This window comes from Thioclava kandeliae (assembly GCF_040297545.1).
In the GTDB taxonomy this organism is placed as follows: Bacteria; Pseudomonadota; Alphaproteobacteria; order Rhodobacterales; family Rhodobacteraceae; genus Thioclava; species Thioclava kandeliae.
In genome coordinates, this window is the sequence record NZ_JAYWLC010000013.1 from 1 (window position 1) to 56607 (window position 56607).

54 protein-coding genes (1 of these 54 only partly in view) are annotated in these 56607 nt (G+C 63.5%); 36 read left to right on the forward strand and 18 right to left on the reverse strand.

The window, feature by feature from the left end:
- Positions 1 to 158: 158 nt before the first annotated feature.
- Together iolE (VSX56_RS14205) and VSX56_RS14210 are read left to right on the forward strand one after the other, a co-directional pair.
- Positions 159 to 1085 carry a myo-inosose-2 dehydratase gene (iolE, locus tag VSX56_RS14205; protein ID WP_339115142.1) on the forward strand — a complete coding sequence of 309 codons (927 nt, stop codon included), beginning with the start codon at positions 159 to 161 and terminating at the stop codon, positions 1083 to 1085.
- Positions 1086 to 1088: 3 nt separating this feature from the next.
- A complete protein-coding gene (locus VSX56_RS14210; protein ID WP_350938040.1) occupies positions 1089 to 1301 on the forward strand; it encodes a hypothetical protein in 213 nt (70 codons plus the stop codon).
- A gap of 34 nt (positions 1302 to 1335) precedes the next feature.
- Here the strand turns inward: VSX56_RS14210 and VSX56_RS14215 are convergent, their stop codons facing one another.
- Complete coding sequence (locus VSX56_RS14215; RefSeq protein WP_350938042.1) at positions 1336 to 2379, reverse strand: LacI family DNA-binding transcriptional regulator; 1044 nt, start codon at positions 2377 to 2379, stop codon at positions 1336 to 1338.
- Between the two features lie 77 nt (positions 2380 to 2456).
- Between VSX56_RS14215 and VSX56_RS14220 the strand changes: the two genes are divergently transcribed.
- The 6 genes from VSX56_RS14220 to VSX56_RS14245 all read left to right on the forward strand — a co-directional run bounded on the left by VSX56_RS14220 (position 2457) and on the right by VSX56_RS14245 (position 9376).
- Positions 2457 to 3470 carry a Gfo/Idh/MocA family protein gene (locus tag VSX56_RS14220; protein ID WP_350938045.1) on the forward strand — a complete coding sequence of 338 codons (1014 nt, stop codon included), beginning with the start codon at positions 2457 to 2459 and terminating at the stop codon, positions 3468 to 3470.
- A 1-nt stretch (position 3471) separates the two neighbouring features.
- The gene (iolE, locus tag VSX56_RS14225; protein WP_350938047.1) at positions 3472 to 4371 is read left to right on the forward strand and encodes a myo-inosose-2 dehydratase; all 900 of its coding nucleotides are present in this window, start codon (positions 3472 to 3474) and stop codon (positions 4369 to 4371) included.
- Between the two features lie 10 nt (positions 4372 to 4381).
- On the forward strand, positions 4382 to 5542 hold the full coding sequence (locus tag VSX56_RS14230) for a Gfo/Idh/MocA family protein (RefSeq protein WP_350938049.1): 1161 nt from the start codon (positions 4382 to 4384) through the stop codon (positions 5540 to 5542).
- Positions 5542 to 6597, forward strand: coding sequence for a Gfo/Idh/MocA family protein (locus VSX56_RS14235; protein ID WP_350938051.1), 1056 nt, complete (start codon positions 5542 to 5544; stop codon positions 6595 to 6597). The genes VSX56_RS14230 and VSX56_RS14235 overlap by 1 nt, the downstream gene beginning before the upstream one ends.
- 209 nt (positions 6598 to 6806) lie before the next feature.
- The gene (locus tag VSX56_RS14240; protein ID WP_350938053.1) at positions 6807 to 7178 is read left to right on the forward strand and encodes a hypothetical protein; all 372 of its coding nucleotides are present in this window, start codon (positions 6807 to 6809) and stop codon (positions 7176 to 7178) included.
- Positions 7175 to 9376 carry a pyrroloquinoline quinone-dependent dehydrogenase gene (locus VSX56_RS14245; RefSeq protein WP_350938055.1) on the forward strand — a complete coding sequence of 734 codons (2202 nt, stop codon included), beginning with the start codon at positions 7175 to 7177 and terminating at the stop codon, positions 9374 to 9376. Before VSX56_RS14240 ends, VSX56_RS14245 begins: the two co-directional genes overlap by 4 nt.
- A 100-nt stretch (positions 9377 to 9476) precedes the next feature.
- Here VSX56_RS14245 and VSX56_RS14250 read toward each other — a convergent pair whose 3' ends face one another.
- The 7 genes from VSX56_RS14250 to VSX56_RS14280 form a co-directional block, all read right to left on the reverse strand.
- Entirely contained in the window at positions 9477 to 9821 is a 345-nt protein-coding gene (locus VSX56_RS14250) for an EthD domain-containing protein (protein WP_349295078.1), read from the reverse strand.
- A 24-nt stretch (positions 9822 to 9845) separates the two neighbouring features.
- On the reverse strand, positions 9846 to 10661 hold the full coding sequence (locus VSX56_RS14255; RefSeq protein ID WP_339115132.1) for an antibiotic biosynthesis monooxygenase: 816 nt from the start codon (positions 10659 to 10661) through the stop codon (positions 9846 to 9848).
- 177 nt (positions 10662 to 10838) lie between these two features.
- Positions 10839 to 12473: a GMC family oxidoreductase gene (locus tag VSX56_RS14260; RefSeq protein WP_339115131.1), complete on the reverse strand. Its 1635-nt coding sequence runs from the start codon at positions 12471 to 12473 to the stop codon at positions 10839 to 10841.
- Positions 12474 to 12555: 82 nt separating this feature from the next.
- Positions 12556 to 13947, reverse strand: a complete 1392-nt coding sequence (locus tag VSX56_RS14265) for a cytochrome c (RefSeq protein ID WP_350938059.1) — start codon at positions 13945 to 13947, stop codon at positions 12556 to 12558.
- Complete coding sequence (locus VSX56_RS14270) at positions 13944 to 14465, reverse strand: sugar dehydrogenase complex small subunit (RefSeq protein ID WP_339115129.1); 522 nt, start codon at positions 14463 to 14465, stop codon at positions 13944 to 13946. The genes VSX56_RS14265 and VSX56_RS14270 overlap by 4 nt, the downstream gene beginning before the upstream one ends.
- A 379-nt stretch (positions 14466 to 14844) precedes the next feature.
- On the reverse strand, positions 14845 to 16122 hold the full coding sequence (gene fucP, locus VSX56_RS14275; RefSeq protein WP_339115128.1) for an L-fucose:H+ symporter permease: 1278 nt from the start codon (positions 16120 to 16122) through the stop codon (positions 14845 to 14847).
- A gap of 33 nt (positions 16123 to 16155) precedes the next feature.
- A complete protein-coding gene (locus VSX56_RS14280; RefSeq protein ID WP_349295075.1) occupies positions 16156 to 17328 on the reverse strand; it encodes an ROK family transcriptional regulator in 1173 nt (390 codons plus the stop codon).
- Positions 17329 to 17491: 163 nt separating this feature from the next.
- Between VSX56_RS14280 and VSX56_RS14285 the strand changes: the two genes are divergently transcribed.
- The 12 genes from VSX56_RS14285 (at position 17492) to VSX56_RS14340 (ending at position 30221) form a co-directional block, all read left to right on the forward strand.
- Positions 17492 to 18505, forward strand: a complete 1014-nt coding sequence (locus VSX56_RS14285; protein WP_349295074.1) for a sugar ABC transporter substrate-binding protein — start codon at positions 17492 to 17494, stop codon at positions 18503 to 18505.
- An 87-nt stretch (positions 18506 to 18592) separates the two neighbouring features.
- Positions 18593 to 19663 carry an ABC transporter permease gene (locus tag VSX56_RS14290; RefSeq protein WP_350938063.1) on the forward strand — a complete coding sequence of 357 codons (1071 nt, stop codon included), beginning with the start codon at positions 18593 to 18595 and terminating at the stop codon, positions 19661 to 19663.
- The gene (locus VSX56_RS14295) at positions 19660 to 20439 is read left to right on the forward strand and encodes an ATP-binding cassette domain-containing protein (RefSeq protein ID WP_349295072.1); all 780 of its coding nucleotides are present in this window, start codon (positions 19660 to 19662) and stop codon (positions 20437 to 20439) included. The genes VSX56_RS14290 and VSX56_RS14295 overlap by 4 nt, the downstream gene beginning before the upstream one ends.
- Positions 20440 to 20773: 334 nt before the next feature.
- Entirely contained in the window at positions 20774 to 22321 is a 1548-nt protein-coding gene (locus VSX56_RS14300) for an MDR family MFS transporter (protein WP_350938065.1), read from the forward strand.
- A gap of 853 nt (positions 22322 to 23174) precedes the next feature.
- Positions 23175 to 24035, forward strand: a complete 861-nt coding sequence (locus VSX56_RS14305) for a transporter substrate-binding domain-containing protein (RefSeq protein ID WP_339115122.1) — start codon at positions 23175 to 23177, stop codon at positions 24033 to 24035.
- A 129-nt stretch (positions 24036 to 24164) separates the two neighbouring features.
- A complete protein-coding gene (locus tag VSX56_RS14310) occupies positions 24165 to 24905 on the forward strand; it encodes an amino acid ABC transporter ATP-binding protein (RefSeq protein ID WP_339115613.1) in 741 nt (246 codons plus the stop codon).
- Positions 24905 to 25573 carry an amino acid ABC transporter permease gene (locus VSX56_RS14315; protein WP_339115121.1) on the forward strand — a complete coding sequence of 223 codons (669 nt, stop codon included), beginning with the start codon at positions 24905 to 24907 and terminating at the stop codon, positions 25571 to 25573. Before VSX56_RS14310 ends, VSX56_RS14315 begins: the two co-directional genes overlap by 1 nt.
- A gap of 10 nt (positions 25574 to 25583) precedes the next feature.
- On the forward strand, positions 25584 to 26252 hold the full coding sequence (locus VSX56_RS14320) for an amino acid ABC transporter permease (protein WP_339115120.1): 669 nt from the start codon (positions 25584 to 25586) through the stop codon (positions 26250 to 26252).
- Positions 26253 to 26271: 19 nt separating this feature from the next.
- On the forward strand, positions 26272 to 27201 hold the full coding sequence (locus VSX56_RS14325) for a nitrilase-related carbon-nitrogen hydrolase (RefSeq protein ID WP_339115119.1): 930 nt from the start codon (positions 26272 to 26274) through the stop codon (positions 27199 to 27201).
- Positions 27198 to 28652 carry a dihydropyrimidinase gene (gene hydA, locus VSX56_RS14330; RefSeq protein ID WP_350938068.1) on the forward strand — a complete coding sequence of 485 codons (1455 nt, stop codon included), beginning with the start codon at positions 27198 to 27200 and terminating at the stop codon, positions 28650 to 28652. Before VSX56_RS14325 ends, hydA begins: the two co-directional genes overlap by 4 nt.
- On the forward strand, positions 28652 to 29287 hold the full coding sequence (locus tag VSX56_RS14335; RefSeq protein ID WP_350938070.1) for an aspartate/glutamate racemase family protein: 636 nt from the start codon (positions 28652 to 28654) through the stop codon (positions 29285 to 29287). Before hydA ends, VSX56_RS14335 begins: the two co-directional genes overlap by 1 nt.
- A 25-nt stretch (positions 29288 to 29312) precedes the next feature.
- Complete coding sequence (locus tag VSX56_RS14340; protein ID WP_350938073.1) at positions 29313 to 30221, forward strand: LysR family transcriptional regulator; 909 nt, start codon at positions 29313 to 29315, stop codon at positions 30219 to 30221.
- 15 nt (positions 30222 to 30236) lie between these two features.
- Here the strand turns inward: VSX56_RS14340 and VSX56_RS14345 are convergent, their stop codons facing one another.
- From VSX56_RS14345 to VSX56_RS14360, 4 genes are read right to left on the reverse strand one after another with little or no spacing between them, the layout of a single operon-like run.
- Positions 30237 to 31649 (reverse strand): amidohydrolase family protein, encoded by a 1413-nt coding sequence (locus VSX56_RS14345; RefSeq protein WP_350938075.1) that lies wholly within the window; start codon positions 31647 to 31649, stop codon positions 30237 to 30239.
- A 3-nt stretch (positions 31650 to 31652) separates the two neighbouring features.
- Positions 31653 to 32186, reverse strand: a complete 534-nt coding sequence (locus VSX56_RS14350; protein WP_339115599.1) for a TRAP transporter small permease — start codon at positions 32184 to 32186, stop codon at positions 31653 to 31655.
- Positions 32187 to 32196: 10 nt separating this feature from the next.
- A complete protein-coding gene (locus VSX56_RS14355; protein WP_349295065.1) occupies positions 32197 to 33183 on the reverse strand; it encodes a TRAP transporter substrate-binding protein in 987 nt (328 codons plus the stop codon).
- Between the two features lie 25 nt (positions 33184 to 33208).
- Entirely contained in the window at positions 33209 to 34492 is a 1284-nt protein-coding gene (locus VSX56_RS14360; RefSeq protein ID WP_349295310.1) for a TRAP transporter large permease, read from the reverse strand.
- Between the two features lie 505 nt (positions 34493 to 34997).
- Here VSX56_RS14360 and VSX56_RS14365 point away from each other — a divergent pair.
- From VSX56_RS14365 to VSX56_RS14435, 15 genes are all read left to right on the forward strand, one after another.
- The gene (locus tag VSX56_RS14365) at positions 34998 to 36812 is read left to right on the forward strand and encodes an ABC transporter permease (RefSeq protein WP_350938078.1); all 1815 of its coding nucleotides are present in this window, start codon (positions 34998 to 35000) and stop codon (positions 36810 to 36812) included.
- Positions 36813 to 36815: 3 nt separating this feature from the next.
- Positions 36816 to 37931, forward strand: coding sequence for an ABC transporter ATP-binding protein (locus tag VSX56_RS14370; RefSeq protein ID WP_350938081.1), 1116 nt, complete (start codon positions 36816 to 36818; stop codon positions 37929 to 37931).
- Between the two features lie 21 nt (positions 37932 to 37952).
- Positions 37953 to 39062, forward strand: coding sequence for an ABC transporter substrate-binding protein (locus VSX56_RS14375; protein ID WP_350938083.1), 1110 nt, complete (start codon positions 37953 to 37955; stop codon positions 39060 to 39062).
- Positions 39063 to 39120: 58 nt separating this feature from the next.
- Positions 39121 to 39948, forward strand: coding sequence for an inositol monophosphatase family protein (locus tag VSX56_RS14380; protein WP_350938085.1), 828 nt, complete (start codon positions 39121 to 39123; stop codon positions 39946 to 39948).
- Entirely contained in the window at positions 39941 to 40573 is a 633-nt protein-coding gene (locus VSX56_RS14385; RefSeq protein ID WP_339115592.1) for a dual specificity protein phosphatase family protein, read from the forward strand. Before VSX56_RS14380 ends, VSX56_RS14385 begins: the two co-directional genes overlap by 8 nt.
- A 2-nt stretch (positions 40574 to 40575) precedes the next feature.
- Entirely contained in the window at positions 40576 to 41589 is a 1014-nt protein-coding gene (locus tag VSX56_RS14390) for a LacI family DNA-binding transcriptional regulator (RefSeq protein ID WP_350938088.1), read from the forward strand.
- 767 nt (positions 41590 to 42356) lie between these two features.
- Positions 42357 to 42869 carry a MarR family winged helix-turn-helix transcriptional regulator gene (locus VSX56_RS14395; protein WP_339115590.1) on the forward strand — a complete coding sequence of 171 codons (513 nt, stop codon included), beginning with the start codon at positions 42357 to 42359 and terminating at the stop codon, positions 42867 to 42869.
- Positions 42870 to 43000: 131 nt separating this feature from the next.
- Positions 43001 to 44011: an ABC transporter substrate-binding protein gene (locus tag VSX56_RS14400; RefSeq protein WP_339115589.1), complete on the forward strand. Its 1011-nt coding sequence runs from the start codon at positions 43001 to 43003 to the stop codon at positions 44009 to 44011.
- A gap of 88 nt (positions 44012 to 44099) precedes the next feature.
- The gene (locus VSX56_RS14405; RefSeq protein WP_350938091.1) at positions 44100 to 45155 is read left to right on the forward strand and encodes an ABC transporter ATP-binding protein; all 1056 of its coding nucleotides are present in this window, start codon (positions 44100 to 44102) and stop codon (positions 45153 to 45155) included.
- Positions 45152 to 46009, forward strand: coding sequence for an ABC transporter permease (locus VSX56_RS14410; RefSeq protein ID WP_350938093.1), 858 nt, complete (start codon positions 45152 to 45154; stop codon positions 46007 to 46009). The genes VSX56_RS14405 and VSX56_RS14410 overlap by 4 nt, the downstream gene beginning before the upstream one ends.
- Positions 46006 to 46794: an ABC transporter permease gene (locus VSX56_RS14415; protein ID WP_350938095.1), complete on the forward strand. Its 789-nt coding sequence runs from the start codon at positions 46006 to 46008 to the stop codon at positions 46792 to 46794. The genes VSX56_RS14410 and VSX56_RS14415 overlap by 4 nt, the downstream gene beginning before the upstream one ends.
- A gap of 12 nt (positions 46795 to 46806) precedes the next feature.
- Entirely contained in the window at positions 46807 to 47625 is an 819-nt protein-coding gene (locus VSX56_RS14420; RefSeq protein WP_339115585.1) for a polysaccharide deacetylase family protein, read from the forward strand.
- A complete protein-coding gene (locus VSX56_RS14425) occupies positions 47622 to 48347 on the forward strand; it encodes an SDR family NAD(P)-dependent oxidoreductase (protein ID WP_350938098.1) in 726 nt (241 codons plus the stop codon). The genes VSX56_RS14420 and VSX56_RS14425 overlap by 4 nt, the downstream gene beginning before the upstream one ends.
- Before the next feature lie 9 nt (positions 48348 to 48356).
- Entirely contained in the window at positions 48357 to 49094 is a 738-nt protein-coding gene (locus VSX56_RS14430) for an SDR family NAD(P)-dependent oxidoreductase (protein ID WP_350938100.1), read from the forward strand.
- A 13-nt stretch (positions 49095 to 49107) separates the two neighbouring features.
- Positions 49108 to 50490: an amidase gene (locus tag VSX56_RS14435; protein WP_339115582.1), complete on the forward strand. Its 1383-nt coding sequence runs from the start codon at positions 49108 to 49110 to the stop codon at positions 50488 to 50490.
- Between the two features lie 316 nt (positions 50491 to 50806).
- Here VSX56_RS14435 and VSX56_RS14440 read toward each other — a convergent pair whose 3' ends face one another.
- From VSX56_RS14440 to VSX56_RS14460, 5 genes are all read right to left on the reverse strand, one after another.
- Positions 50807 to 51529 carry an ABC transporter permease gene (locus VSX56_RS14440; RefSeq protein WP_350938103.1) on the reverse strand — a complete coding sequence of 241 codons (723 nt, stop codon included), beginning with the start codon at positions 51527 to 51529 and terminating at the stop codon, positions 50807 to 50809.
- The gene (locus VSX56_RS14445; RefSeq protein ID WP_350938105.1) at positions 51526 to 52449 is read right to left on the reverse strand and encodes an ABC transporter ATP-binding protein; all 924 of its coding nucleotides are present in this window, start codon (positions 52447 to 52449) and stop codon (positions 51526 to 51528) included. The genes VSX56_RS14440 and VSX56_RS14445 overlap by 4 nt, the downstream gene beginning before the upstream one ends.
- A gap of 3 nt (positions 52450 to 52452) precedes the next feature.
- Positions 52453 to 53601: an ABC transporter permease gene (locus VSX56_RS14450; protein WP_339115579.1), complete on the reverse strand. Its 1149-nt coding sequence runs from the start codon at positions 53599 to 53601 to the stop codon at positions 52453 to 52455.
- A gap of 4 nt (positions 53602 to 53605) precedes the next feature.
- Complete coding sequence (gene osmF, locus VSX56_RS14455) at positions 53606 to 54508, reverse strand: glycine betaine ABC transporter substrate-binding protein OsmF (protein WP_350938107.1); 903 nt, start codon at positions 54506 to 54508, stop codon at positions 53606 to 53608.
- A gap of 164 nt (positions 54509 to 54672) precedes the next feature.
- On the reverse strand, positions 54673 to 55863 hold the full coding sequence (locus VSX56_RS14460) for an MFS transporter (RefSeq protein WP_350938109.1): 1191 nt from the start codon (positions 55861 to 55863) through the stop codon (positions 54673 to 54675).
- 74 nt (positions 55864 to 55937) lie between these two features.
- Here VSX56_RS14460 and VSX56_RS14465 point away from each other — a divergent pair, with 74 nt between their 5' ends.
- A complete protein-coding gene (locus tag VSX56_RS14465; protein WP_339115576.1) occupies positions 55938 to 56255 on the forward strand; it encodes an ArsR/SmtB family transcription factor in 318 nt (105 codons plus the stop codon).
- 6 nt (positions 56256 to 56261) lie between these two features.
- Here VSX56_RS14465 and pobA read toward each other — a convergent pair whose 3' ends face one another.
- A protein-coding gene (gene pobA, locus VSX56_RS14470; protein WP_350938111.1) for a 4-hydroxybenzoate 3-monooxygenase crosses the window boundary here: on the reverse strand, positions 56262 to 56607 show its end. It continues 830 nt past the right edge of the window; only the last 346 of its 1176 coding nucleotides appear in the window; its start codon lies beyond the right edge, outside the window; its stop codon occupies positions 56262 to 56264.

Consider the following 56607-nt stretch of genomic DNA (forward strand, 5'->3'; position numbering starts at 1 on the left):
AACCGCCCCGCAGCCTACCAACGCTACCTCGAAAATACCGCCAAACAACGGCTCGTGAACTAACCACCGGCGCGGCAGGCGGACCCGATGGGGACGCCTGCGCCGCGCGAGGGGGTTCGATGCCCCCGAGCGCGGCCCCTACCCATAAGGAGATCCCCATGATCAAATTCGGCACCAACCCCATCGCCTGGGCCAATGATGACGACCAGTCCATCGGCGCGGATATCCCCACCGCGCGCATCCTCGAGGAGGCGGGCCGCCTCATCGGCTTCGACGGTATCGAGAACGGCCACCGCTGGCCACAGGACGACGCGGAGGCCCTGCGCGCCCTGCTGGCCGGATATGGCCTCGCCTTCATCTCCGGCTGGTATTCGACCGAACTCCTGACCCGCTCGGTCGAGGCGGAGATCGAGGCCGTCCAGCCCCATCTGGCCAAGCTCAAACATAATGGCTGCAAGGTCTGCATCGTCTGCGAATGCTCCAACACCGTCCATGGGCGCCCCGATGTGCCGGTCAATGACCGCCCCAAACTCAGCGCCGCCGAGATGAGCGCGTTCGGCGCCAAGATGGAAGCCTTCGCCGCCTATCTCGCAACCCAGGGCATCCGGCTTGCCTATCACCACCATATGGGGACCGTGGTCGAGAGCCCCGCCGAGATCGACGCCTTCATGGCCGCGACGGGCCCCGCCACGCATCTTCTCTTCGATGCGGGCCATTGCACCTTCGGCGGCGGCAATCCCGAGGAAGTGCTTGCCCGCCATATCACGCGCGTCGCCCATTTCCACGCCAAGAATATCCGCCCCGAGATCACCGCGAAGGTTCGTGCCGAGAACCTGTCCTTCCTGCAGGGCGTGCTGGCCGGCGCCTTCACCGTGCCCGGCGATCAGGAGGGTGCTGTCGACTTCACGCCGCTTCTCACGATCCTCGCGCAGAACGGCTATGACGGATGGATCGTCATCGAGGCAGAGCAGGACCCCCATATCCGAAACCCGCTCCTCTACCAGACCCTCGGCCTCCACACCCTCAAACGCATCGCAAACGAGGTCGGCCTGACAAACACTCAAAAACAACCGGTCGAGGCCTGAGGGGTGCTCGATCTCGAACGTCTCTTTGCCTTTGATCACCCGATCTATCGACCGCTCTGGATGCGCCTTGGTCTGGTGGCGCTCTGCCTCGGCTGGGCGGTGTTCGAGGCGCTGACCGGAAGCGCGGGCTGGGCCATCCTTTTTGGGGCCTGTGGTGCCTATCTGGGGTGGCGGCTGTTGCTGCGCCACAGTTCAGGGAAAGACCGGCAGACCTGACAGAGGGGGGGAGCCGGAGCCGGTTCCCCCGCCGCTACAGATGTTCACGCAGATAGATGCGCAGCGGCGTTTCCATCTCGAGGCCTCCCGGCTCGCTGCGCCCGAAAATAATCGCGATCTGGCGTAGCGCGGTTTCGACCTCGACCGCCGGCTCCTGATCGATCAACGCATCGATTATCCCCTCCGCTAGCAGTCTGCGCCGCTCGGGGGTCAATTCATGCGCGATTACCACGGGCCGGGCCGCGCCTCGAGAGTGGAGGGCGAGCGCCTGCGCAATTTCCTTCACGGCGGCCGAGGCACAGTAGATTGCCGCGATATCGGGCTCGGCACGCAGGGCCGCATGCAGGAAATGCGCGGCCCGCTCGACCCCGTCTCCCATCTCGACAATATCGAGGAGCTGGGCGCGCGGATAATGCTCTGCCAGCGCGTCGCGGATGCCCTCACAGCGCTCGGTCTGACCGATCATTGACAGATGCCCCGCCATCACCAGCACCTTTCCCCCGTGCCGCCCCAGAAACCGTCCCGTCAACTCGCCCGCGATACGCCCCGCGCGGTAGTTATCGGGGCCGATATAGATGGCATGTGGCGCACCGACATCGCTGGCCAGCGTGATCACGGGCTGGCCCGAGGCGGCACGGGCTTCCAGAAAGGCAGCAATGGAGGGGGTGTCGGGCAGGCAGGTGATCAGCGCCTCATGGCTGGCCGAGGCCTTACGAAGCGCCTTGAGCGTGCTGGTCGCATCGCGCGGATCGGCATGGTGGATACGGCTTTGCAGGTTGAACGGATTGGGCCCATGGTTCTGGGCGCGGAAAGCCGCTGCCAGACTGGCATGGAATGGGTTTGTGCCCGGTTGCAGGAACACGGCGACCCGCAGGGTGCGCGCGGCCCGCAGATCAAGTGCGCGATCCAGTTTCAGCCGCCTTGCGGCCTCCAATACGCGCCGCTCCTTATCCTCGCCCACGCCCCCACGATTGTTGAGCACACGGTCCACGGTTGCTGCCGAGACGCCGGCGTCTCGGGCAACATCGGCGGCAGTGGCCTTGCGGGTCATGAGCAACTCGATCTGATGAAATCTCATCAAAATCTGGTCTATGTGGCAGCTTCGTGCAAGCCTAATCTTTGCCCAAGGCCGGGAGGGCCTGAGGGAGAAAGACCATGAGCAGACTTGCCTGTTTCGGGGCAGGGCGCATCGGACAGATCCATGCGCTGAACGCTGCGCGCTTGCCGGATGTCTCGCTTGTAGCGATTGCCGATCCGATCGACAGCCCCGCGCGTGCACAGCTTTGTGCGGCGACAGGGGCACAATTGCGCGCCACACAGGACATCTTCGATGATCCTGACATTGATGGCGTGATCATCGCCAGTTCCACCGACAGCCACGTCGACCTGCTGCGGCTTGCGGCCCAGACCGGCAAGGCGGTCTTCTGCGAGAAGCCGATCAGTCTGGATTTCGCGCTGTCCGAGCAGGTGACACAGGCGGTCGAGGCGTCGGGGATCAGGTGCATGATGGGGTTCCAGCGCCGCTATGATGCCAGCTTCCGGGCCCTGCGCGAGCGGATCGCGTCGGGCGAGGCGGGGCGGCTCGAACAGCTGAGCATGTGGTCGCGAGATCCCGCGCCGCCGCCGCGCGCCTATGTGGAACGCTCGGGCGGCATGTTCCGCGACAGCTCGATCCATGATGCCGATATGGTGCGCTATATGATGGGCGAGGAGATCGCCACCGTCTATGCGGTAGGCGCCTGCCTGATCTCCGAGGAGATCGGGGCAGCGGGCGATATAGATAGCCTGATGATTACGATGACCACCGTTTCGGGGCGACAGGCCCAGATCACCGGGTGCCGCCGTGGTCCGATGGGCTTCGACCAGAGGCTCGAGGCGCTCTGCTCACATGAGGTACTTTCGATCGCCAACCAGCCGCAGCACCATATGGTCGTGTCGACCCGTTCGGGCGCGTTGAGCGCGCCGCCAGAAGCCTATTTCCTCGAGCGTTTCGCGCAGGCCTATCGCGACGAGATGGTGGATTTCGTGGCAATGATCCGCGACGCCCATGTGCCGCTGGCCGGTATCCGCGACGGGTTCGAGGCGCAGCGTCTGGTCGAGGCTGCAATACGTTCGATGTGCGAAGGTCGTGCGGTCGATCTGCGCCAACCCCAGCTGGAGGAGGTCTGAGATGGGGCTTCCACAAGGTGTCAAACTGGGTGTGAGCCCCCTGAGCTGGGCCAATGACGTGCTCGAAGATCTGGGCGCGGATATCCCGCTCTCGACCTGCCTGAACGATGCCGCGGAGACGGGGTATCAGGGCATCGAGCTTGGCCGCAAATTTCCGCGTGATGCGGCAGTTCTCGGCCCGCTTCTGGCGGATTACGGGCTCGATCTGGCCTCGGGCTGGTATTCGGGCGAGCTGGCCCTGCGGGGCGTGGACGAGGAACTGGCGGCAGTCGGGCCACATGCGCGGCTTTTGCAGGCGATGGGGGCCCGGGTGATGGTCTATGGCGAGGTCGCGATGATGGCCGAACCTGACGCGCTCGATCAGCCGATGTCGCGGCGCGTGCTGATGTCGACATCCGATCGGCGTGCCTATGCCGAGCGCCTGACGCGGTTCGCGGACGCCTTGCAGACGCGTTACGGGCTGCGGCTGGCCTATCACCACCACCTGATGATGGTCGCCGAGACCTATGAGGAAGTGGCCGAGATTTTTGCCCAGTCCGGCCCAGAACTGGGGCTATTGCTTGATACCGGCCATGCGGCGGGGGCGGGATATGCGTATGGTCGCCTGATCGCCGACTTCGGTCAGAGGATATGCCATATCCATCTCAAGGACATGCGCCCCGAAGCGATGGCCCGTGTGCGGCGTGGCGACCTCAGCTTCAATGCGGGCGTGCGCGCGGGCATGTTTACCGTGCCGGGGGATGGCTGCATCGATTTCGGGCCGCTTGCACGCTTTGTCCGCGAGAGCGGCTATCAGGGTTGGCTGGTGGTCGAGGCAGAGCAGGATCCCGCCAAGGTGCCGCCGCGACCCGCGGTCACGGCGGCCCGTGAATATATTCTTTCCCAGTTCGTTCCGGCATGAGGAGGCCGCAATGACCAAGACACTCAAAATCGGGTTGATCGGTTCGGGGTTCATGGGCCAGGCCCATGCCGATGCTTTCCGCCGTGCGGCGATGCTCTATCCCGATCTGCCCGCCCAGCCCGAACTCTATATGCTCGCCGATGCCACAGAGACACTTGCGGCCAAGGCCGCGGCACGGTTCGGATTTGCCCGTTCGACGGGTGACTGGCGTCAGCTGGTGTCCGATCCCGAGGTCGATATCGTCGATATTACCTCGCCCAATGCGCTCCATCACGAGATGGCATTGGCCGCTATTGCCGCAGGAAAACATGTCTATTGCGAAAAGCCCCTGTCGGTGACGGTGGCAGAGGCCGAGGAGATGGAGGACGCCGCGCGCCGCGCGGGGGTAAAGACAATGGTGGCCTTCAACAATATCAAGACGCCGGCCGCGATGCTGGCCAAGCAGTTGATCGAGGCGGGAGAGATAGGCCAGCCGATGCGCTTTCGAGGCTGGTTCGATCAGGGCTTCTTCAACGACCCCGATCTGCCCTTTTCGTGGCGCTGCACACGGCGCGAGGCGGGCACCGGTGCGCTTGGCGATCTGGGCAGTCATGTGATTTCGGTGGCGCAATATCTGATGGGGCCTGTGGCCGAGACCATCGCACAGGCACAGACCTATTTCCCGACACGCCCCGAGCCGCAGGGCGCGGGCGGCTATTCGGCCCGTGCGGGCGCGGACGCCCCGCGCCGCGAGGTGGAGAACGAGGACCAGATCCAGACCATGATCCGCTTCGCCTCTGGCGCGGGCGGCACGATCGAGGCCAGCCGTGTGAGCGCGGGCAAGGTCTTTGGGGTCTATTGGGAAATCTCGGGCACCAAAGGCACGATCCTGATGGATGGTGAACGGTTCAACGAACTCAAGGTCGCACGCTTCGATGACCCCAAACCTGATCGCGGCTTCAAGACGCTTCTGGCAGGATCGCAGGTGCCGCAATTCTCGGCTTTCTTCCCCTTCGATTTTGCAGGCGGGGGGCTGGGCTATTTCGATGTGAAGGTGATCGAGGTCCGCGATCTGATCGACGGGATCTGCGGGCAGGCCTGCTATCCCGATTTTGCCTTCGGACTGGAAAACCAGCGGATCGTCGATGCGATGGACCGGTCCCTGACAAGCCGTAAATGGGAGACACTCTGATGATCGATTTTCCGCAGACGCTCCCCGCGTCCCGTATCCCCGATCCGATGGCGGCGCCCGCGCTTCGATGGGGGGTGCTCGGCACCGGCTGGATCGCCGAGCAGTTCATTGCCTCGACCCGTGCCCATACGCGCCAGATCTTTGCGGCCGTGGGCTCGCGCAGCCTCGATAAGGCGCAGGATTTTGCAAGCAGATGGGAGATCGAGACGGCGCATGGTTCCTATACCTCGCTGGTCAATGATCCGAGCCTTGATGTGATCTATGTGGCCAGTCCGCATAACCTGCATTTCGAGCATGTGATGCTGGCGCTCGGGGCCGGTAAGCATGTGCTGGTGGAAAAGCCGATGGCGATGTCCCAGAGCCAGGGCCGGCAGATGGCGGAACTGGCGCAACGCAAGGGGCTGTTTCTGGCCGAGGCTCTCTGGACCTATTTCCTGCCGAAATTCGATGTGATCGACCAGCTTCTGGCGGCGGGAACCCTGGGCGAGATCAAGTCGGTCCAGACCGATTATGGCGAGTATTTCACCCGTGACCACCGCATTTTCAACCCGGCGCTCGCAGGCGGCCCGCTGATGGATCTGGGCACCTACCCGCTGTCGCTGATCACGCGTCTGATGGGGGCGCCCGCGACGTTGGTGGGGCAGAAACAGATGGACGAGAGCGGGGTCCATGGGCAGCTCTCGCTGATGATGGCCGATCACGCGGGCAATCAGGCGACGCTTTCCACCACGCTTTACGGCTTCACGCCCACGAATGCGGTGATCGTGGGAACCAAAGCCACGCTGCGCTTCGGGTCCGAATTCAACCTGCCGGGGCCGTTCACGCTGGCTTCCGCCGATGGCGCATCTGTGTTGACATGGGACGAGCCGCGGGGGCGCCATTTCGAGGGGCTGTTCTATGAGGCCGCCGAGGTTGCGCGCTGTATCGCGGCGGGTCAGGGCGAAACACCCAGACGTCCGCTCGAGGCCTCGCTCGTGATGCTGGGCGCGATGGATCGGGTGATCGGGACATTGGGGCTCGACTATCTCGCCCCTGTCGAAGAGGTGATGTCCTGACGGATCCGGCATCGCGATGAATGGAGAGGGGGCTGCCTTGCGGCCCCCTTTCGCTTTTCACGATCCACTTTTCAGGCACCGCTCCTGACGCGAAGGGAGCGCCTTACTTTAGGTTCCATCATTTTTTATGGACCTGATCGTGATCGGCTGCGTTCCGCCATCTGTATGTCAAATTGACATGCCGGACTATTTTGGCGGAGGAGGACGTGATGGGTAGCGCATATTCATCGGAACGCCCGCGCACGATCGGGATCGTGGCAGGCGGGCTTGGCGGGGCCGTTGTGGCCGTCTGGAATTTCATGACACCGTTGACAGGGGTGACCGGAACCTTCGGGGCAGGGCTGGTGATCGCCAGTTCGATCCTGATCGTGCTCGCAGGTCTCTGGATCCAGATCACCCGCCCGGGCGGGCTTCGGCTGGTGCTGCGCATTCTGGTGGCGCTCGGCGCGCTGGGAACGGCGGCGGCCGCGTATTTCCTGCATGAATGGTGGCTGATGGTGGCGATGGCTATCGTCCTTCTCGGCCTGATCTATGATCTGCGCGCGGGCCGCTCGCTGCGCAAAAGCGAGGTGATGGCATGATGCGTGCAACACAGACCGCAACACTGGCCCTGCTGGCGCTGACCCTGCCATGGGCGGCTATGGCGCAGGACACGCAAACGCCCGCAGCATCCTCCGGTGCGACGCCTGCACAGGAGGCCGCGCCTCAGGCGGATACGGGCGAAGGCGATACGGGCCAAGGCGATACGGGCCAAGCGGAAATGGGCCAAGCGGAAACGGGCCAAGCGGAAACGGGCCAGAGCGCCGATCCGGGGGGCGATGAGGACAGTCCCCAAGCGCCTGTCCAGGCCACTCAGGACCGTTATCCGGGCGTGGCGGACCCGCTGCTGGCCACAGGGACACCCCGCACGGGCAACGGCACGCCCCTTGTGCCCGAAACCGCCGGTTGGGACAGCTTCCACGGGCAGTTGAACGCCCAGAAATACTCTCCCCTGACCCAGATCACGCCCGAGAATGTGGGCAAGCTGGAAAAGGTCTGGGATCTGCATACGGGTGATGTCTCGGACGGCTCGGGAGACCAGCCCGCCACTGTCTGGTCGGCCACGCCGATCTTTGCCAATGACACGCTCTATATCGGCACGCCCTTTTACCGTATCCTCGCCCTCGATCCGGCGACGGGCGAGCAGAAATGGGCCTTTGACACCAAATCCAGGCTCGAGGCGCTTACCCAGCCCGCACTGAAGAACCGCGGCGTGGCCTATTGGCAGGCGGCAAACCCTGTCGAAGGCAAGATCTGCCAGAAGATCGTCTATATCGGGACGATGGATGCGCAGCTTTTCGCGGTCGATGCCGATAGCGGCAAATCCTGCCCCGATTTCGGCAAGGATGGCGTGCTGGATGTGAACCAGTGGAACACGGTCAATGACCGCTTCCCCTTCTCGGTGCTGCAGCCGCCAACGGTTGCGGGCGATCATGTGATCCTCGGCTGGGCGGGCAAGGACTGGGAATATGCCGAAGCCCCTCCGGGCGCGGTCTTCTCGGTCAATGCGCAGACCGGCAAGCTGGAATGGGCCTTCGAGACGCTGCCCGAGGATATCCGCCGCCAGACCGGCACCGCCAATGTCTGGACCGCCATGTCGGTCGATCTGGGGCTGAATATGGTCTATCTGCCGGTGGCCTCGCCCTCGCCCAATTACTGGGGCGGAAACCGCACGCAGGAGATCCCCTATGCGACCTCCACCACCGCGCTCGATCTCGATACCGGTAAGGTGGTCTGGTCGCGCCAGTGGGTGCATCACGATATCTGGGATTATGACATCAACTCCGCCCCCACGCTGATGGATATCACGGTGGACGGCAAGGAGATCCCCGCGCTGATGCAGGCCACCAAGATGGGCTTCCTCTTTACCGTCAACCGTGCCACGGGCGAGGATGTCTGGCCCATCGAGGAGCGGCCCGTGCCGCAGGGCGATGGCTCGGTCGAGGGCGAATATTATGCGCCCACGCAACCTTTCCCCACCAAACCCGCGCCGCTTCTCGACCAGTCGGAAAAGCCCGAGGTCTGGGGGATCGCGGATCTTGTGTCGGGGGGCCAATGCTCAAAGCTCTTCGACAATCTCGATTATCGCGGGATGTATACGCCGCCCACCACCAAGGGCGAGGGGGTGCTGACCTATCCCGATAGCGCCGGTGGCGTGCAATGGGGCGGCGTGGCCTTCGACCCCGAAAGCCAGATCGCGGTCGTGAATACCTCGCATATCGTGCAGTATATCAAGCTCTATGACCGCGAGACCTATGATAAGGTCGCTGGTGGCTCGGGCAACGAGAACGGCTATTATCCGCAGCAGGGCGCGCCCTATGGGATGAGCCTGATGACGGCGCTGAACTGGCTCGGGATGCCCTGCTGGAAGCCGCCCTTTGGCGAGCTGGTGGCAATCGATATGCATACGGGCGATGTGAAATGGCGCAAGCCTCTGGGCAGCTCGCAGAAATACGGCTTCTTCATGCCCGAGAGCATGGGCTCGCCCACCATCGGCGGTCCTGCGGTGACCAAATCGGGGCTCGTATTTATCGGAGCCACGATGGATGCCAAGGCACGCGCCTTCGATCTGAACACGGGAGAGGAACTCTGGTCCTCGCAATTGCAGGCACCCGTGGTGGCCAACCCCGCGATCTACGAATATCAGGGGCGGCAATATGTGGCCTTCATCTCTGGCGGCAATTCGATCCTGAAACCCGCCGTGGGTGACCAGATCGCGGTCTATGCGCTGCCGCAGTAGCCCTGCATTGCACAGCTGAACACCGAAAGGGCCGCCCTCCGTGCCGGAGGGCGGCCCTTTCCCTATACTGCGGGGGCGCCTCACCCCTGCGGTTCCGCCGTCAGGCGATGATCTCGACCTGCTCGCCCACCTGTATCAGGGTATTGGCATGGTCGAGAAAGGTCGTCTCGTCGGGGAAGACGCTGCTCTTGTAGGTGTCGGAGCCGAGCACTGCCTGCATCCCCTCGGGGCTGTCGAACCAGATCTCTGCAGTGCCATCGAAATCGGCCGTCTCCACCGTGCCTTCGGGAGCGCTGATCGGATGGGTCTGGATATAGCGCAGCACATGGCGCTCGGCTTCGGGGATGGACCGGAAGAGCGGCCCGTGTGTGTGGATATGGTGTTCGACGAACTCGCTACGGGTCAGGGAAGGGAGACGTTTGAGAAACATCGTCATCTTGATCATGGGGCTTTCCTTTCGGTTGCAGGGTTATGGATGGGGCGTCCAGCGCGGCAGCGGCGGGGTGGCGCTATTGCCTGAAGGATAGGTCAGCAGTTCCACCAGCATCCCCCAAGGCGTGGTGCCATAGATGCCCGCATTGCCCGCGCCATCCTCGACACCCGAGAGTGGATGCGGTCCCGCCATCAGCGAACCGCCCGCCTGCGCGAAGCGCTCTGCGGCGGTGTCGATATCCTCGACATAGAGCCCGATATGGGTGATCCCGCGATCCTGCAGCCGCGCGGGTGCACGGCTTTCGCCATCGGCGATACAGAACATCTCGAGGCAGGGGCCATTTCCGATCCGCATGAGGCGCATATGGGTGACCTTGGTGCCTTCGGTCAGGCCCAGCTGTGCCTCTGGGTCCTTGCCTGCCATCGGGGGGGCATCGGCGGGCTGCACATCATAAAGCGTGACCGCGCCGAAAGCTTGGGTAAAGAAGCGCGTGGCCTCGGCCATATCCGGCACAGTTAGCCCGATATGATCGGTGCCGCGGATATCGGGATGGGCGGCCTCCTCCTTGGCAAAGCCTGTAAGCTCGGTCACCTCCGAGCCGCCATTCTCGACGATCTCTTCAAGAGCCGCGTTGAACTGCTGTGTGTGGGGCTGGGCAAGGTGATGCTCGAAGGCCTGATCGTCACGGTATTCCTCGATCATCACCACGGCGCCATCGCGCTCATGGCTGGCCTCGAAGCGCAGGTTGCCGGCTTCGGCGCGGACATTGCGGGCCAACTCTGCCACGAGGGCCCTCAGGCGGTCCTCCTGCCCTGCAAGTGGCACGGCGCGGGCGGTCATCAATCTGGTCATCAGGGAGCTCCTTCCGTCGGGGTTGTATGTGTATTTCTACATTCACCCAACCCCGAAATAGAGACGGAGTTCCATATAAAATATATTAAAAACAATAACTTAAAAATGTTTACGTCACGCCGAAAGGCCCGCCGGACTGAATCCGGCAGGCCCGATTTCCGTTTAGGGTAAGGGCTATCAGCCCGCCGAAAGATCCTCGCGGATGGCTTGGGCCGCCCGCAGCGACAGTGCCGCCATGGTCAGCGTCGCGTTCACCGTGCCCGCCGCAGCCATCGTCCCGCCGGTGGCAAGGAAGAGGTTCTGGTGGTCATGGGTCCGGCACCAGCTATCGGTCACGCTATCGCGCGGGTCATGGCCCATGATCGTGCCGCCGCAGATGTGGTTATTGGGCGTGAAATGGTCCGACATCTCGATCTCGGTCGCGCCGAAGGCCTCGGCGATGGTGTGCAGATGCTCGCGCGAGGTCACGGCCGCGCGGCGCACATACTCGCCCACATCGTAATAGACATCGGGCATCGGCAGGCCGAGGCTGTCCTTGCGGTCCTTCGAGAGCGTCAGGCGGTTATCGGGATCCGCCAGCGTCTCGTGATTGACATAGATATCGACCCCGCAGGCCGAGCGGCGGCGGATCTCCTCGTCGAGCGCGCGACCCACCTTGCCGGTGGCCAGCGCCTTCATGCCCGCTTTTGATGTCTGGGCCGTGTTGTTATAGCCGATCTGGATGGCCGAATGCTCGCCCCGCCAGTCGCCATCACGGAAATTGGTGATCGAGGACATCTGCACCGAGCCCTGCCCCGCCCAGACGGGTTCGGCGGCCACAAACGACATCGAGATGCCCGGATGGTCCATCATGTTACGTCCCACCTGATCGGAGGAGTTGGCGATGCCGTTGGGGTTCTTGTCATTGGCCGCGATCAGGAGAAGCTTCGGTGTCTCGATCCCGTTGGCCGCGATCACGAAGCGCTTGGCTGTGACCTTGGTCGAGTTCTTGTCGGGATCGTAGAAATGGAAGGCGGTGATGTCGTTCTTGGCATCGGTATCGATGCGGTAGACCACCGCATTGGGGATTACCTTCGCGCCGAGCGCTTCGGCCTTCTCGATCGAATAGATGCCGTTATACATCGCCCCGATCGGGCAGATCGGCATACAGTTGTTATTGCCGCAGCATTGCGGGCGCCCGTCATAGGGCTCCGAATTGCGGCCTTGCGGAACGGGAGTATTGTCGTAACCCAGAGGCGCTACGACCTCGGTGAACCGGCGGTCGCCATAGCCATAGGGCATAGAGGTCATGGGCCAGGGCTGGGCGCGCGGGGCGGAAGGGGTGATCTCCTGGCCGTTCGGGCCCATCACGCCCATCTCGACCTCGGCCTTGTAGTAATAGGGTTCGATCTCGTCATAGCTCAGCGCGAAATCACGGCCCACGCCGTAACGGCTCTGCATCTCGAAATCCGACGGCAAATAGCGCCAGGACGAGGCCGCCCAGTGCCATGTCGTGCCACCCACGCCCTTGATGATGCCCTGCTTGTAGGCGGTGGCATCAGGGCCGGTGGTCTTGAGATAGTTGTTATCGGGGAAGAAATTGGTGTGCGGCGCCCATGGGACGGTCGGATAGGGGGTGGCGTAATCGAAGCCTGCCTTGTTGGCGGGGGGCATGTAGCGCCAGTTCTGCACGATCTGGTCGCGGTCATAGCGCGGGCCTGCATCGAGCACGATGACCGAGAGACCGGCGCGGGTCAGATCAAGGGCGAGAAGCCCGCCACAGATACCTGCACCTGCGATGACGACATCGGCGCTGAGAGTGTCTTGCGACATGGGAGGTCCTTTCGGAACGGCGCCGCGCGGAGCGGCGCATGGAAGGGGGGCTGGCGGAGCACGCGGTCCCCGCCAGAAGAGGTCAGCGGCGGCGGCGGATCAGCCACACCACCAGCAGGACCAGCACGAGAAGCACAACGAGGGCCACGCCGATCATGATCTGGGGGGCTGCGAGCCGCACGAGCGGTGCGACGGGGCCACCGGTGCGCAGGGTTTTCACCTCATCGGCGGTCACGGTCTGGCCGGTATCGCCGAAGGTCATGCTGGCATAGCTGGCAAGCCGCGCGATCTGCGCATCGTCAAGCTTTTGCACCAGACTGTCCGGCCCGAAGCCCGGCATCAGAGTGTGTTTGCCCTCTGTCTCGCGGGTCACGCCATGCAGGATCGTGGAGACCAGATTGGCGCTCTGGCCGTTTTCCAGCGTCACATTGCCCTTGAGCGCGGGATATGTCCCGTCTTTCGAGCCGTCGCCCGACAGCCCGTGGCAGGAGGCGCAGGCGGTCTCGTAAAGCTCGGCGCCGCCGGCATCCTTGGCCAGACGGTGCCCTGTGCGATTGGCGCTATGCTCCCACGGCGCGAAGGCGGCATCGGTGGCCTGGCCTGCCGCGGGGGACAGATCGCTGTCGCGCGCCGGCAGGCTGCGAAGATAGGTGACCATCGCGTCGATATCGGTATCGCTCAGATGCTGGAGGCTGTATTCCACCGCTTCCGCCATCGGGCCGGAGGCGCGACCATGGGTGGCGATCCCCGTCTTGAGATAGCGTGCCAGATCGGCATCGGACCAGTCCGACAGCCCGCCCTTGCCCGGCGTCAGATTGGGCGCATACCACGCGCCCACATCACCGCCCGCCATCAGATCGGCGGTTTTCGACCCCATCAGCAGGTTGCGCGGCGTGTGGCAGGTGCCGCAATGCGCAGGCCCCTGCACCAGATAGCGCCCGCGGTTCCATGCCTCGGACTGGTCGGGATCGGAGGTGATCGGCGCACCGCCTGCAAAGAGCGCGTTCCAGCCGATCATCGCCCAGCGTTGGGAGAAGGGGAAGGGCAGGTCGGTCTCGGGGGCGGCTGTCTCGACGGGCGCGACATCCTGCATGAAATAGTCATAGAGCGCGGCGATATCGGCATCGCTCATATGGGCATAGGCCGGATAGGGCATCGCCGGATAGAGATGCGCGCCATCGCGACGGATGCCTTTGCGCACCGCGTCCGAGAATTCCTCGAGCGTGTAGCTCCCGATCCCGAACTCTTTCGAGGGGGTGATGTTGGAGGAGGTGATCACCCCCATCGGCGAGTTGATCGCATAGCCGCCCGCAAAGGGTTTGCCACCCTTGGCGGTATGGCAGGCCGCGCAATCGGCCGTGGTCGCGATATAGGCGCCGCTGGCAGGGTCGGGGGTCTGCGCGGCAAGCGGGCTCGCCAGAAGGCCGAAGCCCATAAGCGCCCGCGCCATGCGGGTCAGAGGAAAACGGGTCATAGCGGCTCCCCGAAAGCAGGCATGTCGGATAGGGCAGGCGGTGCGACAACCCACCAGTTGGGACCGTCGAGCGCATAGGTCGGGATCGGCACGGCATCGCGAGCGGGCTGGTACATCAGCGCCGTATCGAAGGCATAGACGGTTGCATCACTGCCGGTGGTCGTCACGCCGGAATACCACGCAGCGACGATGGCAAGGAGCGTATCGTGGAGCGGATCACCTTCAAGGCTCTGGGCGAGGGTCTCGACATCGGGAGCGTTTGTGGCGGAGATTTTCGTCTCCAGCGCGCGGGCCTTGGTGTCGAAATCCTCCTGCGCGGCGGAAAGACCGTCGAGGAGCCCCTGTCCGGTGCGGGGATCAAGCGCCCCGTGGCCGGTCACGAACTGTGACAGCGACATGAATCGGGTCAGACGCGCGGTGTTCTGGGCAAGAAGCTGCTGCGGTAGGGCTGTGAGGAACAGTCCCACGGCCGAGCTTCCCAAGAAGCCGCGGCGCGTCAGAGAGAGTTTGGGTGGCATTGTGCAGTCCTGACTCTATCGGTTTCGGAAACGGTTAGCGCTAATATGCGCGTCATCTGTCACAATCGGTAACCGAGGCAAGTCGATTTCTAATCGACTGAATATCGACGGTTTTTTCAGCCTATAGCGAAACTGGCCCGTCAATTGCCGAGGCTGTCCACCATAAGTTAAGAAAATAAATGGATTAATTAGCGGTCTAATCTTATGAGGCGTCTGCCTCAAAATGATGTAAAACCACATGAAGCATGCGTCATTTGCATGACGGATAGACCTCAAACGCCGTGCCTTTCCATCTGTTTTGTCAATTCGATTGTTTAAAAACGCCCGAATCTCTTCGGGCGTTCGATGGAGGTTCTGAGGATCTTGGGGAAGAGCGGACTCAGTGGTGCCGCCGCTCGGAGGTCAGGTCAAAGAGCGCATAGGCGCTCACCACAGCGAAGCAGAGAGCGGGGACGAGATAGGAGAGCGCCGGCCCGAACCGGTCCAGCATGGCAGCCTGCACCATCGGCATGACCGCCCCGCCAGCAATCGCCATGACAAGGCCCGCAGCCCCGAATTTGGTATCCTCTCCAAGCCCTTCGAGCGCGATCCCATAGATCGTGGGGAACATGAGCGAGAGACAGGCCGAGAGCCCCGTCACCGCCCAGACCCCCGCCAGACCGGGCAGGCCCGCCGCAAAGAGGCACAGGCCCGTCCCGAGGAGGGCCATAGCACAAAGAAGCCGTGCGGGCCGGATGACGGTCATCAGACCTACCATGACAAAGCGCGCCAGCAGGAAAACCAGAAGGCTCGCCTGCAGCACCCATCCGGCCTCGGCCTCGCTGCCGCCGATTGCGCCCAAGACATATTGGATGGTGAAGGTCCATGTGCATGTCTGTGCCGCGACATTGAAGAATTGCGCAACAACACCAAAGGCATAGTGGCGGTTGCGCAGGAGCCGTCGCAGGGCTGCGTTAAAGTTGTGGGCCGGTGCGTCGCGCCGTTTTGCGGTGCGCTCGGGCAAGCGTTTGAGCGCGATTGCCAGCCAGATCGACAGCAGCACGAAGGCCAGTGCCACATAGGGCCCCATCACCGCGGCCAATTCGTTCTGCCGGATCGCGTCAAGCTGCGCGGGCGCCATTGCAGCGCGTTCGGCATCTGTGGCGGGGTTGAGATTGGGCAGGATCAGTGTGGCCGAGAGCAGGACGCCGATATTCGTGCCCACGGGGTTGAACGCCTGTGCGAGGTTGAGGCGGCGGGTGGCGGTGGCTTCGGGACCCAGCGAGATGACAAAGGGATTGGCAGAGGTCTCGAGAATCGAGAGCCCGCCCGCCAGACAGAAAAGCGCGGCCAGAAAAAAGCCATAAGTCATCATCAGGCTTGCAGGATAGAACAGGAAGGCGCCGATGGTCGCAAGCCCGAGCCCCGTCAGCATGCCTGTCTTGTAACTGAAGCGGCGGTTGATGAAGGCGGCAGGCAGCGCCAGCAGAAAATAGGCCCCGTAATAGGAGAACTGCACGAGCGAGGCCTGTAGTGAACTCATCGAGAAGATCCGCGAGAAGACCTGCACCAGCGGGTCGGTCAGGTTGGCGGCCACCCCCCAGACGGTAAAACAGATGATCAGCAGCAGGAAAGGCAAGCGCATTCCCTGCCCGACGAAGGGGAGACGTTCATTCATCGGAATTCTCATGATTATGGGCCGTTGGCGCGCTTATTGCAGGAAATAGCGGTCGAAGACGGGGCCACAGGCCGCGCCCAATGTGCGGGCATTGGAGCCGGTCTGGGCCAGTTGCGGGGCGGGCGGGATCAGACCGCGCGTGTCGAGCTGGGCCAGAGCGGCGGTGGTGCGGGTCACGATCCGGGCGCGCACCTCCTCTGGCATGGCGCCGCCGATCAGCACGGCCTCGAAATCCATGACCGCGCCGATGGAGCGGATGGCATGGGCGAGCGCGCGGGCGGTGGTGTCGATCCATGGTCCGAGCTGGCGCTCGAACCCGCTCCAGTCCTGCGGGCGGGTCCAGAGCGCGGAGGTATCGAGCCCCTCACGCGCGATCGCGTTCTCAAGGAGATAGAGGGAGGCGGCGTCCAGAAGCTGCACCTCTGCGCCATCCGGACCGGGCACGCGCAACGAGCCGAAGGCCCCCGCATTGCCCTTGCCGCCCACAACGACTTTTGAGTCGAGCACCACGCCGCCGCCGATGAAGGAGCCTATGAAGAAATAGGCGTAATCGCCGAATTCCCGCCCGCGCCCGAAGACATGTTCGGCGCGGCAGGCGGCGGTGCCGTCATTCTGCGTAATCAGCGGCAGATCGGTAATCCGCGCGACTTCGGCCTGGATGTCGGTCTCACGCCAGATCGAGAAACCGGCGGGAGCGTCGAGCGCCTCGGTCCAGCTCCAGATTTCGGCGGGCGCCGCGATTCCAAGCCCGCAGATGCGTTCTTTCTGCAGCGGGCTCAGCCCCTGCGTCAGCCGCTCCATCCCCGATTCGAGATAGGCGAAGAGCGCATCGGGCATCGGGTAGCGATAGGTGGTCTGCTCCTCGGCCAGCACCTCTCCGGCAAGGTTCATAACCATGAGATCCGCCGACCGCCGCCCGATCTTGAACCCGAAAGACAGCGCGCCATCGGGATTGATCGCCATCGGTGTCGAGGGTTTCCCGATCCGCCCGCGCTTGGGTGTTCCGCGCAAGAGAAACCCGTCATTTTCCAGTTTTTTCAAAATATTGGAGACGGTTTGCGGGGTCAGCCCCGTCAGCTTGGCGATATCCATGCCCGGCAATTCGCCATGGCGCTGGATTGTCGACAGGATCAGCCGCTCGTTATGCGCGCGCGCACCGATATGATTGACACCCCCTCCGAGGGCGCGGATCTCGCTTCCATCCATGTCTCATCCTCCACGTTCGATTAAGCTAAAGGGAAAAATATATAAATCAATTGGAATTATTTATTGACGCGTTTTGCGCGGAATGCCACCGTGAGACAGACCGGTATCGTCCGGTTGCCGTGCTTTGAGGAGGGCACGGGAGACTTCTAGGGAGGAAGATCCGATGAAAACACTGATTTCGGTCAGCGTGCTGACGCTTGCTGTCTCGGCGGCAGGGGCATGGGCGGCAGATACAAGCGCCTGCCTGATCACAAAGACAGATACCAATCCATTCTTCGTCAAGATGCGTGAAGGTGCCGAGGCCAAGGCGAAAGAGCTGGGCATCACGCTCAACAGCTATGCCGGCAAGGTCGATGGCGATAACGAGACGCAGGTGAACGCCGTTGAGACCTGTATCGCCAACGGCGCCAAGGGGATCCTTATCACCGCATCAAGCACCTCGGCCATCGTGCCGTCGATCGAGGCTGCGCGGGCGGCGGGGCTCTTGGTGATCGCGCTCGACACGCCGCTCGATCCGATCGATGCCGCCGATATGACCTTTGCCACCGACAATTTCCATGCGGGCGAGCTGATCGGCCAATGGGCCAAGGCCAAGCTGGGGGATAAGGCACAGGATGCCCGGATCGCCTTCCTCGATCTCGATGTCAGCCAGCCCACCGTGGGCGTGATGCGCGATCAGGGCTTCATGCAGGGCTTCGGCATTGATCTGGCCGATCCCAACCAGTGGGGCGACGAGAGCGATCCGCGCATCGTCGGCCATGATGTGACGCAGGGCAACGAGGAAGGCGGCCGCAAGGCGATGGAGAATCTCCTTGCGAAAGATCCGATGGTCGATGTGGTCTACACGATCAACGAGCCTGCCGCCGCGGGTGCCTATGAGGCGCTCAAGTCCATGGGGCGCGAGAAGGATGTGCTGATCGTGTCGGTCGATGGTGGCTGCCCGGGTGTGCAGAATATCGCCGATGGTGTGATCGGGGCGACTGCGCAGCAATATCCGCTCCTGATGGCGTCCAAGGGGATCGAAGCGATTGCGGCTTTCGCCAAGGATGGCACCAAGCCCGAGGCGACCGATGGCAAGACCTTCTTCGATACCGGTGTGGCGCTTGTGACCGACCAGCCTGTCGAGGGGGTCGAGTCGATCTCGGTGGCCGAAGGTCAGGATATGTGCTGGGGCTGAGTGCCAGCATGATCGCATCCAACCCGTCCCGAGGGCGGGTTGGGAACACGGACGGAGCGCTGCGCTCCTGCACTCATGGGGGGAAACATGAGCAGCTCGGATCAATATGAAGATGTGGTCAAGAAACGCGAGGCCGAGCGGTTTGCCGAATTCGAGCCAGCGCGAAAAGGGTTTGCGGGTCGCGCTCATGAGGCGCTCCATACCAATCCGGCGTTGGTGCCGCTGATCGTGCTTGTGGGCGCGCTTGTCGTGTTCGGGCTGGTGCTGGGGAGCAAGTTCTTCTCGCCCTTCGCGCTGACGCTGGTGCTCCAGCAGGTGCAGATCGTGGGCATTCTGGCCGCCGCTCAGGCGCTGATCATCCTGACGGCGGGGATCGACCTCTCGGTAGGGGCGCTGGCGGTGCTCTGCTCGGTCATCATGGGCCAGTTTACCTTCCGCTACGGCATTCCCGCGGAGCTGTCGGTGGTGATCGGGCTGGTCTGCGGCACGCTGATCGGCGGGATCAATGGCTGGCTCGTGAGCCGCGTGAAGCTTCCGCCTTTCATCGTGACGCTCGGCATGTGGCAGATCGTGCTGGCGGTGAACTATCTCTATTCGCGCAACGAGACCATCCGCGCCCGCGATATCGAGACCGAGGCGCCTTTCCTGCAGATCCTCGGCACCAAATTCGCGCTTGGCGGCGCGGTGCTGACCGTGGGCGTCGTGGTGATGCTGGGCGTTGTGCTGGTGCTGGCCTATGCGCTGCGCTCGACCGCTTGGGGGCGCCATGTCTATGCGGTGGGCGATGACCCCGAGGCGGCCGAGTTGGCCGGTGTCAGCCGCCACAAGACATTGATGTCGGTCTATATGCTGGTGGGCTTCATCTGCGGGCTGGCGGGTTGGGTGATGATCGGCCGTTTCGGCTCGGTCTCGCCTTCGGCCACCACGGGCGTCATCGGCAATATCCAGGCGATCACCGCGGTGGTGATCGGGGGGATCTCGCTCTTTGGCGGGCGCGGCTCGATCATAGGTGCATTGTTCGGCGCGCTGATCGTGGGCGTGTTCGAGCTGGGCTTGCGCATGGCAGGGGCCGACCCGCAATGGACCTATCTGCTGATCGGTGTGCTGATCATTGCCGCTGTAACCATCGACCAATCCATCCGGAAGGTGACCCAATGACCCAAGCTGTTCTTCAGGCGCGCGGCCTCGTGAAGCGCTATGGCCGCGTCACTGCCCTCGATCATTGCGATTTCGATCTGATGCCGGGCGAGATCCTCGCGGTGATCGGCGATAATGGCGCGGGGAAATCCTCGCTGATCAAGGCGCTTTCGGGCGCGATCAAGCCCAATGCCGGCGAGATCCTCCTTGATGGCACACCCGTCCAGTTCGCCTCGCCCAATGATGCGCGGGCCGCAGGGATCGAGACGGTCTACCAGACGCTCGCCATGTCGCCCGCCCTCTCGATTGCCGATAATATGTTCATGGGTCGAGAGCGGCGTGTGCCGGGGATCATGGGCACGCTGTTCCGCAAGCTCGACAAGCGCGGGATGGAGGATTTCGCCCGCCAGAAGCTGGCCGAGCTGGGTCTGATGACCATCCAGAATATCTCCCAACCCGTCGAGACGCTCTCGGGCGGCCAGCGGCAGGGGGTGGCGGTGGCCCGGGCTGCGGCTTTCGGCTCGCGCGTGGTGATCCTCGACGAGCCCACCGCCGCACTCGGGGTCAAGGAAAGCCGCCGCGTGCTCGACCTTATCCAGGAGGTGCGCGCGCGCGGTATTCCGATTATCCTGATCTCGCATAACATGCCGCATGTGTTCGAGATCGCCGACCGTATCCATGTCCACCGACTGGGAAAGCGGCTCTGCGTGATCGACCCCAAGGCGCATAGCATGTCGGATGCGGTGGCCTATATGACCGGCGCCGCCGTCCCCGAAGGCGTGGCGGAACCGGCCTGAGGCCAAGCGGCCCCCGATCCGGCCCCTGATCCGGCCCGCAGATTTCGTGGGGGCTTGCGCATCATCACCGGTGTGCCAGCCCCTAAGGCAAATGCCGCGCTGCGGATCGCACAGTCTATGGCGATGGGCCTCGAAGGTCCCGATGCCATTGCCGCAGTCCGGCAGGCGCCTGCCAACAGGGCCCGATTTGGCCACTGGAGGGCTGCGCGGCTGATGGGGCTGGCAGCAGACCCCCGAGCATTCCCTGGGGGCGGGTGTTTGCAGAGGCCCCGTTTGTAACAAAAAAGGTGAATGGTCCTCTTTCCATTGTCGGGGAATTTGCCGACAAGGCAGCATGACCGATACGCTCCTTCCCCCCGCCAGAGGCCTGCCACCCCATTTGCGCCGGTTGTTTGCAGGGCTCATCCTGTCGATGATCCTTGCCTCGCTCGACCAGAGCATCGTCAACACCGCCCTGCCACGCATGGCCGGCGATCTGGGCGGGCTTGCGCATCTGAGCTGGGTGGTGACGGCCTTCATGCTGGCCTCGACCTCGGCCACGCCGATCTTCGGCAAGCTGTCGGATATGTTCGGGCGCAGGGCCTTCCTGATCGGGGCGATCAGCCTATTTCTGGTGATGTCGATGCTTTGCGGTCTGGCGCAATCCATGCCGCAGCTCATTGCCTTCCGCTTTCTGCAAGGGGTGGGGGCCGGGGGGATCATGACGCTGACCCAGACGGTGATCAGCGATGTGGTTACCCCGCGCGAGCGGGTGCGCTATCAGGGGTTCTTCTCTGCGGCCTTCGCCTTCTCGAGCCTTGCAGGGCCGCTGCTGGGGGGCGGGCTGACGACCGCGCTCTCGTGGCGCTGGGTGTTCTATATCAACCTGCCGATCGGTCTTCTGGCGTTGGCGCTTCTGTGGCGCGCGCTGCCGCCACCGCCGCCGCGCAAACCGCACCGGATCGATTACGAGGGGGCCGCACTTCTGGTGACGGGCGCCTCGTCGCTCCTGCTGCTCTTCAGCCTCGGTGGTTCGCTCTTTGCATGGGGATCTGTGGCGTCCTTCGCTCTTGGCGGGCTCGGCCTGCTGGCGATTGCGCTTTTCCTTTGGGTCGAGACGCGGGCCAGAGAGCCCGTGATCACGCTTCCGCTTTTCCGGATCGGGGCCTTCTCGACGGGGGTTCTGACCATGGCCTGTATGGGCTTTGCCATGATGAGCGCGATGGTCTTTCTGCCGCTCTATTTCCAGCTTGTTCTGGGGCTCAACCCGGCGCAGGCGGGCGCGATGATGCTGCCGCAGATCCTTGCGATGGTCCTGACATCGATCTTTGGCGGCAGGCTATCCGCGCGGCTGGGGCGGCCCAAGGTCTTCATGGTCACGGGGGTCGGGCTCGAGGCGCTGGGGCTTGGCACATTGGCGGTGCTGGCCACCTATGCGGCGCCTGTGCCCGCCTTCTGGGGGGCGCTGGCCATGCTGGGCTTCGGGATGGGCATCGCCATGCCCAATGCCACGGCCATCGTCCAGAACGCGGTGCCCAAGGCCAGTATCGGCAGCGCCACCGCCACGATGTCCTTCCTGCGCTCGCTGGGCGGGGCGTCGGGCGTGGCGGTCTCGGGCGGGGTGATGGCGCAGGGCCTCTCGCAGGGCTTGCGCCATCTGGGGGGCGATGTCGATATCGGCGCCATCGTGAATGGCGGGATGGAGGCGGTGGCACAGCTCCCCGCAGCCATGCGCCCCGAGATCGAGGCAGCCTTCCGCCATGCGATCACCGGCTCCTTCGAGATCGGGGGCGCGGTGATGAGTGTGGCCTTCATCGTGGCGCTGACGCTGCGCAATACTGGCTTTGCACCTGCAGATATGCCCCACGAGGGAAGGAAGCCGGCAACAGACCGCAACGTCTAGTCCTGCGACATTTGGACCATCAAACCCGGCCCGCCCGCGGCTGGATCAGTGCACATCCCGTCGCGGCGCATTGCAAGACGCTCTTCGGCCAGGATCACGCCGGGGTGGGTATGGATATGCCCGACAAGTTCTGTGCGCCGGAAAAGCCGAGCGCTACATTTGGCCGGTTGTTCCGAGACGTCGATCCCGAAGAGGCCTACTGGGGTAGCCCGCTCGGGCAGGCATCCGATACCCTTTCTTTCCCAGACGGGGGGCATTTATAGGGTCGAGTTCCGGACGTCGCGGGGAGGTTCCAGAATAATAAGATGCCAAAACCAGAATCTCTCCGAGGGTAGGGGCAAAAAGGATATACGCCGGAGGTTTAGCCTTTGCCGGTATATCTCCAGATACGGATACGGTCGGTGGCGGGTCTTGATCAAGATCTACAGGCCAAGGCAATGCGCCGTGCGCCCCTGCACATCCCGGATTCGGAAGGTCGAAATCACGCTGAGCGGTTCGCCCCCGGCTTTTCAGGCGGGACGGGATCGCAAACGAGGTAATATCACATTGCCTATATTTTATCACAATCGGTGAAATATTAATCACAACAATCCTGCCCGATTGGAGGCTATGCAAGGATTTTATGTCAGGCTAGCCGAAGTTTCCAATATTAATCGATATTTTCCAAATGGATAGCGGGTTTCTGATCCGGTCCAGACACATGCGTGTCTCTATATATAAGCAGATCAAATATGATAAGTTAAAACATAATCCAGTTCTATATTGGAATCCGGTGCGGATGCTGGCGAATATTGCGGGGTAGGGACGCGACCCAACAAGTGTCCCCCTCCCGATCCGGCAACAGGAACCCATTATGACCCGCACCCTCCTTCTTACGACTGCCGCCCTTCTCGGGCTTGCAACCTCCGCTCTGGCCGAGCCCGCGGCCATCAAATCCGATGGATATAAAGTGGCGCTCGACGGCACTTTCGCCCCCCATGCCATGCCCACGATGTCGGGCGAGGTCGAGGGCTTCAATATCGATCTGGCCAAGGCGATCGGCGAGAAGCTGGGTGTGCCGGTCGATGTGACCGCAGCGCAATTCTCGGGTCTGATCCCCGCGCTGCAGGCCGGCACCTATGATTTCCTCGTGGCCCCCGTGACCGTGACCGAAGAGCGTGCCTCGAACCTGCTCTTCTCGGAAGGGTTCATGGATACCAATTTCAGCTTCGTCGTGCCCAAAGGCTCCGATCTGTCCGGTGCGGCAGGGCTCGATGCGTTCAAGGGCAAGACCATCGCTGTCAACAAGGGCTCGGTCTATGAATCCTTCCTGAGCGAGCACGCGGCGGACTATGGCTGGACGGTCGTGACTTTCGGCACCACGAGCGACGCCATCCAGGCCGTCACCTCGGGACGTGCGGATGCCTCGCTCGGCGGCTCGACCAGCGCTGCATGGGCGGTCAAGAAGAACCCTGCGGTCGCGCTGTCCTACGAATACCCGACGGGTCTCGTCTGGGCCTTCCCCTTCCGCAAGGATGACGCGCCCACCCGCGATCTGATCGATAGCGTTCTGGAATGTCTCAAGACCGATGGCACTATGGCATCGCTCTCCGAGAAATGGTTCGGCGTCGAGCCGACCAAAGGCACCACTATCGTCACCCCCACGCCGGGTTATGGCACGCCGGGCTTTGATGGCTATGACCCGACCGAGCACGACGTCACCTGCACGTTCTGATCCATCGGAACGGATGTGACGTCACAGGCGAGCCCGTCGTCCTCCCCCGGACGGGCTCGCCCCTTTGGGCCCCGCGGGCCCGCAAGACCCAAGTTCCCGAAGAGGCACCCGATGACCCAGCCCCGCACCATGCTCGAGATCCACGCGCTCGAGAAACGCTTCGACCAGACCGAGGTGTTGAAGAATATCGACCTCAAGGTGCGCGAGGGCGAGCTGGTATTCGTGATCGGTCCGTCGGGGTCGGGAAAATCCACCATGCTGCGCTGCTGTAACCGGCTCGAGGAGCCGACCTCGGGCGCGATCATGATCGATGGAGAGCGCATCACCGACATTCCCCGCCGCGATCTGGACAAGATGCGCCTCAAGGTGGGTATGGTGTTTCAGGGCTTCCATCTCTACCCGCATATGTCGGTGCTGAAAAACGTGATGCTGGCGCAGGTCAAGGCATTGGGGCGCTCCAAGCCCGAGGCGGAGGCCCGCGCGCTCGAGATGCTCGATCAGGTCGGGCTCAAGCACAAGGCCCATGCAAAACCCTCCGAGCTGTCGGGCGGCCAGCAGCAGCGTGTGGCCATCGCCCGCGCGGTGGCGCTCGATCCCAAGGTGATGCTGTTTGACGAGCCGACCTCTGCGCTCGACCCCGAACTGGTTGGCTCGGTGCTCAAGGTGATGAAGGAGCTGCGCGAAAAGGGCATGACCATGCTGGTGGTCAGCCACGAGATGGCCTTCGCCCGTGAGGCCGCTGACCGGGTGGTGTTCATGGATGGGGGCTATGTCATCGAACAGGGCCCGCCGGAGGAGATCTTCGGCAATCCGCAATCGGAGCGCCTGAAGACGTTCCTGTCGCGTGTTTCGGGGCATGAGGCGGCCTGATGCGGTTTCTCGATACGTTTTTCAACCCCGCCGTGATCGACAAATACCTGCCGCAGGTCGTGGCGGCGATGGGCGTCACGCTCTATCTCGCGATGGCCACGATCGTGACCGGCGTCGTGCTGGGCGGGCTGCTGGCCTGCCTCAGGGCGGCCAATCTGAAAGTGGTGAACTTCTTCATCATCGTCTTCGCCGATATCATGCGCGCGTTGCCGCCGCTGGTGCTGATCCTGATCTTCTATTTCGGGATGCCCTCGGTGGGGCTGAACCTCTCGGCCGAGGTGGTGATCTGGCTGGTGCTCTCGGCGGTGCTGACAGCCTTTGCCGAAGAGATCTTCTGGGGCGGTCTGACCTCTGTCTCCGCAGGCCAATGGGAGGCCGGACGTGCCACGGGCCTCTCGAAGTTGCAGACGCTGGCCTATATCGCCTTCCCGCAAGCGCTGCGCATGGGCATTCCGCCGCTCGTCAACCGCGTGCTGGCCACCACCAAACTCACCGCGCTCGGCTCGGTGATCGGGGTGAAGGAGATCCTCTCGGTCTCCTCCTCGGCACAGAGCTTTTCGGGATCGGCCACGCCGCTGACCATGGCCGCGCTTGCCTATCTGGTGATTTTCATCCCCGCCGTTATTGCGTCCCACTGGGTGGAACGCCGCTTCACCTACCGGACGTAAGGGGCGCCCCATGGATATGTTCCTGACCACATTCTTCAATATCGACATCATGATGCAGGCGCTGCCCCTGCTTCTCAAAGGCGCCGTCACCACGCTGGAACTCTGCGCCGTGGTGATCGTCTGCGGTCTCTTTGGCGGGCTGATGCTGGCGCTCGGCGCGCTCAGCCCGCGGGGCTGGCTGCGTTGGAGCGCGGTGGTGTATATCGACCTCTTCCGCGCCATCCCGCCGCTTGTGCTGCTGATCTTCGTCTATTCGGGGCTGCCATTTGCGGGGATCGAGCTGTCGCCCTTCGTGGCGGTGGTGATCGCCTTTTTCATGAACAACTCGGCCTATTTCGCCGAAGTGTTCCGCGCAGGCATCAATGCCGTTCCCAAGGGCCAGACCGAGGCTGCACGGGCCACGGGTCTCTCATCCACACAGACCATGGTCTCGGTGGTGCTGCCGCAGGCTGTGCGCAACGTGTTGCCCGATCTTTTGTCGAACACGGTGGAGGTGGTGAAGCTGACCTCGCTGGCCTCCGTCGTGTCGCTATCCGAGCTGCTCTACTCGGCCAATATGGCCCGCTCGGTGACCTATAACGCCTCGCCCCTTGTTCTGGCGGCGCTTCTCTATCTAGCCGTGTTGTGGCCGCTGGTGCGGGTGATCTCGCGCTTCCAGCGTGGCTTGGCCGTGAAATAACCCGAAAGGAAGACTGAAAATGACCAAGATGATTATCGGCGGCGCCCAGATCGGCGGCATCCAGAAAGCGGAGACCCGCGAAGAGGTTGTCGCGCGGATGATGGCGCTGATGGATCAGGCGCATGAGAAGGGCGTCGAATTCCTGACCTATCCGGAGATGACGCTCACAACATTCTTCCCGCGCTTCTATGTCGAGGATCGCGCCGAGTTCGACCACTGGTTCGAGACCGAGATGCCGAACCACGCCACCGCGCCGCTCTTTGCCAAAGCCAAGGGCTACGGTATGGGCTTCTCCTTCGGTTATTGCGAACTGACGCCCGAAGGCGAGCATTTCAACACCTCGATCATCGTGTCCCCCGAAGGCGAGATCGTGCTGAAATACCGCAAGACCCACTTGCCGGGCCATGCCGAATACGAGCCCGAGCGCAGCCACCAGCACCTTGAAAAGCGTTACTTCCTTGCGGGCGATACCGGCTTCAATGTGGTGCGCAATCAGGGTGTGATCATGGGTCTGGCAATCTGCAATGACCGCCGCTGGCCGGAAAGCTGGCGCGTGATGGGGCTGCAGGGCGTACAGCTCGTGACCATCGGCTATAACACCCCTTCGCAGAACAATCTCTCGAAGGACGAGGGCATCGAGCGCCGCGTCTATCACCATGAGCTGTCGGTCTGTGCAGGCGCCTACCAGAACTCGACCTATGCGGTGGCCGTGGCCAAATGCGGCATGGAAGACGGCAACCATATGTTCGCAGGCTCGATCATCGTCGATCCCGACGGGTTCGTGATTGCGCGTGCGACAGGCGAGGGCGACGAGCTGATCGTGGCCGAGGCCGATTTCGACAAATGCGCCTTCGGCAAATCGACGGTGTTCAATTTCGAGGCCCATCGCCGCACCGAGCATTACGGTCTGATCGTGTCGCAAACCGGCGTGAAAGAACCCGCGCAATGACATTCGATACCGTGATCCATGGAGGGACCGTGGTCACCGCCGACGGCCTGTTCAAAGGGGATCTCGGTATCAGGGACGGCCGCATTGCGGCCGTCTGCGAAACACTGCAGGGAGGCGCGCGCCGGATCGATGCCGGCGGACGTCTCGTGATGCCCGGCGGGATCGAGACCCATGCCCATATCGCACAGGAAAGCTCCTCGGGCGTGATGAGCGCCGATGACTATCTCTCCGGCTCGATCTCGGCGGCCTTCGGCGGCAATTCCTCTTTCATCCCCTTTGCCGCACAGCATCGCGGGCAATCTGTGGATGAGGTGATCGCGACCTATGATGCGCGGGGTTCGCGCTCGGTCATCGACTATAGCTATCACCTGATCATTTCCGACCCGACCGAAACCGTGCTGCGCGAGGAACTCCCCCGCGCATTCGCCCGTGGCATCACGTCCTTCAAGGTCTTCATGACCTATGATCTGATGAATCTGGGCGATGGCGGGATGCTCGACATCCTGAGCGTGGCGCGCGCGCATGGCGCGATCACCATGGTCCATGCCGAGAATAACGACATGGTCAGTTGGATGAATGGGCGTCTGGCGGCCAAGGGGCTGACCGCCCCCAAATATCATGCCATTTCCCGTCCCGAGCTGGCCGAGGAAGAGGCGATCAACCGCGCGATCCAGCTGGCCAAGCTCGTCGATGCGCCCCTGTTTATCGTCCATGTCTCCACCGCGGGCGGCGCCGAGATCGTGCGGCGCGAGCAGTGGAATGGCGCGAAACTCTATGCCGAGACCTGCCCGCACTATCTGGCGCTGTCCCGCGATGATCTCGACCGTCCCGGTATGGAGGGGGCGAAGTTCATGTGCTCGCCGCCGCTGCGCGATGCGGCCACGCAAGAGGCGCTCTGGAAACATATCCGCATGGGCACCTTTGTGGGGGTCCATTCCGATCACGCGCCCTACCGCTATGACGAGACGGGGAAATTCCTGAACGGAGCCGATGCTCCCTATCCCAAGATAGCCAATGGCATGCCCGGCATTGCCGCGCGTCTTCCCTATCTCTTCTCCGAAGGGGTGGTAAAGGGCCGGATCACGCCCGAACAGTTCGTGGCGCTCTCGGCCACCAATACAGCCAAAGTCTTCGGCTGCACCACCAAGGGGCGCATCGCACCGGGGTGGGATGCCGATATCGCGATCTGGGACCCCGAGGAAACCCGCACGGTCCGGCTGGCCGACCAGCATGACAATATGGATTACACGCCCTTCGAGGGGATGGCGCTGACCGGTGTGCCGAAACTGGTGATGACCCGTGGTCAGGTGATCGTTGAGGAGGACAAACTGGTGGCGCGCGAGGGGCAGGGCCGGTTCTTCGGTCGGGCGCCGGCGGATCTGCGCGCGACCTCCGGTTATATGGCCAAGGAATTCGATCCAAGGCAGAATTTCGGAACGGAGTTACGTTGATGGGTAAGATCCTGATCATCAATCCCAATAGCGCGCAGGCGGTGACCGAGGGCATTGCCCGCGCGGTGGCGCCTCTGGGCCCGCATTTCGAGGCGGTGGGCATTGCCCATGGCCCCGCGACGATTGCCAGTGACGAGGATGTGGCTCGCGGCGGTCTCGATGTGCTGGAAATGGCGCGCTCGCGCCCCGATGCGCGTGCCTATATCACCGCCTGTTTTTCCGATCCTGGGCTGGATCTCCTGCGCGCCGAAGGGACAAAACCCGCGATCGGCTGTCAGGAGGCCGCGATCCTGACGGCGCTGGCACGAGCCGACCGGTTCGGGATCATCGCGCTTTCCGAGCGGTCGATCCCGCGCCATCTGCGCAAGATCCGCCAGATGGGGGTCGAGGCGCGGCTTGCGGGCGAGCTGGCGCTGCCTGGTGTCTCTGCCGAAGCCTCGGGGCGCGATGAGGCCGTCTACGGTCTTGTCTGCGCGCGGGCGCGCGAACTGGGGGATGCGGGTGCGGGGGCCATCGTGCTGGGATGTGCCGGCATGGCGCCGATCAGGGCACGGCTCGAGCGCGATACGGGACTTGCGATTATTGATCCGGTTTTGGCAGCGGCGGCAATCGCACTCGGAACGATCCTGGGGTAACATGCCTCAAAAAGGATCGACCAACATGGAAAAAATCGAGGGCCTGCCGGATATCTCCTTGCGATTGCTGGAGATATTTGCGGCCATGATGCGGTGCTCGACCACCGTGGAAACGGCGGAATTTCTGGGCATCTCACAGCCTGCGGTCTCGGCGGGGTTGCGCCAGCTGGAAAGCCAGCTGGCGTTGACGCTATTTGACCGCACAGGGCGGCGTCTGCAGCCTACCGCAGAGGCGCGTGACCTCTTCGAGGAAATCCGCCCGCTTTTCGGGCTCTTGCGGTCGTTCTCGACGCGGGCGCGGGATATGCGCAGCGGGCGGGTCGGACGTTTGCGGGTGATCGCGACGCCGCCTCTGGGGTATTCGCTGGGCCCCAAGGCCCTGCGCGCCTTTCTGGCAAGCCGCCCCGAGGTCACCATTTCCTATGATGTGCGGCGTCTGGCGAATGTGCTGGAGGCGGTCGAGACGGGGCAGGTCGATATCGGGCTCGTGCTCAATGCCGAGCGGCTGGAGACGGTGAATTCCGAGCTGATCGAGCGCAGCCAGATGGTCGTTCTGGTGCCCGAGGAGGATCCGCTGGCGCAGGAGGTGCAGATCTCGGCACAGCAACTGGTGGGCAGTCCGCTGGTGGGCATCGATCAGGCCTCGCATCTGGGGCGGCTTGTGGCCAAGAGCTTTGCCACCGACAATGCGGCCTTCCGGCCCCAGATCGAGGTGCGCTACTGCCAGACTGCGGCGGCGCTTGCGGCGGGTGGTATGGGGGTAACGATCGTCGATCCCTATTCCGCCGAGCCCTATCTGCAAAAGGGTCTGGTGGCGCGGCCCTTCGTGCCGGCCTGCGAGATCCGCGCCTCGATCCTGACACGGAAGGGCGTTCCGCATTCGAGCCTTCTCATGGGCTTCGTCGAGGCTCTGCGCGGGAGCCTCGAGAGCTGAGTCAGGCCCAGTAGATCAGGCTCTGTAGAGCGGCGAGACGGGACGGAAGCTTCCGGCTTGGGCGATGTGCACCCGCAGCCTGAGGCTTTCTGCGCGTGCGCGGCCCTCGGGCGGCACGATCATCGTGGTGCCCTGACCCACCACCTTGCCACGTTCGAGGATCGCACGGCCCTCGCCATAGCTCAGTACCGGTTTGCGCGCGGCCAGATCGATCACCGTCACATCCGCATCCGCGCCGATGCCCAGATGCCCCTTGCTACCCGACAGGCCCATCATCCGCGCCGGAGCGACCGAGGTTTTGTGCACGAACTCCGCCAGCCTCAGCGCGCCGAGATGGACAAGTGCCAGCCCGCGCTCGCACAGGTCGTTGCGCGGCAGCCCCCCGCCATCGGTGGCCAGCGCATCGATGGCGAAACTGCCATCGTCGCGTTTGAGAATGGCCAGCGACAGGCTGGTTTCGGGCGGATTGACGAAGAAACTCATACCGATATCGGTCATCGCCTCTCGCCAGGCCTGCACGGCAACTGGGCCGGTTTCCAGATGCGTGACACCATCCTCGTAGAGATGGATCCACGCCCAGCCCTCGGCAATCGCCTTGGCCATACCGTCGAGATCGGGGGTGTAGCCGCCCGCGATCAGGTTGCGCTGGGTTGCGACGCTTTCGGGGATGCCATTGGAACATTTGGCCGAATTGCCATTGATAGGGGCCAGATAGCTTTCGGACCAGATATTGGGATGGGCGCTCAGGATCCGGGTCGCCTCCCATGCCTCGAGATGGGCGGAGGCCTCGAAGCCGCGCGCATAGGCATTCACATGCGGCAGATGCAGCGGATGCCCCGCCGCCAGATCGCAGGCCTCGCGCATCCCGTGCAGGTTCTGCGGAGTTTCGAGCGTGCCTGCATGGAAGGCCACATGCGCACCCTCGCGGGCGCAAAGCTCGATCACGCGGCCAGAGGCAGTGGCCGAGAGCGGAAAATGCCCGCCAAGGATCTTGAGCCCGACCGCCCCCGCCTGGCGGGCTCTGGCCAGTGCCGCCTCGAGTTCGGGCATGTCGGGATCCGTGCCCTCGACCGTATGGCCGGGGCGGATATAGTCGATACAGGCCAGCGTCAGGCCGGTGCCGGTGCGGGCCGCGATCTCCATCACGCTGTCAATGGGGCCGGCCATGTCGAGGGCTGTGGTCACCCCCGCAAGCGCCAGCATCCGGTGGCCTGCGGCGCCGCCCATCCAGTTCGAGACATGGACATGGGAATCGATGATGCCGGGTAGGACATGCAGCCCCGTCACATCCTCGACCCTGCGCGCGGGCGCGGTGATCTCGGGGGCGACCTTGGAGATTTTACCGGCCTCGAAGGCGATGTCGAACCGCCCTTCGCGAGCGGAGACGGGGTCGCACAGGACCCCGCCGCGAAGGATCAGATCATACATGGATCACTCCTCGATCGCGTCGCTATCTGCGGGCGGGCGGTCCCCCATATGGCGCGCAACCAGATGGACGAACACCATGAGGATCATCAGGGGCACCGCGATCGCCACCCAGAAGGTGGTGAAGGGCAGCGCCTCGGCCATGGTCTTGGAATGGCGCAGCAGGAAGCCGCGGGCGAGGTTGAGGTTCGGCCCGACAAAGCAGTAGAGCAGGATCGGTCCGAGATAGATAATGACCACGATCGAGCGCAGGAGTTCCGCCCCCGTCTGCAGCCAGAGCGGGCCGCCCTTCACGCTGTTCATCAGCGCCGGATCGAAGCGGCGCTTGAAGGCCATGCTGGCGCCGATGAGGCCGGCCCAGATCATGGCGTAGCGTGCCGCCTCCTCGGTCCAGCTTGGCGGCTGGTCGAAGAGATAGCGCGCCACGACCTGCAGGAGCACGATCCCCACAAGGAGGACCAGCGCGATACAGGTGACCACGCTGGCGAGACGATCGAGAACCGCACTGGTCCTCAGGATAACGGTTCTGATCGGTCCCATGTCCCGCTCCTTACTTGCTGTCAGCTGCCGCTTTGGCATCCTGCCATGTTTTCAGCTCGTCCGCGGTCAGGGTCGTGGCCCAGAGCGGCTTGGCCAGCGCTTCCATCTTGTCACGCTCGCCTGTGGCCAGCGGGGTGATCGTCACGCCCGCTTCTTCGAGCTTGCCATCCACTTTCGAGGACCAGTCCGCAATCCACTCGCGATTGGCCTTGAAACCGGCGGCAAGCGCCGCGTCGATCTGGGTCTTCTCCTCGTCCGAGAGGCCCTGATACCAGTCATCCGAGATCATGACCGCGCGGGTCGAGGGGAAAAGATCGGCGGGGGTGTAATATTTCAGGAAGCTCGTATGGCCGGTGCGCAGCGAGGAGGAGGGCGGATTGAAATAGCCATCGGTCACGCCGGTCTGGATGGCGTTGGCCACCTCGGCCCAGGCGATCACGGTGCCATGGGTGCCGAGCGCTTCCATCAGCGAGAGCTGCTCGCCATTGAGCGCGCGGAAGCGCAGATCCGACAGGTCCTCGACGGTGGATACGGGGTGCTTGGAGTTGTGGATACCCATCGGCGTGCCGATGATGTTGAGACCCTCGAAGCGCACACCGGTTTCGAGCATGGGGGCGTTGAAGGCTTCCATCATCGCGGGCTCGCTGGTGATCTTGTCCATCTCCGCGTCATCGCTGAAGAAGAAAGGCAGGGTCGCGCCCTTGAGCAACGGCGAGAGCGAATAGGCGGTGGAGATCGCGCCCAGATCGATCTCGAGAAGGCCGGTCGAGACCTGGTCGAGGCGTTCCTTTTCCTTGCCCAACGTATCGGAGGGGAAGAGCGAGACGGTGAAATCGGTGCCTTTGAGCGCATCGCGGAAGCCATGGGCGAAGGCGGCCTCGCCATTGATCTCGGCATCATCGACATTGTTGAAGCCGATCTTGATCTCGGAGGCCTGCAGCGCGGTGGTGCCGAGAAGGAGGGCCGCAGTGGCCATGAGGGGAGCAAAACGGGTCATAGGGAAGATCCTTTGGGTGGGAGGGTCAGTGCAGGCCAAGCGCATGGGGAAGCGCCAGGGTCAGGGAAGGGACATAGGTCAGCACGAAAAGCAGCGCGATTTCGGCCACGAGGAAGGGCAGGGTCACGCGGATGAGCGTCCAGTATTCGAGCTTCACCACGGTCGACAGGATCAGCAGGACCGACCCCAGCGGCGGCGACAGCAGACCCACGGTGATATTGAAGCAGATCACGATCGCCAGATGCACAGGGTCGATGCCCATTGCCAGTGCCGCAGGCACGAAGATCGGGGCGAAGAGGGCCACAGCCGCTTTTACATCCATCACCATACCGGCGCCGAGGAAGATCGCGTTGATGAGCATCAGATAACCGATCGGGCCCAGGCCCCATCCCTGCACGAGATGCTGGATTGCCTGCGGCCATTCCTCGAGGGCGGCGATATAGGAGAAGGTGGAGATGGCGCAGAGCAGGATGAAGAGCCCACCCAGCATGACGGCGGTGCGCATCAGGCTATCGAGGATGCCGCGGAAGGTCAGATGGCCGTAGCCCATCCCGACGACAATGGCGGCAAGCACGGCCACGGCAGCGGCCTCGGCAGGCGTCATGATGCCGAAAAGCGTGCCGCCAAGAATGATCGCGGGCAACATCAGGGCCGGGATGGCGCGCAGGAGCGACGGCCAGAATCGGGGAAGATCCAGATCCTTGCCGCCCGGATGGTCGTCGCGATGGGCAAAATAGGCGTTCATTGCCATCAGCATGACTGCGAGCAGGAGGCCCGGAACGATACCAGCAGCGAAAAGCGCGGTCACATTGGTGCCCATCAGCGCGCCGTAGAAGATCATGATCGAGGAGGGCGGAATGATCGGCCCGATGATCGATGAGGCGCCGGTGATGGCCGAGGCATATTCCCGCGTATAGCCGCGGCGTTCCATTTCGGGCACAAGCGAGTTGCCGAGGGCCGCCGCATCTGCCGTGGCCGAGCCCGACACGCCGGCAAAGAAGACGGACGTTACCACATTCACATGCCCGAGCCCGCCTTTGAGGCGGCCAAAGACCGCCATCGAGAATTCGATCAGCGCATTGGCGACGCCGCCGCGGTTCATCAGGTCCCCTGCCAGAATGAAGAGCGGCATTGCGAGGAAGGCGAAGCTGTCGAGCTGGCTGAAGAGGCGTTGGGGAAGCACGGCGAGAAACTGGTCCTTGCCGACGGCCAGGAAGGTCAGGACCGCAGAGGCTCCGATCAGGTAGGCGATGGCCGAGCCCGCCACAAGCGAGATGGAAACAAAGACGATGATGAAGAGTGCGGGCAAAGCCAAGTCCAATCACAGGTAAGTTTTCTGCGACACAGTCAGTATCGCCGCTGGATGGAAAGAGGGAGGAGCTTTTAGAAGTATAGTCCAGGTTTATATTAACAACATTAATATAACTTAATTTCCCTATTTTCAGCGTTTTACCGCTTGGTCTTCCGCCGGTGGTTTTGCAAGTGGATTCAAAGCCTATCTGCTTGATTGGGTGTTTTTTAAGCGGAATGACTGTAAATCGTGCAGCCCTGTAAGCCGCGGCGCGCCGGAGAGTAACCATAAAGAGCGGTGACCGGTCGTTGGTTGGATCTTGCGGACATCATCCGTGCGGGATTTCAGGCGGTCAGGGCAGCGGAGGGATGTTCAGCGATCCACGCGCCGGATATCTCGTCTTTCGTCGCGGCCTGGTGCCGTAAGCCGATCATGCGTCATTTATTTTGCACATATGTGCAAATTGTCACTTCCCTGTCATGCGCTGCTCCTAGAACAGCCCCGACAACAGGACGGGTGGGCAATGATCGGGTTCGATACAACAGCAGGCAAAGCGGCGCGGTTGCGCCACCGGTTCGCCGTCGCACGGCAGGATCCGACACTCGCGATCGGGCTCGTGCTGCTGGCGGTCTTCTGCGCGCTGATCGTGGCGCCCGTGTGCACCATCCTGTCGGATATCTTCGTCACGCAGGCCGGTGATACGGCGCGCACAGGCGGAGAGGCCGGCAGCTGGACGGGCTATTATCTCGGACGTGCGCTGTTCTCGCGCATGTCGCAGATCCTCTTCTGGACGCCATTATGGAACACGCTCGCCGTGGCAGGCCTCTCGACCGCGCTGGCGCTGGGGATCGGCACGGGGCTCGCATGGCTTCTGGTGCGCTCGGATCTCCGGGGCAGGCGCTGGCTCTCCACCGCACTCATCGTGCCCTTCATGCTGCCGGCATGGACCTTCGCCCTCGCATGGACTGTGCTCTTCAAGAACGCCACCACCGGTGGCCAGCCCGGCTGGTTCGAGGCGATGGGGCTGCAGCTGCCCGACTGGATCTCCTATGGCGCGGTTCCGACCATCGTGATCATGGTGCTCAACTATATCCCCTTCGTCATCCTGCTGGTGGGCAATGCGCTCAAACGCATGGACAGCCAGCTCGAGGAGGCGGGGCGGATGCTGGGTGCGGGTCGGGGCACCATCGCGCTGCGGATCGTGGTGCCGCTGATGCGGCCTGCGGTGATGTCGGCCTGCCTTCTGATGTTTGCCGATGCGGTGGGCGAGTTCTCCGTGCCCTATGTTCTGGGCCTGCCCGTACATTTCGAGACGCTGGCAACATCGCTCTACCGTGCCATCGGCACCCAGCAGACCGGCATGGCGGCGGTTTTTGCGGGGGTGATCATGCTGGTGGGGATGGTGACGCTGGGCATCGATACATGGATGATGCGCGAGGCCAGACGTTTTGCCACGATCGGAGGCAAGGGCGCGATGGAACGCCGCCGCATTCTGGGGCGCTGGCATCTTCCGGCATTCGGGCTCGTCCTTGGGGTGGTGCTGGTGTCGGTGGTTGTGCCATTGGGGGTGCTCGCACTCTCGACGGTGATGATCCTGCCGGGCCGCTTCAATGCCGCCAATTTCACGCTGGCCTACTGGATCGGCACCGGGCTCGACACGGTCGCGCTCAAGACCGGCATCCTGCGCGCGCCCGAATTCTGGGCGGCGGTCTGGAATTCGGTTCGCATTGTGGGCGCGGCCTCGCTGATAGCGGGCCTCGCGGGGCTGCTGGTGGGCTATGTGGTCACCCGCGTGCCGGTGCGGGCGGTGGGTGTGGCGCTGCGGCAGGTGACCTTCTTCCCCTATCTGGTGCCGGGTATCGCCTTTGCCGCGGCCTTCCTGTCGCTGTTTGCCGTCCCCCACGGGCCGATCCCGGCGCTTTATGGCACGCCCTATATCCTGCTTCTGGCATTGGTGGCCGACCAGATGCCCTTTGCCTCGCGCGCAGGGATTGCGGCGATGACGCAGCTGGGGCGCGAGGTCGAGGAAAGCGCGCGGATCGCGGGGGCGGGCTGGTTGCACCGCATGCGCGCCATCATCGTGCCGATCCAGAAAGGCGCGCTGGTGAGTGCCGTGCTCATGCCTTTCATCTCGGGGATTAAGGGGGTCAGTCTCTTCATCATCCTCGCCGTGCCCGCGACCGATGTGCTGACCACCTATTCCCTACGCTTGATCGATTACAACTACACCCAGGCCGCCAATGCCGTGGTGCTGATGATCGCGCTGATCGCCCTTGCTGGCACGATCGTGATCAACCGGCTCACCCGCAACGGACTGGCCCAAGGTCTGGAGAGCTGACCGATGCCGATGATCCAACTCGACCATCTCGAGAAACGCTATGCCAAAGGCGCGGCCCCCGCGGTCGATGACCTCACGCTCAGCATCGAGCATGGCTCCTTCACCTGTATCCTCGGCCCCTCGGGCTGCGGGAAATCGACCACGCTCAGGATGATCTGCGGGCTCGAGGCCACGACGGGGGGCGAGATCCGCATCGGCGAGCAAGTGCTCGACAGCACCGCCAAAGGCGTCTTCGTGCCGCCCGAGAAGCGCGGGCTGGGGCTCGTGTTCCAGTCCTATGCGCTCTGGCCGCATATGACGGTGGCCGAGAATATCGCCTTCGGTCTGAAGGTCGCCCGAATGCCCAAACCTGCGCGCAAGATCCGCGTGGCCGAGATGGTGCGGACCCTGCGTATCGAGGGGCTGGAGAACCGCTATCCCGCCCAGCTGTCGGGCGGGCAGCAGCAGCGGGTGGCGCTCGCGCGCACTCTGGCGGTCTCGCCCGGGGTGCTTCTACTCGACGAGCCGCTGTCCAATCTCGATGCGGCGCTGCGGCTCTCGATGCGGGCTGAACTGGCGCGGCTGCATCGCGATTTCGGCACCACCATCGTCTTTGTGACCCATGACCAATGGGAGGCGATGACGCTTGCCACCCATATCGCGGTGATGGCCGGGGGACGCCTGCAGCAATTCGGGCGCCCCGACGAGATCTATGGTCAACCTGCCAACTGCTTCGTGGCCGAGTTCATCGGCAACCCGCCGATCAATCTGATCCCCGCACGCAGTCATACCGCCCGTGCGCTGATGCAGGGCGCGCATCCGCAGGGCGAGATGCTTGGTCTCCGTCCGGAGGGGATCTCGCTCGGACACGAGAGCGGCCTTCCGGCGGTGATCGAGGAGATCCTGCCCACGGGCGGGGCGTGGATCATCACCCTCCGCCTTGCCGACGAGGCGGGACCGCTGACGCTGACCCATACCACGCAGCTGCCGCCACGCTGGCAATTGGGGGCACCCGTCTATCTGCGGGCGCGTCCCGAGGCGCTGCATCTTTTCTGTGCGCAGGGCCATGCCCTCGCGCCCCTTGCCTCGCGGATGACCGCAGGGCCTTCCCACTCCCGCGCACTGGCGGGGCTGGCCTGACCCTTTGTCTAGGAGAGACAGATGAAATCCCTTCCTTATATCGCGGCGCTGACCACCGCGCTTACGTCCCCAGCCTTTGCCGACGGTTTCGACGAGGCGGGGCTTCTGGCCCGTGCCAAGACCGAGCCCGCGCTGACGGTCTATGACAGCACCGGCAAGATCCGCGAACAGGCGGCGGCCTTTGCCAAAGCCTACGGGCTCCAGGCGACCGGCACCAAGGCCAAGGCCCCGCAGATCATCAAGATCGTCTCGGGCGAGGCCAAGGCGGGCAATGTGCAGGCCGATGTGGTGATCCTCTCGGATCTTCCGGCGGCCACCGCGCAGCTCATCAAGCCGGGCTATGTGACAAGCTATGTCCCCGAGGATATGGTGGGCAAGATCGATGCGCGCTATCAGAGCCCGCTCGTGGTCTCGAACGCGCCCGTGGTCTGGGCCTATAATACCGGGCTCAACCAGAGCTGTCCTGTCGATAATATCTGGGCACTGACCGACCCCGAATGGAAGGGGCATGTTTCCATGCCCGACCCTCAGGCCAAGGCGATGTATACCGACTGGTTCAACCAGCTTGCCATGCATTACGATGCACAGGTGGCCGCCGCCTATGAGGCACATTACGGCAAGCCCCTGAAGACCGGTTTTGCTTCCGCGACCGAGGCCTTCGTGGCCGCACTGGCGGCCAATCAGCCGCTCCTGACCAATTCCGATAGTGACGTGGCCGCAGCCGTGGGCGCCCCCGATACCACTGAGAATTTCATCGGGATCATGTCCACCGCCAAGTTCCGCGAGAACGAGAACGGGATGAAGCTCGGCATCTGTGCCTCGATGTCGCCGATGGTGGGGCTGTTCTATCCGAGCTTCATGCTTACCATGACCCGGACCGACAGCCCTGCCGCCGCCAAGCTGTTCACCCATTACATGCTGACCGAAGCGGGCTGGGCACCACAGGCGGTTGATGGCAAGATGTCCACCAATCGCGAGAATGCGGTGCCGGCCGACGAACCCTCTGGTGTGGCCGGTTATGCCGACAAGATGCTGAACTATGACACTGCCACCTCGGGCGATGACTGGGTGGCGCGGCAGGACTGGCAGGATCTCTGGGCGCTGGCGCGTGCAGGCCAGCTGGGCCAGTAACCGACGACCCGTTGATCGGGTCCGGTATGCGCCGGACCCCTTTACAGAAAGACCGACCTTGACCCAGATCCCAGACCTCGACGCCCGCGAAGCCTTCCTGTCCGACATGATGGCGCGTGCCACGGCCCTCGCGCTGAATGGCTTCCGCACCCGTAATGCGGGCGATTTCTCCCTCAAGGGGGCTCAGGATTTCCTGACCGAGACCGACCTCGCCGTGGAGGCGCTGATCCGCGCGGAGATCGCGGAACGCTTCCCGCAGGATGCCATCCTGGGCGAGGAGGGCGGCGGCACGCCCGCCCATGCCACATGGGTGATCGACCCGATCGACGGCACCGCCAATTTCGCGCGTGGCGTGCCGCATTTCTGCGTGATCGTGGCCTTCTGCCTTGCGGGCGAGGCCGTGCTGGCCGCGATCCACCAGCCGGTAACGGGCGAGCGCTGGCAGGCGCGGCGCGGGCATGGCTGCAGTCTGAACGGTGCGCCCGTCCGCGTGACGCGGACCCCCGATATGGGCACGGCCTGTCTCGAGATGGGCTGGTCGCGCCGTCATCCGCTGGCGCCCTATCTGCAGGCGCAGGAGGCGGTGATCACCGCGGGCGCGAATATCCGGCGCTCGGGCTCGGGCGGGCTTGCGCTGGCCTATGTGGCCTCTGGCCGCTCCGACGGCTATCTGGAGATCTCGATGAACAGCTGGGATTGCGTGGCGGGCCTGTTGATGGTGCGCGAGGCCGGCGGGGTGGTGGCGAAGGTGCCGGAGGGCCTCTCACTCCTCGACACGCGCCCCGTGCTGGCCGCCACCCCCGCGATCGCGGCGCAAATGGCGGGGATATCGGGGCTCGATCTGGCCCTGATCTTCCCCGCAGAAGAGGGAGATCGCGATGAATGATCTTGACACGAGCGCGTTACAGGAGGCCTTCCGCAAGGCCGATATCGGGCGCGCGCCACTGCACAGGGTCCATACCGATCCGGCGGGGATCGACCTTTATATCGGCAACAAACACGCAGCCTCCGATCCGGCATTGCTGGCGGCGCACGGAATCGGCACGGTGCTCAATTGTGCCGTGAACCTCGATATCAATATGGTCACCCGTCCCGATCCCGAGGCGCAGGCGCTGCCCTTCGGCTGGGGACCCGTGCGCTATTACAAGCTCGGCATCATCGATGGTGCGGGCAATCCCGCGCCGATGCTGCTGGCGGGCTATTACCAGCTGAAGGGGCTGATCGGTCAGACCCTTCCCGACAAGCCCAGCTATCCGTGGCAGGGGACCGGCAATATCCTCGTGAACTGCCGTGGCGGTCGCTCGCGATCGGTGACACTGGTGGCGCTGTTTTTGCATCTCGAATGCCCCGACACCTATCCCACGCTGCAGGCGGCGATCGACCATATCCGTGTGGCGCGCGCGCTGCACCCTTCGGAATGGCCGCAGGCGCCCAAGCAGGTTCTGGTGGACGCGGCCCTCTGGTCGGCCAGAATGGCACGGATGATCACGCCGTATCTGCCAGAGGGCTAGACATGTCCGACCCCGCCCCGCGCCCTGCCTCCGCCGCCGAAGTGGCGGCCCTTGCGGGGGTCTCGCGCTCCGCTGTATCACGCACCTTCACCGATGGGGCGAGCGTCTCGGCGCGCACGCGGGCCAAGGTGATGGCGGCGGCCGAGGCGCTGAACTATCACGTCAACCATCTGGCGCGGGGATTGTCGAAAGATGCGAGCCGCCCCGTCTGCCTGCTCGCCTCGAACCTGACCCGCCCCTATCACGGGCTGTTGCTCGACGCGCTGACGCGCCGGTTGCAGGCCGCGGGCCGGATGGCGATGGTCATCAATGTCAGCACCGACCCGCAAAGCGCCGGTGCGGCGCTCGCGCAGGCGCTGAGCTACCGCGCCTCGGCGGTGGTCGTGATGTCGGGCACGCCTCCCGCAGATATGGTGACCGCCTGTATCGATGCGGGCCAGAAGGTGATCGCGATCAATCGCGGCGAGGAGTGGCCGGGAGTGCATCATATCCGCATCGATTACCGGCGTGCGATGCAGGAGGCTGTCACGGCGCTACGGGCGGCGGGCTGCGGACGGATAGCGCTTGCGGGCTCGCGCAAGGGCACACCGAGCCTTGCTGCGCGCGAGGCGTTCTTTATCGAGGCCTGCCATGCGCAGGGGATCGATCCGGTGGTCTGGCGCGGTGATGGGTCGGGCTATGCGGAGGGGCAGGAAGCGGCGCAGGCGCTGCTGCAGGGGCAGGCGCCTCCCGAGGGCATCTTCTGCCTGACGGATCTGATGGCCTGTGGGCTGATGGATATGGCCCGCGACACACTGGCACTTGCCATTCCCCGCGATCTTTGCGTGATCGGTTTCGACGATATCCCGCAGGCGGGATGGGCGGGCTATGGGCTGACCAGTTTCGGCCAACCTTATGACCGCATAGCGGCACGGGTCGAGGAGATCCTTCTGGGCGAGGAGCCTGCAAGCCGGTTGGAGACTCCGCTCATCTGGCGGCAAAGCGTGCGGTCGGCGAAGGAACCACCACGGGGCTGAGGTCAAACGGGTCCAGCTTTCGGGGTAGTTTGATCCGTATGGTGGAGGACGCCCTGAATGGCAGGCAAAGGCGCGAAGCTGGCTAATTTGGTCGTCAGATCGGCGTGACCCGCGCCTGACTTCCTTCCATGAGCGGCATAAGGGGATGCCATGCGGGAAGCGAAAGATGGCCTCCGGAGAGATGCCCGACGCGTTGGCAGCTCTCGTTCTCCTCCGAGGTCCGCCCGAGTTCATAGGGGCCGCGTTGCCCATCATGGTGCTATCGGCCAGCAGCACTCGAAAGTGTCATGCTTACAGACCGGCGGCCTAAAACGCTCAAACGGCAGGCTATGCACTGGCTGAGGTTCAATGGGTTCGATCCGAATCCGATACGGACACTTTTGATCCTCTCGAAACAGCATTCGGTCACCGGGGCCATGTTGGTTATAATTGTGAGCTATGTGCGGCCAAAGGTGATCGGGGCCATTACGCTGCCCGCGCCATTCGTGGTGATCGCCTAAATCGTCCAGCGCAGTCCCCTGATCGCGATCTCTGCGGCCTGCGTCGGGCAGGCGCTGCTGTATGCGGGCGAGCTCGAGGTGCTGCCGCTGACCTTCGGGGGGGCCGCGGACCGACATCCATCCCCTTCGCCAGAGCGATGCTGTTCTGGCGGGCAGCCGCCGCCGACAGAGGATGAGCCAATAGGAAAAGGATGCGGAGTTTGCTTGAAAATGGCGCATATTTACGTGATGGTATCTTTAAGAAAAGATAATTTATTGGAAATCCAGATGGCCTATTCTGTCGATGAGGAACGTGACTTTGTAGACGAGGCGATCTCGCTCTGGACGGAGGAGGTCCCCTATCTGGATACCTCTGGCAAGCAGATCACCGGGCGGATCCTGCGGTTGGCCGAAGCCGTCAACGACCGGATGAACGGCGTGCTGCATGGGCATGGGATCAAATATGGCACCTATGCCATTCTAGCGACCCTGCGCGCGAGCGGTGCCCCCTATGCGATGACACCGAAGTCGTTACAGGCGACCTTGGTGGTCACGTCTGGCGGGCTCTCCAACCAGATCGCCCGGCTCGAAGCCAAGGGGCTGGTGACACGCGAGGTCGACCCTAGCGATGGGCGCGGTGTGCTGGTGAAACTGACGCCCGAAGGGTGTGCATTGGCCGACAGGACCATGCCACCGCAGGCACAGGCCGAGCGCGATTTCGTGCGGATGCTCTCGCCGGAGGAGCGTCAGCAACTCGAGAACCTTCTGCGGCGTGTGCTGCTCCTTAACGCGCATTCCTGAGGGCATAATGTGTAAATAACAGGCAGGTCCACTCTACTTGCCTTTTGTTTATCTTTCACAAAAGATAAATCTAGACAGAACGATCTCCTCGTCGCAGGTTTGACCCATAAAAACCGACAACAGGGATCAAGATGAAACAGTTTGCAGTTTTCGGCGCGATTCTCGCAGCCGTTGCCACGCCGGCTCTGGCGGAGGATGTTGTGGTGGGCACGTTCGGGGGCTCGTTTGGCGAGGCGGTGGCGCAATGCCATATTGCGCCCTTCGAGAAAGCCACGGGTGATGAGGTCATCACGCAGGAAGGCAGTTCCTCACAATTCGCCTCGATGGTGCGCGCGACCGGTGGTCACAGCGATTTCGACGTTCTTTACATCGACAATTCCTTTGCCACGCAGCTGGGCTCGGAAGGGCTGGTCGAGCCGCTCGATCATGCGAAACTGTCCAATTCGGCTAAGCTCGATCCCAAGGTCTGGGGGCCTGCGGACAGCTTCGTGCAGTTCATGTGGGCCGCGACCGCTATCGCTTATAACCCCAAACTGGTGAAAACCCCGCCCACCAGCTGGAGCGCGATCTTTGATCCGGCCTATAAGGGAAAAATCGCTCTACCGGATATTTCGGGCACCTCGGGCGTGCATTTCCTGATCGCGGCGGCGCGGATGAATGGCGGCAGCATTGATAATCTTGATCCCGGATTTGAGGCAATCGCCAAGCTCGCGCCGGATGTACAAGCCTATTACACGCAGGCAGATCAGCTGATCGGCATGTTCGAGCGTGGCGAGATCGCAATGGCGCCGTGGTATAGCGACCGCACCGCCTCTGCTGCAGCCAGCGGCGTTCCGGTGAAGATCGCCTATCCCGAAGAAGGCGGGATCGGGATCAATGTGACGCTGGTGATCCCTAAAGGCGCTGCCAATCCCGAGGGCGCCTACAAGTTCATCAACGAGATACTCTCGCCCGAGGCGCAATCCTGTCTGGCCGAGAAGATGTATGAAGGCCCCGTGAACCCCGACACCAAACTCGAGGGGGCAGCCGCCGAAGCGGTGCCTACCGCAGTTTATCCGACGCTCTATTTCCCCGATCCCGAGAAGGTCGCGGCAAATGTCGGCGACTGGCGGGCGCGCTGGCAGCGCGAGATCACCCGCTAAGCCAACTTTTTTACCTTGTTTACCTTATCCCCCTGCCCGCAATCGGGCGGGCAGGGGGCGCATGACCTGAAGCCCTACGGAGACCGCCGTGTCCTCACTTTCAATCAAGAACCTCACCAAACGATATGACGATCTGACCGTCGTGAATTCGGTTTCTCTGGAGGTCGGACAAGGGGAGTTTGTTTCTCTTCTCGGGCCGTCGGGCTGCGGTAAGACGACGATTCTGCGCATGATCGCGGGGCTTCTGGACCCGAGCGGGGGGCAGATTCTGTTCGGCGATCAGGACGTGACCCGCCTGCCGCCTAACAAACGCAATATCGGGCTGGTCTTCCAGAGCTATGCGCTGTTTCCGCATCTGACGGTGCATGAGAATGTCGCTTTCGGGTTGCGCCGCCAGAAGGTCAGCGGGCGCGAGCTGGACATGCGGGTGGGAGAGGCCCTCGAGCGGGTCCGTCTGGGCCAGCATGGCGCGCGCTATCCGCGCCAGTTGTCGGGTGGTCAGCAGCAGCGCGTGGCGCTGGCCCGGTCCATCGCACCGCGCCCCTCGATCCTGCTGTTCGACGAACCGCTCTCCAATCTGGATGCACAGCTGCGCGAGGAGATGCAGATCGAGATCAAGCGCCTGCAGGCCGAGCTGAAGATCACCTCGCTCTTTGTCACCCATGACCAGCATGAGGCCATGAGCCTTTCCGACCGGATCTGCCTGATGTCGGGCGGCGATATCCAGCAATTCGCGAGCCCCGAGGATGTCTATTTCCGCCCGGCCAACGGATTTGTCTCGGGCTTTGTCGGCAGTCCCAACAAGTTGTCGGGGCAGGTGCGCGGCGGCCGTGTCGCGCTTGCCCATGGGGTAGAACTGGATCTGGACCGGCCCCTGACCGAGGGCATGGCGGTATCGGTCACCCTGCGGCAGGAGGATATCCATCTCGTGCCGGGGGCCGAGGGGCCGCTTGCGGGCACGATCAGCCTGCGTATCTTCGAGGGCGCGCATGTGCAATATGTGATCGCGCTGGGGCAGGGGATCGAGGTGCTGGCACGGGTCAATTCGCGCGGACCGTTGGCCAATCTGGTGCCTGGCACGCAGGTGGCGCTCGATATCGCCCCCGACCGGATCTTCGTGGCGCAGGCGGAGGGTGTGGCATGACGTCCTCGCGTTGGCTGGGTGCGGGGCTGGTTCTGCCCGTGACCGCGCTTCTATTGCTGTTCTTTCTGGCTCCGACCCTGTTGATGGGGTTGATGAGCCTGCGCAATTATACGGCAGGCAGCGGCATCGGTGCCGACTGGACGCTCGGCAATTATTTCTCGGTCCTGAGCGACGGCTTCTATATCGAGATCATGCTGCGGACGCTGTTTCTGGGGCTGGTGGTGACGCTGGCAACGCTGGTGCTGGGCTTCCCGCTGGCGCTGTTCATCCTGCGCGCCCGTCCTGCGGTTCAAACGGTGACGATCCTGCTGGTGATATTCCCGCTGCTTTGCAATATCGTCGTGCGCTCCTTTGGCTGGATGGTGCTGCTCTCGCCCAATGGGGTCGTCAACGAGACACTCGAATCCTTCGGGCTGATCTCCGGTCCGCTCGATCTGATGTATAACCTGCTGGGTGTGGTGATCGGGCTGACGCAAATCTATCTGCCGTTCATGGTGCTGCTTCTGGTGCCGGCGCTACAGAACATTCCCGCCGATGTCGAAGCAGCGGCCCTCGGGCTCAAGGCGTCACGGGGGCGGGCGTTCTTCACCATTATCGTGCCGCTGGCCTTGCCCGGTATCATCACCGGCTCGATCCTCGTCTTCGTTCTCAGCATTTCGGCGCTGGTGACCCCGCGCATGCTGGGCGGCCCGACCTACAAGGTCATGGCGACCCAGATCTATGACGAGTTCATGACCAATCTGAACTGGCCTGCAGGGGCGGCGCTTGCCTTCATCCTGACGGCGATCACGCTCGGGCTCATCTGGGGCGCAAACCGTCTGGCGGCCCGCTATACGAAAGGATTACAGGCATGATCCCGCGTAAATCCTCGCTTTTGCTCACGCTTTTCGCCCTTCTCGTGCTGGTGTTCATGAATGCGCCCACTGTCGTGGTGGTGCTGGCCTCCTTTACCAAGACGAGCTACCTCACGGTGCCACCGCAGGGCTGGACGCTCGATTGGTTTGCCGAAGTGCTGACCGATCGTGGCTATCAGCGCGCGATCTCCACCAGTCTTACACTGGCGGCAGGGGCCACGGCGCTGTCGATCCTGCTGGGGACCGCGGCGAGTTATGCGCTCCATCACCGGCTGGTGCGCGGGCGCGATCTGATCCTGTCACTTGTAATGGCGCCGCTGGTCTTTCCCGCGGTGGTGATCGGGGTGGCGCTGCTGCAGTTCATTTTCCTGATGGGGCTGCGCGGACAGTTCTGGGTCCTGATGCTCGCGCATGTTCTGATCACGCTGCCCTATGTGGTGCGCTCGGCCATGTCCTCGCTCACCGGCCTCAATCCGCAGCTCGAGGAAGCGGCTATGGTGCTCGGCTCGGACCGCTTCACCGCCTTCCGGCTGGTGACGCTGCCGCTTCTGAAACCGGGTCTGGTGGCAGGCGGGATCTTTTCCTTTGTCACCTCGCTCGACAATGTGCCGGTCACCATCTTCCTGCTGACCCCGCGCGAGACGACGCTGCCGACCAAGATTTTCGCCTCCGTCGAGCATGGCGTTGATCCCTCGATCGCGGCGGCCTCGACGCTTCTGGTGCTGGGCACCGCCATCGTTCTTGTTCTGGCCCAGAAATGGGTCTCCTTCACCCGCTTTTTCTGAATTGGAGAGATTATGAGCTTTACCTCCAAAGGCTTCCCGATGATGCTGACCTTCGATCTCGACTGCGAGACGATGTGGACCGCCCGCGACCCCGACGCCCATAAACGCCCGATCCTGATGTCGCAGGGCGCCTATGGCTGGAAACGCGGGGTCTGGCGGGTGATGGACGTGCTCAAACGCCACGAGATCACCTCCACCTTCTTCGTGCCCGGGCAGGTCGTGGAGGCGCATCCCGAAGTGATCGAGGCGCTGCTGAAAGACGGTCACGAGATTGCCCATCACAGTCATACCCACCGCTGGATCGTGACGCTGACCCCCGAGGAAGAGCGCGAGGAGATGGAACTGGCGCAACAGGCGATCATCAAGGCCACGGGCGAGGCGCCGCGCGGCTGGCGCAGCCCGGCCGCCGAAGTGACCGATGTGACCATGGATCTGATCAAGGAATACGGGTTCTCCTACTCGTCGAATTTCTTTGATGACGATGCGCCTTATTTCCTTAAGGTGCGCGGCGCGCCCATCGATTGTGTGGAGCTGCCCTTCCGCTACATCAATACCGACAGCCCCTATTTCCAGTTCGCCAAGATCCTGCCGGGCCGCACGATCACCTCGCCGCCCCAGGTGGTGGACACATGGAGCTGGGAGTTTGACACGCTTTATGCCGAAGACCGGATGATGGTCACTGCCATGCATCCCGAATTCATCGGCCAGCCCTCGGGGGCCATCGTGCTCGACCGTTTCATCCAGCATATCCGCAAACACGATAATGTCTGGATCGACCGCTGTGACCGGATCTCCGCCGATATGGCGGCGCAGATGAAGGCTGATGCATGAGCATGTTTGCCGGATATCGCGCGGTCATCGTGGGTGGATCGGCCGGCATCGGCCGGGCGACGGCCCTGATGCTGGAGGGGCGCGGCGCGCAGGTATTTATCATTGACCGGAATGACGCCGCGCCTTTCGCCTGTGCGAGGGCCGATCTCGCCGACGCAAGCGCGGTGGAGGCCGCTATGGAGAGCGCCGCGCGCGCGCTTGGCGGGATCGATATCCTTGTCAATTCGGCAGGGATCGACCTCGAGACCCCGAGCGAGGCGGGAAATGACGACGACTGGTCGCATCTTCTTTCGGTCAATCTCTCGGGGCCTATGCGGACCGCGCGTGCGGCCTTCCCCTATCTGGCGGCGTCCGGTCATGGTGCGATTGTCAATGTGTCTTCGGGGGCGGGGCTCAAGCCCATCCCCGATCGCGCGGCCTATTGTGCGTCCAAAGCGGGTCTCGTGATGCTGTCGAAATCCTTGGCGCTGGATTGGGCCGAGGAGGGTATCCGCGTAAACACCGTCTGCCCGGGCGCGGTCCATAGCGATCTGTTCGACCAGTCATGGGCCAACGCTCCCGATCCGCAGACGAAGCTCTCGGAGATCCGCGACCGCTATGCGCTGCGCCGGATCGCGCAGCCCGAGGAGTTGGCCGAAGCGATCGTCTTTCTTGCCGGTCCCGCCGCCTGTCATATCACCGGCTCCACGCTGGCGGTAGATGGCGGACGCACCTTCTATTGAGGCACTTTAATGCAGCGTTTCCACAACAAGACCGTGCTTGTCACCGGCGGTGCCGGTGGCATTGGCGGAGCGACAGCGCGGCGCTTTGCCGCCGAGGGCGCACGGGTGGCCGTATTCGACCTCCACCCCGCCGAAGCGCCTGCAGAGGCGCATAAGGGTTGGCTGTCGCTGGCCTTCGATGGCACTGACGGAGCGGCGCTGGCGGAAGCCGTGGCACAGGTCGAGGCCGAGTTCGGCCCGGTCGATATCCTGTTCAACAATCTCGGTCAATCAGGGCGCGAGCGCTCTGCGCTCTTTTGCGAAAGCGAGGAGGAGGTCTGGCGCTTTGTCATGGAGATCAACCTGCTCTCCACCATGCGGGCCTGCCGTCTTATCGGGCCGCAGATGAAGATACGGGGCGCGGGGCGGATCATAAATATGTCCAGCGATGCGGCGCTCTCTGGCGATCTGCGTCTGTCGGATTACGCGGCGGCCAAGATGGGCATCGTGGGCTTTACCCGCGCGCTCGCACAGGAGCTGGCCCCGCATGGTGTGACAGTCAATGCCGTCTGTCCCGGGGCCATCGCGACCGAGGCGCATAACCGCATCCCGCGCGCGACGCTCGATGCGTTGGTGGCTGCCACGCCTGCAGGCTTCATCGCGCAGCCCGAGGAGGTTGCTGGGCTTGTGGCCTATCTCGCCTCCGCCGAGGCGCGTTTCATTACCGGACAGACGATCGCCATCAACGGCGGTCGCAACATGCTCTAGAACCGAGGACCTGATGACAGATATTGCCGATCTGAGCGCCGTGGCGCAGGCACGCGCCATTGCCGCGCGCGAGATCTCGCCGGTAGAGGCCGTGCAGGCGGCGTTCGACCGGATCGAGGCGCGCGCCGAGCTGAACGCCTTTGTGACGCTCTGCCCCGAGCGCGCGCTTGCAGAGGCCCGTGCGGCGGAGGCCCGTATCGCGAAAGGCGCGGCCCGACCTCTCGAAGGCGTGCCTTTCTCGGTCAAGGACCTGATCGCAACCGAGGGTGTGCGCACCACGCAGGGCTCGAAGATCTTTTCACAGAATGTGCCCAAGGAAGATGGCGTGTCGGTTGCGCGCGCGCGCGGGGCAGGGGGCATCCTGATCGGCAAGACCACGACTCCCGAATTCGGACATAAACCCGAAGCGACATCGCCGCTTTCGGGGCGCACGCTCCATCCGACCCATCCCGACCGCACACCGGGGGCCTCCTCTTCGGGCTCGGCGGTGGCCGTGGCGGCCGGGATGGGCCCGCTCTCCATCGGCTCCGATGGCGGGGGCTCGATCCGTATTCCGGCGGCCTGTTGCGGCATTGTCGGGCTCAAGCCCACGCTGGGTATGATCCCGCATCTGTCGCTGCCCGATCTGTTCGGCGCCAATTCCTATGTCGGGCCTATGGCGCGCGACGTGGAAGATACGGCGCTCTTCTTCGAGACGATGGCGGGTTTCGATCCGCGCGATCCCTGGGGGCAGGGGGCGCTGCCCGTGGTCAAGCCCTTCGCGGGGTTCAAGGGGCTGCGGGTCGGCTGGCTCCCCAATGGCGGTGCGCAGGTCGAGCCCGAAACCGCGGCGGCCACCCGTGCCGCCATCGACGCCATGGCGCGGGAAGGTGCCGAGATCGAGGAGATCGAGATCGATCTGCGTGCGGTGGAGCCCGCTTTCCTGACTGTGCTGCGGTCGGGGCTGTCCGCGCGGATGGGCGCGCATGTTGCGCGCCATGGTAATGATATGGATCCGAGCCTTCTGGTGCGCATCATCGAGGGGCGCGATCTTTCAGCCTTTGATATGTCGCAGGCAAGCTTCGAGCGCACCAGAACCTTTAACGCGCTGCAGGAGGTTCTGGCGCGATGCGATGTCATCGTCTCGCCCGTGCTGACCGCACCAGCCATCCCGATCACGGTCGACAGTTCGGGCGATGTGGAGATTGCGGGCAATCGCGGGCCGATCCGTGGTGCGTGGTATCCCTTCACCTATCCGCTCAACCTCACGGGCCATCCGGCGATCTCCATGCCCTGTGGCCGGACCGCGTCGGGTCTGCCCATCGGCTTGCAGATCATGGGCCCATGGTATCAGGACCGTTTCCTGTTGCAGCTCGCGGCGCAGGTCGAGACGCTTCTGGCGGTCAGTCGCGTCTGAGACGCTTTTCCCTGGGGCGCGCGCAGGCCCGCTCGAGCGCCTCTCCGGCCGTTTCTACTGCAGAGCGTTCTGCCGTGTCGGCGCGGCCCGTCTATGGCTGGACGGCATGCCTCCGGCGAGCCCGTGGCGTTTTGCACCTGTTTCTGCGGCAAAGGCGTCCTCACCGGTGGCTGCCATAGCAACGCCTGCACCCCGGGTGACCCGTTACAGCGGTGATCGGCGAGTGCGCGGGGCGCGGCCCGTGGCGCATGGTGCCTGCAAGGCAGAGCGTTCTCTGCGTATCGGTCGCGCCGTAGGTCATGCCAAGCGTTTCAGACTACCGGCGCAGCCGCCTCTCCGCCAGCATCAGCCCGTCATGGATAAGAAGCGCCAATAGGCCTGTGATCACGCCACCCTGCACGACGAATGCGGTGTTATTGGTCAGAAGTCCCGCGATGATCACTTCTCCCAGCGTGCGCGCGGCCACCGTCGAGCCGATCGTGGCGGTGCCGAGCGCGATCACCACCGACAAGCGCACCCCTGTCAGGATGACCGGTGCCGCAAGGGGGAGTTCGACCGAGATCAGGCGCTGGCGAGGCGACAGCCCGATACCGCGTGCGGCCTCCATCGTGACGGAGGGCAGGTTTTGTAGTCCCGTCACCGCGTTATCGAAAATCGGCAGAAGCCCGTAGAGGAAAAGCGCCACCAGTGTCGGCCCCGCGCCAAAGCCCATGGCAGGCACGGCGAGCGCCAATACGGCCACCGGCGGGAAGGTTTGGCCGATATTGGCCAGCATTCTCGAAAGCGGCAGAAACCCTGCGCCCGCCTTACGCGTGACAAAGATAGCAAGTCCCACCGCGACCACCGTGGCACATCCCGAGGCCAGCGCCACGAGCCCCAGCTGGCTGAGGGTCAGCGACAGAAGCGATGCACGTTCGTAAATCACTGGCCCACCCTGCGGGGCAAGCGGCGCCAGAAGCGGCGCGAACCACGCGGGCCGGAGCACCATCGCCAGCAAGAGCGCGTAGAGCGCGGGGCGCAGGACCCATCCGGCCTTCATGCGGGGGCCTCGGCGCGCGCGCGGATCGCCGCGAGCGTGACGACGCCTCCGCCGGTCACGGGCAGCGCCTCGCGCCCCGACCAGAGGCAGAGCGACAGCGCCTCGCGCAGGGAGGCCTCGGGGCTAACGGCTGGCCCCGCCGCCTCGCCCGCCTGCACGATCTCGGCGACCCGCATCAGGGACAGACGGCGCAGCGGACGGTCCAGATCGCCCAGCATATCGGCCACAAAAGCGCTTGCGGGATGGGCGATAATCTCGGCGGGCGGCGCATACTGGATCAACCTGCCGCCATCCATCACCGCCACCCGGTCCCCCAGCCGGATCGCCTCGTCCATATCATGGGTGACGAGAATGATCGTGGATCCCAGCTGGCGCTGGATGCGGGCCAGATCCTCCTGCGCGCGCTGGCGGATGATCGGGTCGAGCGCGCCGAATGGCTCGTCCATCAGTAGAAGATCGGGGCGCGAGGCCAGCGCACGGGCCACACCCACGCGCTGCTGCTGCCCGCCCGACAGCTCGGCCGGATAGCGGTCACGGAAGGTCTCGGGTGGCAGCGAGAAGAGATCCAGCAGCTCGTCCACCCGCGCGCGGATCTTGACATTGGGCCAGCCCAGGAGCCGCGGCACCGCGCCGATATTGCGCGCGACCGTGTGATGCGGGAACAGGCCGTGGCCCTGAATGGCATAGCCGATCCGGCGGCGCAGCAGATGCGGTTTCATCCTGTGGGTCGGGTCGCCATTGAGGCGGACCTCGCCGGAGCTGGGTTCCTCGAGGCGGTTGATCATGCGCAAAAGCGTGCTCTTGCCCGAGCCGGAGGTGCCCACGATGGTGGTGATCGTGCCGGTCTCGACCACCATCGAGACGGCATCCACCGCAAGATCGGGGCCGAAGCGTTTGGTCAGATTGGTGATCTCGATCATTGTTCAGCCTTCTGCCGGTCGGGTGGCGGAGCGCGGGCTGGCCAGCTCGACGGCGATATCCATGACAATTGCGGCCACCAGCGCCAGCGCCACCGTGGGCAGCGCGCCCAGCAAGATCAGGTCTGTAGCGGTCTGGTTGAGGCCCTGGAACACGAACCCGCCAAAGCCCCCGCCGCCGATCAGCCCCGCAATCACCGCCAAGCCGATATTCTGCACCATGACGATACGGAGACCGGCCAGCAGCACCGGCAATCCTAGAGGCAGCTCGACCTGCCACAGGCGTTGGCGCGCGGAAAGCCCGATACCGCGTGCGGCCTCGGCCGTAGCAGGTGGCACCGCTTCGAGCCCCGCGACGGTATTGCCCACCACCGGCAGGAGCGCATAGAGCACCAACGCCACAAAGGCAGGCGCAAAGCCGATGCCCGCGATCCCCAGCCCCGCCAGAACGGGCGCGGCAGTGGCAAGCCCCGCCAGAAGCGGGATCATGATCCCGAACATCGCAAGCGAGGGGATGGTCTGCAAAAACCCTAGCATCGGCAGAAGGAGCCGCCGGAGCCCCGCATGGCGATGGCACAGGAGCCCCAACGGGAAGCCGAGAGAGCTGGCCACCACAAGCGAGCCGAGCGCCAGTTGCAGATGGCGCAGGAGCGCCTGCCAGAATGCGGCAGATCTTGCGCTATATTCCTGCGCGATGGACAGACCCGCAAGCCAGCCAGAGGAGAGCACCGTGGCCACCGCCACGCCGCCCGCAACGAGCAGGAGCGCGCGCATCAGGGCGCGCGGACGCATTGCGTTGAGCGCATCGACCATCAGGAGGGCAAAGACCGCCAGTAATCCCCAGACCCCCGCGGCAGGCCCGCTGCGCGCATAATCACCGGCATCGGCCAGCAGATCGGCGCTGCCTTGCGAGACTGCCCAGACAAGGCACCCAAGCCCCAGCGCCCCGCCTGCAAGCCGCAGGGCAGGGCGCGGTGACAGCCCCGCAACAAGCGCCAGAGCCATCCCGGATGTTGCCCCCCAGAGCCCTAGCGTCCAGAGGCGCACGCCCTCACCCGCCACGATACGATTGGCCGCGATGGTCATGAAGGGCAGACAGAGCAGCCCGCCACCGGCAAGCGCGAAGACCAGACCGGCGGGAGAGACCCGCGCCATGGCCTTAGCCCAGCACACCCGTCTGGGTCAGATAGTCGCGCGCCACGGCCTCGGCCGGCTCGCCCCCCACCTGAATGCGGCCGTTGAGCTTTTGCAGCGTTGTCATGTCCAGCTTGTCGAAGATCGGGTTCAGGATCGCGGGGATCGAGGGATAGTCGTCGAGCACCTCGGTGCGGAGGATCGGGGTGGGCTCGTAGACGGGCTGCACGCCCTTGTCATCCGCCATCACCACAAGCCCCGTGGCCCCCACGCCGCCATCGGTGCCATAGACCATGGCCGCATTGACGCCCGAGGTGCCGCGGGCCGCCGCCTGAATGGTCGCCGCCGTATCACCGCCCGACAGGATTACCGTCTGGTCGGGCGTCAGGGTGAAGCCATAGGTCCTCTGCATCGCGGGCAACACGCCGGGCGAGGAGACGAATTCGGTCGAGGCGGCCAGTTTGACCTCGCCGCCATCCGCGACCCATGCCCCGAAATCGCTCATGCTCGCCAGATCGTTGGCTTGCGCCACAGGGCCCGTGACCGCGATGGCCCATGTGTTGTTGGCGGGCGCGCTGTCGAGCCAGGTGATGCCATCGGGCGCATCAAGCTCGGCGGCACGGTCATGGGCCGAAGCCGGATCCTTCCAGACATCGCTGCCCGCCTCGTTATGGAAGAAGGCCGCATTGCCGGTATATTCGGGATAAATATCGATCTGGCCGGCCTTGATCGCCTCGCGCACGATCTGGGTGCCGCCCAGTTGCAGGCGCCGCTCGACGGGCAATCCCGCATTCTCGAGCGCGAGCGCGATGATATTGCCCAAGAGCCCGCCCTCGGTGTCGATCTTCGAGGAGACCGTGATATCGGCCTGCGCGGTGGAGGTGAAGCCTGCCACAAGCGCGGCGGCAACGAGGAATTTGGACGTCATGAGTGGCTCCTGCGCCTGAGGTCGATGGGGCGGTGGGTCAGGGCATATCGCACCCGGCTCACAGGTAATTGTAGGAACGATGCGCGGTTTTCCAAGCGATCTGTCGGAAAAAAAGCCTCACCGCCGTGGCGGTAGGGGCGTAGGCGTTGCAGGAAAAGGCACCGTTAGCGGCCCTGCGCGTCAGATCTGGCACACATAGCGATCAGCGCCATGGCGATGATGACCACGCCATAGCCGATGGTGGTCGTGGTCAGCCCGAATGTGCTGACGAGGGCACCGGCGATGACCACGGGCACGCCGAAGGCCAGATAGCTGAGCGTGAAGATGGCCGCGAAAAGCTCACCCCGCTCATGGGGTTCGGCCAGCGGTGCCAGCGAGCGGACCGCGCCATAAAAACAGGTGCCGAACCCGATCCCCGCAAAGGGCAGCGCCACGAGATAAGCCCAGAGACTGCCCTGTTGTACCGCAATCAGCGTCAGGAGTGTGCCCGAAGCCAGTGCCACGATCCCCAGACGCAGGGTCGCGGAGGCCGAGATATGCCGTGCAAAGAAGCAGGCTGCGGCGCCGGTTCCGGCCAGCGCGGTGACGACGGCCCCCTGTTCCAGCCCGTGGGTCAGGCCGAAGACATGGCTCGAGATCGATACGCCGAGCGAGAGGTAGAACCCGCCCGTGGCCCATGTGGCAAAAAGGGCAGGGGCCACGCGCCAGAAGACGGGCCGCGCGTTGTCCGGTATCCGCACACGCGGGCGCAGCGCGGAGACAAGGCCTTCATGGCGTGGCGAGGTTTCGGGCCAGAGCCAGACGCCTGCGGCAAAGAGCACGCTGATCAGCGAAAGCCCGATGAAGAACGGATGCAGCGCCAGCGAGGACATATCGATCGCCCCTCCTGCCAGCAGCGCGCCAAGTGCAAGCCCCGCAAGCGGCAGCGTCGAATTGCAGATCGCGGCAAGGCCGGGCCTGTCGGTGGGTTCCAGATCGACGATGGCCGCAGAGAGGGTCGAAAGAAGCAATCCGCCCGCCACCCCCTGCAGGGCACGGGCCAGTACGAGCCCGCCCACGCTATGGGCCTGCGAGAAGATCAGCGCGAAGACCGCCAGAAGCAGGAAGCCCAACGAGAGCATCGGTCTGCGGCCGAGATGGTCGGAGGCCGAGCCGAAGGTCAACAGGGTCGCCAGAAGCGTGATCGCATAGATGGCGAAAATACCGGTGAGAACCACAGGCGAGAACCCGATCTGGGCCTGAAGTTGGGGGTAGAATGGCGAGGGAGCACTGGCGCTGGCCATAACGAGCGCGCTGCCGAGTGCCGCGAGGGTAAAGCTTGCCGGTCTGGCAAGGGGCTGGCGGATGGCAAACATGGGGGCTCCTTGGTTCGAATCTCTTCGAACCTTACCTAGGTTGCATCCTTCGATGGTTCAACTATATTCGAACCATGAGTGAGACACCGACAGATCTACCCCATCCCGCCAAGGACGAGCTGCGCCTCGAGACCGTTCTGTTCGCGCTGAGCGATCCGGCACGTCTCGATATCGTGCGGCAACTGGCCGATGGTCCGCTCGAGATGGCGCGGTGTCATCTGACGGACCCCGATATCCCCAAATCGACCAAATCGCATCTGATGAAGGTGCTGCGCGAGGCGGGCATCATTCTCAACCTGCCCAAAGGGCGCGGGCGCGTCCTGTCGATCCGGCGCGAGGAGCTTGACGAACGCTTCCCCGGCTTGCTCGACGCGGTGTTGAACGCGCCCTGAGGCGGCCTATTCCAGCGGCAGCCCCACATAGTTCTCGGCAATCGAGCGCGAAGCGGCCTCGGAGCCCGCGATATAGTGGAAATCGGCCTGCTGCATGCGCTTCTCGAAGGGGCTGCCTTCGGGGAACTGGTGCATCAGCGTGGAGAGTTGCCACGAGAAGCGCTCGCATTTCCAGACGCGGTCGAGCGCCTTTGCCGAATAGGCCTCAAGCCGCGTGTCATCGCCCTCGTAATGCGCAACGAAGGCCCGCGACAGCAGCCGTACATCCGCCACGGCGGCATTGAGCCCCTTGGCGCCGGTGGGCGGCACGATATGGGCCGCATCGCCGGCAAGAAAGAGCGCGCCATACCGC

Coding starts and splice junctions, on each gene's coding strand:
- iolE (WP_339115142.1), top strand. CDS start 159: ATGATCAAATTCGGCACCAACCCCATCGCCTGGGCCAATGATGACGAC.
- VSX56_RS14215 (WP_350938042.1), bottom strand. CDS start 2,379: ATGAGATTTCATCAGATCGAGTTGCTCATGACCCGCAAGGCCACTGCC.
- VSX56_RS14220 (WP_350938045.1), top strand. CDS start 2,457: ATGAGCAGACTTGCCTGTTTCGGGGCAGGGCGCATCGGACAGATCCAT.
- iolE (WP_350938047.1), top strand. CDS start 3,472: ATGGGGCTTCCACAAGGTGTCAAACTGGGTGTGAGCCCCCTGAGCTGG.
- VSX56_RS14230 (WP_350938049.1), top strand. CDS start 4,382: ATGACCAAGACACTCAAAATCGGGTTGATCGGTTCGGGGTTCATGGGC.
- VSX56_RS14235 (WP_350938051.1), top strand. CDS start 5,542: ATGATCGATTTTCCGCAGACGCTCCCCGCGTCCCGTATCCCCGATCCG.
- VSX56_RS14240 (WP_350938053.1), top strand. CDS start 6,807: ATGGGTAGCGCATATTCATCGGAACGCCCGCGCACGATCGGGATCGTG.
- VSX56_RS14245 (WP_350938055.1), top strand. CDS start 7,175: ATGATGCGTGCAACACAGACCGCAACACTGGCCCTGCTGGCGCTGACC.
- VSX56_RS14250 (WP_349295078.1), bottom strand. CDS start 9,821: ATGATCAAGATGACGATGTTTCTCAAACGTCTCCCTTCCCTGACCCGT.
- VSX56_RS14255 (WP_339115132.1), bottom strand. CDS start 10,661: ATGACCAGATTGATGACCGCCCGCGCCGTGCCACTTGCAGGGCAGGAG.
- VSX56_RS14260 (WP_339115131.1), bottom strand. CDS start 12,473: ATGTCGCAAGACACTCTCAGCGCCGATGTCGTCATCGCAGGTGCAGGT.
- VSX56_RS14265 (WP_350938059.1), bottom strand. CDS start 13,947: ATGACCCGTTTTCCTCTGACCCGCATGGCGCGGGCGCTTATGGGCTTC.
- VSX56_RS14270 (WP_339115129.1), bottom strand. CDS start 14,465: ATGCCACCCAAACTCTCTCTGACGCGCCGCGGCTTCTTGGGAAGCTCG.
- fucP (WP_339115128.1), bottom strand. CDS start 16,122: ATGAATGAACGTCTCCCCTTCGTCGGGCAGGGAATGCGCTTGCCTTTC.
- VSX56_RS14280 (WP_349295075.1), bottom strand. CDS start 17,328: ATGGATGGAAGCGAGATCCGCGCCCTCGGAGGGGGTGTCAATCATATC.
- VSX56_RS14285 (WP_349295074.1), top strand. CDS start 17,492: ATGAAAACACTGATTTCGGTCAGCGTGCTGACGCTTGCTGTCTCGGCG.
- VSX56_RS14290 (WP_350938063.1), top strand. CDS start 18,593: ATGAGCAGCTCGGATCAATATGAAGATGTGGTCAAGAAACGCGAGGCC.
- VSX56_RS14295 (WP_349295072.1), top strand. CDS start 19,660: ATGACCCAAGCTGTTCTTCAGGCGCGCGGCCTCGTGAAGCGCTATGGC.
- VSX56_RS14300 (WP_350938065.1), top strand. CDS start 20,774: ATGACCGATACGCTCCTTCCCCCCGCCAGAGGCCTGCCACCCCATTTG.
- VSX56_RS14305 (WP_339115122.1), top strand. CDS start 23,175: ATGACCCGCACCCTCCTTCTTACGACTGCCGCCCTTCTCGGGCTTGCA.
- VSX56_RS14310 (WP_339115613.1), top strand. CDS start 24,165: ATGCTCGAGATCCACGCGCTCGAGAAACGCTTCGACCAGACCGAGGTG.
- VSX56_RS14315 (WP_339115121.1), top strand. CDS start 24,905: ATGCGGTTTCTCGATACGTTTTTCAACCCCGCCGTGATCGACAAATAC.
- VSX56_RS14320 (WP_339115120.1), top strand. CDS start 25,584: ATGGATATGTTCCTGACCACATTCTTCAATATCGACATCATGATGCAG.
- VSX56_RS14325 (WP_339115119.1), top strand. CDS start 26,272: ATGACCAAGATGATTATCGGCGGCGCCCAGATCGGCGGCATCCAGAAA.
- hydA (WP_350938068.1), top strand. CDS start 27,198: ATGACATTCGATACCGTGATCCATGGAGGGACCGTGGTCACCGCCGAC.
- VSX56_RS14335 (WP_350938070.1), top strand. CDS start 28,652: ATGGGTAAGATCCTGATCATCAATCCCAATAGCGCGCAGGCGGTGACC.
- VSX56_RS14340 (WP_350938073.1), top strand. CDS start 29,313: ATGGAAAAAATCGAGGGCCTGCCGGATATCTCCTTGCGATTGCTGGAG.
- VSX56_RS14345 (WP_350938075.1), bottom strand. CDS start 31,649: ATGTATGATCTGATCCTTCGCGGCGGGGTCCTGTGCGACCCCGTCTCC.
- VSX56_RS14350 (WP_339115599.1), bottom strand. CDS start 32,186: ATGGGACCGATCAGAACCGTTATCCTGAGGACCAGTGCGGTTCTCGAT.
- VSX56_RS14355 (WP_349295065.1), bottom strand. CDS start 33,183: ATGACCCGTTTTGCTCCCCTCATGGCCACTGCGGCCCTCCTTCTCGGC.
- VSX56_RS14365 (WP_350938078.1), top strand. CDS start 34,998: ATGATCGGGTTCGATACAACAGCAGGCAAAGCGGCGCGGTTGCGCCAC.
- VSX56_RS14370 (WP_350938081.1), top strand. CDS start 36,816: ATGCCGATGATCCAACTCGACCATCTCGAGAAACGCTATGCCAAAGGC.
- VSX56_RS14375 (WP_350938083.1), top strand. CDS start 37,953: ATGAAATCCCTTCCTTATATCGCGGCGCTGACCACCGCGCTTACGTCC.
- VSX56_RS14385 (WP_339115592.1), top strand. CDS start 39,941: ATGAATGATCTTGACACGAGCGCGTTACAGGAGGCCTTCCGCAAGGCC.
- VSX56_RS14390 (WP_350938088.1), top strand. CDS start 40,576: ATGTCCGACCCCGCCCCGCGCCCTGCCTCCGCCGCCGAAGTGGCGGCC.
- VSX56_RS14395 (WP_339115590.1), top strand. CDS start 42,357: ATGGCCTATTCTGTCGATGAGGAACGTGACTTTGTAGACGAGGCGATC.
- VSX56_RS14400 (WP_339115589.1), top strand. CDS start 43,001: ATGAAACAGTTTGCAGTTTTCGGCGCGATTCTCGCAGCCGTTGCCACG.
- VSX56_RS14410 (WP_350938093.1), top strand. CDS start 45,152: ATGACGTCCTCGCGTTGGCTGGGTGCGGGGCTGGTTCTGCCCGTGACC.
- VSX56_RS14415 (WP_350938095.1), top strand. CDS start 46,006: ATGATCCCGCGTAAATCCTCGCTTTTGCTCACGCTTTTCGCCCTTCTC.
- VSX56_RS14420 (WP_339115585.1), top strand. CDS start 46,807: ATGAGCTTTACCTCCAAAGGCTTCCCGATGATGCTGACCTTCGATCTC.
- VSX56_RS14425 (WP_350938098.1), top strand. CDS start 47,622: ATGAGCATGTTTGCCGGATATCGCGCGGTCATCGTGGGTGGATCGGCC.
- VSX56_RS14430 (WP_350938100.1), top strand. CDS start 48,357: ATGCAGCGTTTCCACAACAAGACCGTGCTTGTCACCGGCGGTGCCGGT.
- VSX56_RS14435 (WP_339115582.1), top strand. CDS start 49,108: ATGACAGATATTGCCGATCTGAGCGCCGTGGCGCAGGCACGCGCCATT.
- VSX56_RS14440 (WP_350938103.1), bottom strand. CDS start 51,529: ATGAAGGCCGGATGGGTCCTGCGCCCCGCGCTCTACGCGCTCTTGCTG.
- VSX56_RS14445 (WP_350938105.1), bottom strand. CDS start 52,449: ATGATCGAGATCACCAATCTGACCAAACGCTTCGGCCCCGATCTTGCG.
- VSX56_RS14450 (WP_339115579.1), bottom strand. CDS start 53,601: ATGGCGCGGGTCTCTCCCGCCGGTCTGGTCTTCGCGCTTGCCGGTGGC.
- osmF (WP_350938107.1), bottom strand. CDS start 54,508: ATGACGTCCAAATTCCTCGTTGCCGCCGCGCTTGTGGCAGGCTTCACC.
- VSX56_RS14460 (WP_350938109.1), bottom strand. CDS start 55,863: ATGTTTGCCATCCGCCAGCCCCTTGCCAGACCGGCAAGCTTTACCCTC.
- VSX56_RS14465 (WP_339115576.1), top strand. CDS start 55,938: ATGAGTGAGACACCGACAGATCTACCCCATCCCGCCAAGGACGAGCTG.